54 protein-coding genes and 1 pseudogene (1 of these 55 running past the window's edge) are annotated in these 57,671 nt (G+C 65.5%); 24 read left to right on the forward strand and 31 right to left on the reverse strand.

Annotation, left to right across the window (positions count from 1 at the left end):
- Positions 1-216 precede the first annotated feature (216 nt).
- Together ABD301_RS23785 and ABD301_RS23790 are read right to left on the reverse strand one after the other, a co-directional pair.
- Positions 217-597 carry a VOC family protein gene (locus ABD301_RS23785; protein ID WP_344312687.1) on the reverse strand — a complete coding sequence of 127 codons (381 nt, stop codon included), beginning with the start codon at positions 595-597 and terminating at the stop codon, positions 217-219.
- A 121-nt stretch (positions 598-718) separates the two neighbouring features.
- Complete coding sequence (locus ABD301_RS23790) at positions 719-1,651, reverse strand: LysR family transcriptional regulator (protein WP_344312688.1); 933 nt, start codon at positions 1,649-1,651, stop codon at positions 719-721.
- Between the two features lie 70 nt (positions 1,652-1,721).
- Here ABD301_RS23790 and ABD301_RS23795 point away from each other — a divergent pair, with 70 nt between their 5' ends.
- Positions 1,722-2,117, forward strand: a complete 396-nt coding sequence (locus ABD301_RS23795; RefSeq protein WP_344312689.1) for a hypothetical protein — start codon at positions 1,722-1,724, stop codon at positions 2,115-2,117.
- Between the two features lie 139 nt (positions 2,118-2,256).
- Here the strand turns inward: ABD301_RS23795 and ABD301_RS23800 are convergent, their stop codons facing one another.
- Complete coding sequence (locus tag ABD301_RS23800) at positions 2,257-3,084, reverse strand: aldo/keto reductase (protein WP_344312690.1); 828 nt, start codon at positions 3,082-3,084, stop codon at positions 2,257-2,259.
- A 421-nt stretch (positions 3,085-3,505) separates the two neighbouring features.
- Here ABD301_RS23800 and ABD301_RS23805 point away from each other — a divergent pair, with 421 nt between their 5' ends.
- Positions 3,506-4,696, forward strand: a complete 1,191-nt coding sequence (locus ABD301_RS23805) for a DUF6119 family protein (protein WP_344312691.1) — start codon at positions 3,506-3,508, stop codon at positions 4,694-4,696.
- 167 nt (positions 4,697-4,863) lie between these two features.
- Here the strand turns inward: ABD301_RS23805 and ABD301_RS23810 are convergent, their stop codons facing one another.
- A complete protein-coding gene (locus ABD301_RS23810; protein WP_163569221.1) occupies positions 4,864-5,178 on the reverse strand; it encodes a hypothetical protein in 315 nt (104 codons plus the stop codon).
- Positions 5,179-5,539: 361 nt separating this feature from the next.
- Between ABD301_RS23810 and ABD301_RS23815 the strand changes: the two genes are divergently transcribed.
- The 12 genes from ABD301_RS23815 to ABD301_RS23870 all read left to right on the forward strand — a co-directional run bounded on the left by ABD301_RS23815 (position 5,540) and on the right by ABD301_RS23870 (position 16,100).
- Entirely contained in the window at positions 5,540-6,307 is a 768-nt protein-coding gene (locus ABD301_RS23815) for a GntR family transcriptional regulator (protein WP_344312692.1), read from the forward strand.
- Positions 6,304-7,065 (forward strand): glucosamine-6-phosphate deaminase, encoded by a 762-nt coding sequence (locus ABD301_RS23820; RefSeq protein WP_344312694.1) that lies wholly within the window; start codon positions 6,304-6,306, stop codon positions 7,063-7,065. The genes ABD301_RS23815 and ABD301_RS23820 overlap by 4 nt, the downstream gene beginning before the upstream one ends.
- A gap of 81 nt (positions 7,066-7,146) precedes the next feature.
- Complete coding sequence (locus ABD301_RS23825) at positions 7,147-7,794, forward strand: PadR family transcriptional regulator (RefSeq protein WP_344312695.1); 648 nt, start codon at positions 7,147-7,149, stop codon at positions 7,792-7,794.
- A gap of 158 nt (positions 7,795-7,952) precedes the next feature.
- Complete coding sequence (locus ABD301_RS23830) at positions 7,953-9,176, forward strand: FAD-dependent oxidoreductase (protein ID WP_344312696.1); 1,224 nt, start codon at positions 7,953-7,955, stop codon at positions 9,174-9,176.
- 74 nt (positions 9,177-9,250) lie between these two features.
- Positions 9,251-9,739, forward strand: a complete 489-nt coding sequence (locus ABD301_RS23835; RefSeq protein WP_344312697.1) for a YbaK/EbsC family protein — start codon at positions 9,251-9,253, stop codon at positions 9,737-9,739.
- Between the two features lie 9 nt (positions 9,740-9,748).
- Entirely contained in the window at positions 9,749-10,468 is a 720-nt protein-coding gene (locus tag ABD301_RS23840; protein WP_344312699.1) for a monooxygenase, read from the forward strand.
- A complete protein-coding gene (locus tag ABD301_RS23845; protein ID WP_344312700.1) occupies positions 10,465-11,058 on the forward strand; it encodes a GNAT family N-acetyltransferase in 594 nt (197 codons plus the stop codon). Before ABD301_RS23840 ends, ABD301_RS23845 begins: the two co-directional genes overlap by 4 nt.
- A 31-nt stretch (positions 11,059-11,089) precedes the next feature.
- Positions 11,090-11,995, forward strand: coding sequence for a carotenoid biosynthesis protein (locus ABD301_RS23850; RefSeq protein WP_279580870.1), 906 nt, complete (start codon positions 11,090-11,092; stop codon positions 11,993-11,995).
- Positions 11,992-13,092 carry a glycosyltransferase family 2 protein gene (locus ABD301_RS23855; RefSeq protein ID WP_344312701.1) on the forward strand — a complete coding sequence of 367 codons (1,101 nt, stop codon included), beginning with the start codon at positions 11,992-11,994 and terminating at the stop codon, positions 13,090-13,092. The genes ABD301_RS23850 and ABD301_RS23855 overlap by 4 nt, the downstream gene beginning before the upstream one ends.
- Positions 13,071-14,573 carry a phytoene desaturase family protein gene (locus ABD301_RS23860; protein WP_344312702.1) on the forward strand — a complete coding sequence of 501 codons (1,503 nt, stop codon included), beginning with the start codon at positions 13,071-13,073 and terminating at the stop codon, positions 14,571-14,573. Before ABD301_RS23855 ends, ABD301_RS23860 begins: the two co-directional genes overlap by 22 nt.
- 136 nt (positions 14,574-14,709) lie before the next feature.
- Positions 14,710-15,510, forward strand: coding sequence for an alpha/beta fold hydrolase (locus tag ABD301_RS23865; protein ID WP_344312703.1), 801 nt, complete (start codon positions 14,710-14,712; stop codon positions 15,508-15,510).
- Positions 15,507-16,100, forward strand: coding sequence for an alpha/beta hydrolase (locus ABD301_RS23870; protein ID WP_344312704.1), 594 nt, complete (start codon positions 15,507-15,509; stop codon positions 16,098-16,100). The genes ABD301_RS23865 and ABD301_RS23870 overlap by 4 nt, the downstream gene beginning before the upstream one ends.
- Before the next feature lie 36 nt (positions 16,101-16,136).
- Here ABD301_RS23870 and ABD301_RS23875 read toward each other — a convergent pair whose 3' ends face one another.
- The 3 genes from ABD301_RS23875 to metF all read right to left on the reverse strand — a co-directional run bounded on the left by ABD301_RS23875 (position 16,137) and on the right by metF (position 19,362).
- On the reverse strand, positions 16,137-17,567 hold the full coding sequence (locus ABD301_RS23875) for an MFS transporter (protein ID WP_344312705.1): 1,431 nt from the start codon (positions 17,565-17,567) through the stop codon (positions 16,137-16,139).
- Between the two features lie 137 nt (positions 17,568-17,704).
- Entirely contained in the window at positions 17,705-18,460 is a 756-nt protein-coding gene (locus ABD301_RS23880) for a CDP-alcohol phosphatidyltransferase family protein (protein ID WP_344312706.1), read from the reverse strand.
- Positions 18,460-19,362, reverse strand: coding sequence for a methylenetetrahydrofolate reductase [NAD(P)H] (gene metF, locus ABD301_RS23885; protein ID WP_344312708.1), 903 nt, complete (start codon positions 19,360-19,362; stop codon positions 18,460-18,462). Before metF ends, ABD301_RS23880 begins: the two co-directional genes overlap by 1 nt.
- 106 nt (positions 19,363-19,468) lie before the next feature.
- Here metF and ABD301_RS23890 point away from each other — a divergent pair, with 106 nt between their 5' ends.
- Positions 19,469-20,566, forward strand: coding sequence for a polyprenyl synthetase family protein (locus ABD301_RS23890; RefSeq protein WP_344312709.1), 1,098 nt, complete (start codon positions 19,469-19,471; stop codon positions 20,564-20,566).
- On the opposite strand, the gene nirD is transcribed toward ABD301_RS23890, so the two are convergent.
- Both nirD and nirB read right to left on the reverse strand, forming a co-directional pair.
- Complete coding sequence (nirD, locus tag ABD301_RS23895) at positions 20,563-20,922, reverse strand: nitrite reductase small subunit NirD (protein WP_163569229.1); 360 nt, start codon at positions 20,920-20,922, stop codon at positions 20,563-20,565. The genes ABD301_RS23890 and nirD overlap by 4 nt on opposite strands.
- 28 nt (positions 20,923-20,950) lie before the next feature.
- Positions 20,951-23,494: a nitrite reductase large subunit NirB gene (gene nirB / locus ABD301_RS23900; protein ID WP_344312712.1), complete on the reverse strand. Its 2,544-nt coding sequence runs from the start codon at positions 23,492-23,494 to the stop codon at positions 20,951-20,953.
- A gap of 163 nt (positions 23,495-23,657) precedes the next feature.
- Between nirB and ABD301_RS23905 the strand changes: the two genes are divergently transcribed.
- From ABD301_RS23905 to helR, 3 genes are all read left to right on the forward strand, one after another.
- Positions 23,658-24,821 carry a uroporphyrinogen-III synthase gene (locus ABD301_RS23905; RefSeq protein WP_344312713.1) on the forward strand — a complete coding sequence of 388 codons (1,164 nt, stop codon included), beginning with the start codon at positions 23,658-23,660 and terminating at the stop codon, positions 24,819-24,821.
- 87 nt (positions 24,822-24,908) lie between these two features.
- Complete coding sequence (locus ABD301_RS23910) at positions 24,909-26,279, forward strand: nitrate/nitrite transporter (RefSeq protein ID WP_344312714.1); 1,371 nt, start codon at positions 24,909-24,911, stop codon at positions 26,277-26,279.
- 205 nt (positions 26,280-26,484) lie between these two features.
- Complete coding sequence (helR, locus tag ABD301_RS23915; RefSeq protein WP_344312739.1) at positions 26,485-28,626, forward strand: RNA polymerase recycling motor ATPase HelR; 2,142 nt, start codon at positions 26,485-26,487, stop codon at positions 28,624-28,626.
- Between the two features lie 379 nt (positions 28,627-29,005).
- Here the strand turns inward: helR and ABD301_RS23920 are convergent, their stop codons facing one another.
- Complete coding sequence (locus tag ABD301_RS23920) at positions 29,006-30,883, reverse strand: bifunctional metallophosphatase/5'-nucleotidase (protein WP_344312715.1); 1,878 nt, start codon at positions 30,881-30,883, stop codon at positions 29,006-29,008.
- Between the two features lie 187 nt (positions 30,884-31,070).
- Between ABD301_RS23920 and ABD301_RS23930 the strand changes: the two are divergent.
- Positions 31,071-31,996 (forward strand): annotated as a pseudogene (locus tag ABD301_RS23930) (permease).
- Positions 31,993-32,682, forward strand: a complete 690-nt coding sequence (locus ABD301_RS23935) for a TIGR03943 family putative permease subunit (protein ID WP_344312719.1) — start codon at positions 31,993-31,995, stop codon at positions 32,680-32,682. Before ABD301_RS23930 ends, ABD301_RS23935 begins: the two are co-directional and overlap by 4 nt.
- Positions 32,683-32,722: 40 nt before the next feature.
- On the opposite strand, the gene ABD301_RS23940 is transcribed toward ABD301_RS23935, so the two are convergent.
- The 10 genes from ABD301_RS23940 to ABD301_RS23985 form a co-directional block, all read right to left on the reverse strand.
- A complete protein-coding gene (locus tag ABD301_RS23940) occupies positions 32,723-33,937 on the reverse strand; it encodes a threonine synthase (RefSeq protein WP_344312720.1) in 1,215 nt (404 codons plus the stop codon).
- A 124-nt stretch (positions 33,938-34,061) separates the two neighbouring features.
- Entirely contained in the window at positions 34,062-35,870 is a 1,809-nt protein-coding gene (locus ABD301_RS23945) for a hypothetical protein (protein WP_344312722.1), read from the reverse strand.
- Positions 35,855-36,604: an ABC transporter ATP-binding protein gene (locus ABD301_RS23950; protein WP_344312740.1), complete on the reverse strand. Its 750-nt coding sequence runs from the start codon at positions 36,602-36,604 to the stop codon at positions 35,855-35,857. Before ABD301_RS23950 ends, ABD301_RS23945 begins: the two co-directional genes overlap by 16 nt.
- Before the next feature lie 19 nt (positions 36,605-36,623).
- A complete protein-coding gene (locus tag ABD301_RS23955; RefSeq protein WP_163569236.1) occupies positions 36,624-37,238 on the reverse strand; it encodes a TetR/AcrR family transcriptional regulator in 615 nt (204 codons plus the stop codon).
- 174 nt (positions 37,239-37,412) lie between these two features.
- Positions 37,413-38,108, reverse strand: coding sequence for a flavoprotein (locus ABD301_RS23960; RefSeq protein ID WP_344312741.1), 696 nt, complete (start codon positions 38,106-38,108; stop codon positions 37,413-37,415).
- 217 nt (positions 38,109-38,325) lie between these two features.
- The gene (locus tag ABD301_RS23965) at positions 38,326-38,763 is read right to left on the reverse strand and encodes a barstar family protein (protein ID WP_163569238.1); all 438 of its coding nucleotides are present in this window, start codon (positions 38,761-38,763) and stop codon (positions 38,326-38,328) included.
- On the reverse strand, positions 38,760-39,161 hold the full coding sequence (locus ABD301_RS23970; RefSeq protein WP_163569239.1) for a guanyl-specific ribonuclease: 402 nt from the start codon (positions 39,159-39,161) through the stop codon (positions 38,760-38,762). Before ABD301_RS23970 ends, ABD301_RS23965 begins: the two co-directional genes overlap by 4 nt.
- A 197-nt stretch (positions 39,162-39,358) precedes the next feature.
- Entirely contained in the window at positions 39,359-39,718 is a 360-nt protein-coding gene (locus ABD301_RS23975) for a lycopene cyclase domain-containing protein (protein ID WP_163569240.1), read from the reverse strand.
- Positions 39,715-40,047, reverse strand: coding sequence for a lycopene cyclase domain-containing protein (locus tag ABD301_RS23980; RefSeq protein ID WP_344312724.1), 333 nt, complete (start codon positions 40,045-40,047; stop codon positions 39,715-39,717). Before ABD301_RS23980 ends, ABD301_RS23975 begins: the two co-directional genes overlap by 4 nt.
- A gap of 3 nt (positions 40,048-40,050) precedes the next feature.
- On the reverse strand, positions 40,051-40,455 hold the full coding sequence (locus tag ABD301_RS23985; RefSeq protein ID WP_344312725.1) for an Rv2175c family DNA-binding protein: 405 nt from the start codon (positions 40,453-40,455) through the stop codon (positions 40,051-40,053).
- Positions 40,456-40,542: 87 nt separating this feature from the next.
- Here ABD301_RS23985 and pknB point away from each other — a divergent pair, with 87 nt between their 5' ends.
- The 4 genes from pknB to ABD301_RS24005 all read left to right on the forward strand — a co-directional run bounded on the left by pknB (position 40,543) and on the right by ABD301_RS24005 (position 48,333).
- Positions 40,543-42,510 carry a Stk1 family PASTA domain-containing Ser/Thr kinase gene (pknB, locus tag ABD301_RS23990; protein WP_344312726.1) on the forward strand — a complete coding sequence of 656 codons (1,968 nt, stop codon included), beginning with the start codon at positions 40,543-40,545 and terminating at the stop codon, positions 42,508-42,510.
- Positions 42,511-42,759: 249 nt separating this feature from the next.
- Positions 42,760-46,566, forward strand: a complete 3,807-nt coding sequence (locus ABD301_RS23995; RefSeq protein ID WP_344312728.1) for an efflux RND transporter permease subunit — start codon at positions 42,760-42,762, stop codon at positions 46,564-46,566.
- Positions 46,567-46,731: 165 nt separating this feature from the next.
- Positions 46,732-47,751, forward strand: coding sequence for a 3-deoxy-7-phosphoheptulonate synthase (gene aroF, locus ABD301_RS24000; protein ID WP_279580881.1), 1,020 nt, complete (start codon positions 46,732-46,734; stop codon positions 47,749-47,751).
- A gap of 96 nt (positions 47,752-47,847) precedes the next feature.
- Positions 47,848-48,333, forward strand: a complete 486-nt coding sequence (locus ABD301_RS24005) for a hypothetical protein (RefSeq protein ID WP_344312730.1) — start codon at positions 47,848-47,850, stop codon at positions 48,331-48,333.
- A 108-nt stretch (positions 48,334-48,441) separates the two neighbouring features.
- On the opposite strand, the gene ABD301_RS24010 is transcribed toward ABD301_RS24005, so the two are convergent.
- From ABD301_RS24010 to ABD301_RS42540, 11 genes are all read right to left on the reverse strand, one after another.
- A complete protein-coding gene (locus ABD301_RS24010) occupies positions 48,442-48,840 on the reverse strand; it encodes an SRPBCC family protein (RefSeq protein ID WP_163569260.1) in 399 nt (132 codons plus the stop codon).
- A gap of 354 nt (positions 48,841-49,194) precedes the next feature.
- The gene (locus tag ABD301_RS24015; protein WP_163569247.1) at positions 49,195-49,605 is read right to left on the reverse strand and encodes an SCO4402 family protein; all 411 of its coding nucleotides are present in this window, start codon (positions 49,603-49,605) and stop codon (positions 49,195-49,197) included.
- Positions 49,606-50,676: 1,071 nt separating this feature from the next.
- Entirely contained in the window at positions 50,677-51,366 is a 690-nt protein-coding gene (locus ABD301_RS24020) for a polymorphic toxin-type HINT domain-containing protein (protein WP_344312733.1), read from the reverse strand.
- Between the two features lie 683 nt (positions 51,367-52,049).
- Positions 52,050-52,346 carry a hypothetical protein gene (locus tag ABD301_RS24025; protein WP_163569249.1) on the reverse strand — a complete coding sequence of 99 codons (297 nt, stop codon included), beginning with the start codon at positions 52,344-52,346 and terminating at the stop codon, positions 52,050-52,052.
- A 252-nt stretch (positions 52,347-52,598) separates the two neighbouring features.
- A complete protein-coding gene (locus ABD301_RS24030) occupies positions 52,599-53,120 on the reverse strand; it encodes a barstar family protein (protein ID WP_344312734.1) in 522 nt (173 codons plus the stop codon).
- A 538-nt stretch (positions 53,121-53,658) separates the two neighbouring features.
- Positions 53,659-54,120, reverse strand: coding sequence for a polymorphic toxin-type HINT domain-containing protein (locus ABD301_RS42530; protein WP_425551972.1), 462 nt, complete (start codon positions 54,118-54,120; stop codon positions 53,659-53,661).
- A gap of 50 nt (positions 54,121-54,170) precedes the next feature.
- On the reverse strand, positions 54,171-54,332 hold the full coding sequence (locus ABD301_RS24035; protein ID WP_163569252.1) for a hypothetical protein: 162 nt from the start codon (positions 54,330-54,332) through the stop codon (positions 54,171-54,173).
- Positions 54,333-54,612: 280 nt separating this feature from the next.
- A complete protein-coding gene (locus ABD301_RS24040) occupies positions 54,613-55,158 on the reverse strand; it encodes a hypothetical protein (RefSeq protein ID WP_344312735.1) in 546 nt (181 codons plus the stop codon).
- 278 nt (positions 55,159-55,436) lie between these two features.
- Positions 55,437-55,934 (reverse strand): DUF4265 domain-containing protein, encoded by a 498-nt coding sequence (locus tag ABD301_RS24045; RefSeq protein WP_163569253.1) that lies wholly within the window; start codon positions 55,932-55,934, stop codon positions 55,437-55,439.
- A gap of 868 nt (positions 55,935-56,802) precedes the next feature.
- Positions 56,803-57,291 carry an SUKH-3 domain-containing protein gene (locus ABD301_RS42535; protein ID WP_390624071.1) on the reverse strand — a complete coding sequence of 163 codons (489 nt, stop codon included), beginning with the start codon at positions 57,289-57,291 and terminating at the stop codon, positions 56,803-56,805.
- Positions 57,292-57,293: 2 nt separating this feature from the next.
- Positions 57,294-57,671: the 3' portion of a polymorphic toxin-type HINT domain-containing protein gene (locus ABD301_RS42540; RefSeq protein WP_163569261.1), read on the reverse strand. It continues 249 nt past the right edge of the window; only the last 378 of its 627 coding nucleotides appear in the window; the start codon falls outside the window, past its right edge; its stop codon occupies positions 57,294-57,296.

The following is a 57,671-nucleotide window of genomic DNA, read 5'->3' on the forward strand; positions in this document are numbered from 1 at the left end:
AAAATCCCGCCCCCGCCACCGGTCTTTGGTGGCGGGGGCGGGATTTTCCGATGGCTGGTAGACGAGACGCCGCACCCCTCGCAGAAAACGCCCTTAACCAGGGCGCTCACCTCCGCACCAAACACCACTTCCAACCAAGGCCCTCACCCCCACCGCAAACACCATTTCCAACCAAGCCACTCACCTCCGCAGCAGCCACCCGCTTCAACCAGGCCCTCACCCGTCGAAACACAAACAGAACGGGTGGCCGGCCGGATCAAACAGCACTCGTACGTTTTCCTGTGGCTGGGACTCCGCCAGAGTGGCACCCAACGCCACCGCGTCAGCGACCGCCGAGTCCAGATCACCGACCTGAAAGTCGAAGTGCATCATCGGCCGTTGTTTCCCGTCGACGGGAGGCCATACGGGAGGGCGATAGCCGTCCGCCTGTTGGAAGACGAAAAACGGTCCTTGCGGGGAACCGGCGACGATGGCCGTCCCAGGTTCCTCGTGTCCAATCGGTAGACCGAGGAGTTCGGAGTAGAACTTCGCCAGACCGCTGGGATCGGGCGCCTCAATCGTCGTTCCCCACCACATGCCACCAGTTCGGGATTTCATTCCACCAGTCTGGCTTATGGCGTGGCTGTCGGACCAGTAACTCGGCGGCAGTCAGGACGTCATCGAACGACTCGCCACAGAAGGCCACTCGTACTGCGTGGTTGGTCTGCCCAGCGGATACCTAACCGAGGGGGTTCTCCTCAGCCCGGCCGCTGGCGGCGTAGCGGCGTAGTTCCGCGACGAACCGGTCGGCCGCGGCGCTGGCGCGGTTGGCCGGCAACAGCACCGAGATGATGCGGCCGCCGGGGTCGATGACGCCGCGACTGAGTCGGACGTTCGGGGTGGGGTTCTGGCTCAGCGTCAGGGCCGGGATGATCGCTGCGCCGAGTCCGTTGGCGACCAGGGCCAGCAGGGTGGCGGCCGAACCAGTGCCGATGTTGTGCGCGTTGAGCGTGACGCCGTGCCTCTCGCAGACGTCGACGAGCACCCGCCGGTAGAGGATGTCGTACGACGTCGTAACCCACGGCCTGGCCAGCAGTTCGGCCGCGTCGGTGAGCACTGGCCAGGACGCCGGCACGATCACCCGGTAGGGGTCCGGCATCAGGTCACGTTCGACCACGCCGGCGGGGCGTTCGGGGTCGCCGGGGCCGAGCCGTTCGCTGATCAACATGTCAAGGTCACCGGTGCCCAACCGGGCCAGTCCCTCGGCCTCGGTGAGCTCGTAGATGCACGGGTCCAGGGTCGGGTCGGTGACCGCCAGACGCATCGCCACGGGCGCCACGAGTTCGGTGATCGCCACCGAGAATCCGCCGATACGCAGCGGCCCAGACACGTCGGTACGAAATTCGTCCAGGTCGCGTTCGGCCGCACTGAGCGCGTCCGCGACCCGCTCGGCGCCGTCGGCCAGCCGATGCCCAGCCGCGGTGAGGCACAGCGGGCGGCCACCGCCCCGGCGGGAGCGGTCCACCAGGTCAAGGCCGACCTCGGCCTCCAGTTTCGCCAGGTGTTGGGAGATGCCCGACGGCGTCACATGCAGCAGCCCGGCGGCCGCCTGAACGCCGCCGGCTCGACGTACCGCCCGCAGAATCAACAGCCGCCCAGGATCGATCGTCATGCAGTCAAACTACAGCAGAATTCAGAATAAGTAACTTCCCTTGAATCCCCCTCGGGACGAGAATTGTCCTATGACCAAAGCGGAGCAGCACCTGCGATCCCCAGAAACCATGACCTCAGAAACGCTGATCCGGTACGCCGCCGACGCACTGACCGTCGTCGCGCGCCGCAACGGCGCTGCGGCCGGCACGGATGCGTACGCGACGATCGGGGCTCTGCGACAGGTCATCACCGCACTCGACAACGCGATGGGCAGCGTCGCCACCGCGCTCACCCAGCGCCCCCGTGCTGACCAGGCGATCGTGGAAGGTCCCTTCACTGGCGATATCGAAGCGGCAACCGGTACGGCCGAACAATGGCTGTCCCGAGCCCGCCTCACCCTGATGGTCGGCCCAGCACGTTCGATCGACAACGCCCACGTCGCCCTCGCCGGCCTCGCTCACGCCTCCCCGGTCACCACCTTCTAGCGGTGCGCTCCACACTTTTGCTGCCCGTGACGGATGTTGTCGTCCATGACACCACCCCGCGACCAGCACCGTCGACCGGCCCGAGCCCCCGAGACCAGGACATCGCCAAAGCCACCCATTGCCTCGTACCTCCGCCGCCCTACATGGTGAAGGTGTCCGGGTCGGGTCCGGTCCGCGTGTCGGTGTTCAACGACGAGAGCGCGTCCACGTCATCGTCGGCGAGTTCGAAGTCGAGGACGTCGAGGTTCTCCCGCATCCGGGACGGGGTGGCTGACTTGGGGATCACCACGTTGCCGAGCTGCAGATGCCAGCGGAGCACCACCTGAGCGGGCGTTTTGCCGTACTTCTGGGAAATTCCAGTGAGGAGCGGTACGCCGAGCACCGCACCCTGAGCGAGCGGGCTCCATGCTTCTGTCGCGATTCCGTGTTCACGGTGGAACTCGCGCAGCTCGGCCTGGATGAACTGGGGGTGCAGCTCGATCTGGTTGACCGCTGGCACGACGTCCGTCTCGTCGAACAGCCGGCGCAGGTGCACTGGCTGGAAGTTCGACACGCCGATCGCGCGGACGCGGCCGTCGGCATGGATTTTCTCGAACGCTTTCCAGGTGGCCACATACTCGTCGCGGTCCGGCCGCGGCCAATGGATCAGGTAGAGATCGACGAAATCCAGGCCAAGCTTGCCCATGCTGTCGTCAAAAGCACGCAGCGTCTGGTCGTAGCCCTGGTCACCGTTCGCGAGCTTGGTGGTGATGAAGAGTTCGCCCCTGGGCAGACCGGATCTCGCCACCGCGGCGCCGACCCCAGCCTCGTTCCGATAACCGGCGGCTGTATCGATACTGCGGTAGCCGGCCTCCAGTGCGCTGGTCACTGTCTTCTCGGTTTGCTCCGGCGGCACCTGGAAAACTCCGAAGCCGAGCTGCGGAATCGCCACACCGTTGTTGAGCTTCAGTCGAGGAATGCCGCTCATCAGATACCTGTGTCCTCTCCCGGACGAAACGCGCCCGGTATCGATACTCGCGGACCACGCCTGGCCCACATTCGCCGGGGTGCCCGCTTTCCACCAGGTCACGCGAGCCTCCGCCAACCTGCGCTACCGGCGGATTTGACACCGGATGATCTCCGATGGTTGGGTCCCTGCCGAGCCCGGATGACGCACTGATATCGTCCGATCACCACAAGGGAGCGACGATGCTCTCACTGGGCGACACGTCGCCCGCCGGAAAAGTGCACCACCGGCAAAGATGCCGTTTCCCATCGCTCCGATCCCTGTCTACGCCACCGCGAGGCTGGCAACGAGACAGGATCCACAGGGCGGCAGGAACTACTCACCGTTAGTAGGTGAGTACGCAGAGACGGGAGTCGATGCGATGGTAGGTACGGCACCGCGCATGACCGGCGAGCGGCGGAAGCAGGGCACCCTGTACCGCCTGGACCTGCCGGCCCACAGTCGCACCGCGCTTTACGGCGGCCTCTCCGAGCAGTACGTCAACGATCCGGCTTTCGCCGTCGACACGGTGTCCATCGGCACCGCGGACGGACTGGTCATCCGCGGCGTCAGCGGGCACGCCGCCGAATGGTGCGACGCGGCGACCGTCCTCACCGGCTTCGGCGTCGACCTGTCGGCGAGCAGCGCCGGCTGCGCCATCCTGCTCGTCCTCGACGGGCAGAGCTACGCCTTCACGTACGGGCCGCTCGGCCGCCGACTGCTGGACCAGTCGCAGATCGACCGCGGCTTCGGCCTCCGGTACGCCGCGGCCGCCGCCCCGCAGCCGGAGGTGGACGACACCATCCGGGCCGCGCTGCGCTCGCCGCGCCCGAGCATGGAAGCCTTCGAGAACGTCGTACCGCGACTGGAGCGCCACCTGCGGGAGGCCCGCGTGCCGGTCAACGGCACTCGCTCCGCCGGCACCACCGGGACCGACGGCCTGATCCTGGACATCGTCGCCAACCCGGTGACGCTGCTGGCCGACATCCGCGCGGTGGCCACCATGCTCGCGTACGGGCCGCAACACCCCGAGCTCGACTTCGTCACGCACGTACGCCCACTGGCCGCCGACTCGCCGCTGGCCGGCGCGCTGGACGAGCAACTGGCCGCCCTGCTGGCCGGCGAGCGCCCGGAGGCGCCGCTCAGCTGGCGCCATGACCTCTGCCTGGACAACCCCGCCGGCTACCTGGAGTCCGCTTCGTACGGGCTCACCGTCGGGACCGTCGAGAGCGGGGAACGGGACGACCTGCGGGTCGAGGACATCCACGCCGGGCTCCGCGACGTGCCGGCCGATCAACGCTGCGCGGCGCTGCGGGAGGGCACCATCCGGGTGACCAACGAGACCGGCATGCCCAAGCTGACCCTGACCGCGCCGGCTGACCACTGGATCGTCGCCGAGATCGCGCTGCCGGAGTTCCGCTACCTCTATTACCGGGGCGCGTGGCACCAGATCCACAACCAGTTCCTGACCGCGCTGGCCCGCGGTGAGGACAGCACGCTGACCACCATGATGCAGCTCGGCCTGCACCGACTGGTCTCCACCGCGGCCGACCGCCGGTCCCGGCACACCATCGTCCGCGCCTTCGCCGCGTAGGCCCCCGCTCCGTCACCGTCGGGGCCTGATTGTGACGTTGCGTCCGCTGGAATGTCTTGAGCGTAATTCCGGGTCGTACGGCATTGGTCGACCCGGAATTTGCGCTTCAACCGCCCCAGAGCGGGAGGCACGGTCTAGCGCTACCGAATTGTTTGAGCACGCACCGACTACATCGTCTCGTACCAGTGGCCGGTGACCGTGGCTGTTCCGGAGCAGTAAGCCTCGGACCACGAATAGGCTGGCGCCCAGTTCCCGTCCTCGACCGCGCCGTCAGTGCAGTCCACCTGAATACGAAAAACGGTGTTAGGAGCGGGCAAGTCCCAGCACTTGCCGGCCAAGGCGCTGCCGTGCGCGTCGTTGTATTCCCGACAGGGGAGGGATCCCTGGGGCGAGTACGTCGCCGCCTCGGCTGGTGACGCCGTTGCCGTGGCCAGAGCGAAAACGCTTCCGGCGACCAGGCATGCGGCCAAGATCTTGCGCATCCGGGACTCACTTTCCTTCGTATTCCTACCTTGCTAGGGCTAGGGCACGAGAACGATAGGTGGCGCAAACCGGGTCAGGATAGATGCAATTCGCCATAGTTCTCTCGGGACATTCGTCATCGATCGCGCCGTCGGGCGTCAGCGCGAAAGCTCGGCATCTTCGGCCGCAAACCAACAAATATCCGAACGCGTACGCCAACCTGAGCAGTTCGCCACGCGCGATCGCGACCGCAGCCCCAATGTGGCCAGCGACCCTACCGAGCCCCGCCGGTCACGCGTCTACCCCCTGAGGCCGGAGCTGGTCTAGCGACGCCGGTCACGTTCGCGGCCATCACCTGTTATGACAGGTCATACTGAACGCATGAAAGCGGCGGTTCAGGCGTTGCAGCGACAGTCGTCGGTGCCGCTCTACCGTCAGCTCAAAGAGCGGATCGTCGCCCGCATCCAGGCGGACAAGCTGCGGCCCCACGACCGGCTGCCATCCGAGCGGGAGCTGATCGAGACTTTCGGCGTCTCCAGGATCACCGTCCGGCAGGCGCTCACCGAGCTGATGCACGAGGGGCGGATCTACAGCGCTCCCGGCAAAGGCTTCTTCCTGTCCGAGACGTGGGCTCCGGTGGAGCTCAACGGGCTGCTCAGCTTCACCGAGCTGGCTCGCAAGCACCGACGTCAGCCGGGCACCACCACGCACCTGGTCAAGCTGTCCCCGTCCGGCGACGCGGTCGCCGAGGCGCTCCGGATCACCCCCGGCGAGCCGGTCGTACGGCTGCACCGGGTGCGGACCCTGGACGGCAGCCCAGTGCTGGTCGAAAACGCGTATCTCACGCTGGCGGTCGGCGCCGGCCTGCTGGATTCCGGCGTCGGCGACGGGTCGCTCTTCGCCACCCTCACCCAGCGGTTCGGCTTCCGGCCGGCCCGCAGTACGAGCCTGGTGACCGCCCGGCTCGCCGACGAAGCCGAGGCCGACATCCTCGGGCTGGCCGCGCCGGCCGCCGTACTGGTAGTCGAGCAGACCACCTTCGACGCGACCGGGCTGCCGATGTGCGTCACCTATTCCTCGCAGCACCCGCACCGATTCCCGCTCACGGTCACCGACACCGCGGACGGGCTGATCAAGGAGATCCGGTGAAAAGCCTCCGTATATTCGACACCCCCACCGAAGTGGCCGGCGCCGTCGCCGACCGGTTGGCCGAAGTGCTGGCCCAGCACCCGCGGCCGGTGATCACCTTCCCGACCGGCTCGACCATGCTGCCGGTCTACCGCGAGATCGTCGCCCGCAGCCAGACCGGGCAGCTGGACCTGCGCGGAGTGCAGGGCATCCAGCTGGACGAGTACGCCGGCGTCGACGACCACACCGAGGCCAGCTTTCGGGCGTGGTTGCACGAACACCTGCTCGCCCCGACCGGCATCACCGCCTTCCACACCTTGCCGGCACACGACCCGACACCTGCCGCCCTGGCGTCGTACGAACAGGTCATCGCCTCGTACGGTGGCGTCGACCTGGCCATCCTGGGCATCGGCGGTAACGGCCACATCGCCTTCAACGAGCCGGGCAGCCCGGCCGACAGCCGGACCCGCGTGGTCGAGCTGGACCGCCGAACCCGGCAGGCCAACGAGCGCTACTGGACCGACAGCGACGCGTTCGTCCCGACCCGCGCGGTCACCCAGGGCATCGGCACGATTCTGGAGGCGCGCGAGGTGCTGCTGATCGCCACCGGCGCGGAAAAGGCCGAGATTCTGCACGAGGCGCTGCATGGCCCGGTGTCCGAACACGTACCGGCCTCACTGATCCGCTCCCACCCGCACGCCGAAGTCCTCGCCGACGCCGCCGCCGGGCGGCAGCCGAGCGACTCCTCCGCCCGCGAGAGCGACCGCCTTTCCGCTTAAGCCCCCCAGGCGCCGCTTGCCGAGTGCTTACTCGTCACCGTATACTCGTGTACGAGCATTCGGGTACGAGGGAGACTGGCGATGGCGAAACGGCGCAGGGTGGGAAACCTGTTGGCGTTGGCGGTGCTGTCGACGCTCACCCAGCGGCCCATGCACCCGTACGAGATGGCGTCGATCCTGCGCGAGCGCGGCAAGGACCGGGACATGCCGATCAAGTGGGGCTCGCTCTACACAGTCGTACAAAACCTGGAAAAACACGGGCTGGTGGCGGCGACGGGCAGCGTACGGGAGGGCGGGCGGCCGGAGCGAACGGTGTACGCCATCACCGATGCCGGCAGCGACGAGCTCCGCGACTGGGTGCGGGAACTGGTGTCGAGTCCCGAGCGTGAGCACTTGCGGTTCGCCGCGGCACTGTCGGTGCTGGGCGCCCTCGGGCCGGACGAGACGATCGGGCTGCTCAAGCAGCGGCTCGACCTGTTGGACACCGAGCTCGCCGCCGATCGCGCTCAGTTGCTGCGCGAAGCCGCCGAGATTCCCCGACTTTTCCTGGTCGAGTCCGAATATGAGCTGGCGATCCGAGTGGCCGAGGCCGACTGGGTACGGGCGTTCCTGGCCGAGCTGACCACTGGCACCTTCCCGCACCTGGACGACTGGCGGGCCTTTCACCTGACCGGCGAGGCACCGCAGGAACTGATCGATCTCGCGGAGAGGGGCAGCACACCCGACTGACAAAGAAAAAACCTCGACGCCGGTGTTGCAGCACCAGCGCCGAGGTCCTCGACCTCGAACCGAAACCGCGTGAGCGGATCCCAGCCACGAGGTGGCACCGCAAGTCTAGCTGGGCTCCCTTTCCCGGGCAGGTTCACGAACCCACCCCAAGGGGAAACATGTCTGACGTAAGAACAGCAATCATCATCGGCGGCGGGATCGCCGGACCGGTGGCCGCGATGGCACTGCGGAAAGTGGGCATCCAGGCCCGAGTTTTCGAGGCGTACGACGAAACTGCGGACGGCGTCGGCGGCATGCTCGGCCTCGCGACCAACGGCTTGAACGCCTTCGACCTGGTCGGCGTGAAGGACGCGATCGTCGACGTGTCGATTCCGGTGTCGACGATGGTCATCCAGAGTTGGACCGGCAAGAAGCTCGCCGAATTCGGCGATCCGGCCGGCCCACCGTTTATCCAGACGGTGTGGCGCGCCGACCTCTACCGCGTGCTCTACGACGCGGCGACCAGCCATGGCATCGAGATTGAGCACAACAAACGGTTGGTACGGGCCGAAAACACCGAAACCGGGGTCACCGCCACCTTCGCCGACGGCACCCAGGCGTCCGCGGACATCCTGATCGGCGCCGACGGCCTCCGATCGACGGTCCGGTCGATCATCGACCCAGCGGCTCCCAGCCCGCGTTTCACTGGTCTCCTCGGCATCGCCGGCCGGCCCGCGATGGGCCCGAAACTGGCATCCACGAACGGCTCCATGAACATGAGCTACGGGAAGCGGGCTTTCTTCGCGTACGGCGTGGACCAGCAGGGCCAGGCGGGCTGGTTCGCCAACGTACCCAGTAAAAAGCCGCTGACGGTCGGGCAGGCACGAGCGATCGGTGGCGACGAGTGGTTGCGGATCCTGCGTGAGCTCTATGCGCAGGATCGGACGGCGGCGCCGGAAATCCTTCGGCATGTACGGCCGGCAGACCTGGTCATCGTCGGCGCGTTGGAGGACCTGCCGACCGTGCCGACCTGGAGCCGCGGCGCGATGGTGCTGGTCGGCGACTCCGCGCACGCCACGTCACCCAGCTCCGGGCAGGGCGCGTCGATCGCGGTCGAAAGCGCCATCCAGCTGGCCCGCTGCTTGCGTGACCTGCCGACCGCCGAAGCGGCTTTCGGTGCGTACGAACGACTTCGGCGGGCCCGGGTGGAGCGGATCATCGCCGGTGGCGCACGTACGAGCAGCGAGAAAGCCGCCGGTCCGGTGGCGCGGGTGTTCCGTGACCTGACCATGCCGACGGTGATGAAGCTGATGGCCAAGCCGGAGCGGATGGCTTGGCAGGTGGACTACCGGATCGACTTCGACGCCCCCGTCGACGAGTCCGCCATCCTCCCCACCCGGTAACTCTCGCCTGCACCTCACGCAGGCAGCGGGACGCGGCGGGAATCTCCGTTGCCTGCGGTCGTACGCTGGCGGGTATGAGCTCGCACGACCATCCCAATGTGCAGAAGATCGCGGCGGCGCTGGCTGAGGCCGGTGCGCCGGGGCAGATCAAGATCCTCCCGGAGGCCGTCCACACTGCCGCGCTGGCCGCGGCGGCGCTGGGCATTGAGGTGGGCCAGATCGCGAACTCGCTGGTTTTCGACGCCGACGGCCAACCGTTGCTAGTGCTCACGTCCGGCGCGCACCGGGTGGACACCGCGGCGGTGGCCGAGAAATTGGGCGTACAGAAGATCAAACGGGCCAGCGCCGACTTCGTCCGGCAGCACACCGGGCAGGTCATTGGCGGCGTCGCGCCGCTCGGACACCCGGCGCCGATTCGGACGTTGGTGGATGCGGATCTGCGGCAGTACGACCAGGTGTGGGCGGCCGCCGGCGTGCCGCAGTCGGTGTTCCCCACCACCTTTGACGAATTGGTCGCGCTCACCGGGGGCATGCCCGCACAGGTGGCGTCACCAAACACGTAAGGTGGGCGGGTGCGCGACCTGCCCGAACCCGATCCGGTGCCACCGCTGGTCACCGTGCACATCTGGCGGGTCCCGGCGCGATCGGTGCCGGCCGCCGCGGCCCGGATGGCGACCCATCGAGGGCCGGTACGGCGGACGAACGGGTTGCGGTTCGGGAAACTGCTGGGCACCACTCACGACCGGACCTTCTCGCTGCGTGACGTGGACGTACGACAGTATGGCCTGCTGGCGACCTGGCGCAGCGAGCGCGACGCGGCTGAATTCGAGGAATCCCAGGTGGTGCGGTCGTGGCGGCGGGTGGCGAGCGAACAATGGCGGCTGCGGCTCACACCGCTGTCGTCCCGCGGTCGCTGGTCCGGCCGAGCCCCTTTCGGCGTACCAAAACCAGCGCGTTGGAAGGGCAAGGTGGTGGCGCTGACCCGGTCCCGGTTGGTGCCGGCGAAGGTCCCGAAGTTCTGGCGGGCGATCCCACCGGTGGCCGCCGACATCGCCGGCCGGGACGGGCTGTTGGCCGCGCTCGGCGTCAGCGAGATCCCGGTCGGCGTCCAGGGCACGATTTCCGTGTGGCGAAACGCCGATGACCTGACGGCTTTCGCGTATCGTGGTGCGCCGCACCAGGCCGTGATGGCGCGTAAGGACCGCGAAGGCTGGTATGCGGAAGAATTGTTCGCGAGGTTCGGTGTGCTCGACTCGGTTGGTACGTTCCGTGGTGCGGATCCGGTGACATGAAAGCAAGCAGAGTGAACCCCGAAGAGATAAGCACGGAGCTGGTGCGTTGGGACCGCCGCGAGTTCCTTCGCCGGCTCGACGACGTGCTGCGCGTCTATGTCACCGCGATGGGCTACTCCCCCGGCCTGATCGGCAGTCGCCGAGGTTTCGTGGCCGGGCACGCCCAACGCGACGATTTCCGGGCGGTGGCGACGATCGAGCCGGCCACCGGGCGGTTGGTCGGCATCGGCTACGGCTATCACAGCGGCCCCGGCCAGTGGTGGCACGAGCAGGTCCGGGCCGGCCTGGACCGGCCGGCCGCGCGCTATTGGCTGTCGGACTGCTTCGAGCTCGTCGAGCTGCACGTCATGCCGTACGCGCAGGGTCACGGCCTCGGTGAGGCGCAACTGCGGGCGCTGCTGGACGGCGTGAAGGCGACTTCGGTGCTGTTGTCCACGCCGGAGGGCGACACCCGTGCGTGGCGGCTCTATCGCCGGCTCGGTTTCGTCGATGTGCTGCGGAACTACCTCTTTCCGGGTGACGCGCGGCCGTTCGGGGTGCTCGGGCGGCTACTCCCGTTCGATTCGCCGCCGCCGAGTGCCTCCGCGTAGAGCAGCCGTCTGGGCGCTGGCGGGAGCGACCGTGCTCGCGCAGATCTGCTATCCACTGACCAGCGGCACCGTACGAAATTTTCTTACCGTTGCTACGGTTCTGCTGTTCGCGGCCACGTCGATCACGCACGCGGCGGCGACCCGTGGAGTAAGTTTCGCGGCTGTTCTGGTCGCTGTCACCGCTGGCGGCGGCTTCGCGGTCGAGGCCATCGGCGTCGCGACCGGCTGGCCTTTCGGGTCGTACGTCTACGCCGGCACACTCGGGCCGCGACTGCTCGGCGTGCCGCTGGTCATCCCGTTCGCGTGGACGATGATGGCATGGCCGGCCTGGCTGGTCGCCGGCCGCCTGATCCGCTCTTCACGCTGGCTGCGGGCAGGCGTCGCTGGCTGGGCGCTGGCCAGCTGGGACGTGTTCCTGGACCCGCAAATGGTGGCCGCCGGCCACTGGCGATGGCTGCACCCTTCGCCGGCGCTGCCTGGCATTGCCTCGGTGCCGCTGACCAACTACGCCGGCTGGCTAGCCGTGGCCCTGGTTCTGATGACCCTGCTGTCCGCACAATCGGAATCCGATTGTCACAAGAACACCGTTCGGCACGCTCCGGACCGTGACAATCGGAATCCGATTGTGCAGCGGGAGGCAGGTGCGGTGCGAAACTGTCGTACCGAGGTGACATTGTTGCCCCCACCCAAAAGGGCGGGGGGTGGGTACGTGGGTTTGGACGTCACGTATAAAGACCCCACCCAACACACACCTAAGCGCGCGTTCAACCGCCCGGATACGCCGATGATGGCGCTCTATATATGGACGTACGCGTCGTCCGTCCTCGCACACGCGGTCTTCCTCGGGCTGCCGGCGTCGGCGCTGGCCGGAGCGGTCGCGATGGGCCTGGTCGCGGTGCCGCTGGCGGTCCACCTCGTACGAACGCACGGCCGGTGAGCGGCGGCTGGCGGTGGGCGGTGGCCGCCGGGACGACGGCCGCCATCGCGGCGACCGCGCACGCAATCGTCAACACCGCGCTCCTACGGCGGCCGGCGAAGAACCCGCCGCCGCTGCGGGAGAGAGTTTCGGTGCTCCTGCCGGTACGCGACGAGGAGCACCGAGTGGAGCCATGCCTGCGGTCGCTGCTGGCCCAGTCCTCGCCGGAAAACATCGAGATCGTCGTCCTCGACGACGGTTCCACGGACCGTACGGCCGAGATGGTCCGGGCCGCAACGGCCGGCGATCCACGCGTACGGCTCGTTACCGGTGATCCGCTTTCGACCGGCTGGCTGGGAAAACCGCACGCCTGCGCGCAGGCGGCGAGGCATGCCAGCGGCGAGATCCTGGTTTTCGTCGACGCCGATGTGGTGCTGATGCCGCACGCGATCGAGTCCACTGTGGACTTGATGCGCTCCACCGGCCTCGACCTCATTTCGCCTTATCCGCGACAGATAGCCCAAACCACGGCCGAACGGCTCATCCAGCCCCTGTTGCAGTGGTCCTGGCTCACGTTTTTGCCGTTACGGCTGGCCGAAACCTCCCCGCGTCCGTCTCTGTCCGCCGCCAACGGCCAACTGCTCGCGGTAAGAAGGAGCGCGTACGACAAGGCCGGCGGCCACCAGGCGGTCGCGATGGAGATCATCGAGGATGTGGCCCTGCTGCGGGCGGTCAAGCGGGCCGGCGGCCGCGGAGTGGTGGTGGACGGTACCAGCCTGGCCAGCTGCCGAATGTACACCGGCACCACCGAAATCGTTGACGGCTATGAAAAATCACTGCGGGCGGCCTTCGGATCGCCGGCCGGCGCGGTGGCGGTCACCGCCGCCCTCGCCGGCATGTACGTGCTGCCCGCGGTCGCCGCGCTGGCCGGCAACCCCGTTGGCCTGATCGGCTATCTCGCCGGCGTCGCCGGTCGGGTGGTCACCGCCCGCGCCACCGGCGGCCGAGTCTGGCCGGATACCCTCGCCCATCCGGCCTCGATCGCCGCACTGGTCGCGCTGACCGCGAATTCTTGGCGTAAGCGTGGAAAAACACAATGGAAAGGCCGGCTGGTGTGACCGGCGTGGTGGTCGTCGGCGCCGGGGTCGGCGGCCTCGCGGTGGCCGCCCGGCTGGCCGCCGGCGGGCATCACGTCACGGTCTGCGAGCGGGCCGCGGAGGTAGGTGGCAAGCTCGGGCTGATCCAAGTGTCCACATCGGACGGTGAATATCGGTTCGACACCGGGCCGAGCCTGCTCACTTTCCCGCAGGTGCTGGCAGATCTGTTCGACGAGACCGGCGAGCCAGTGACCTCCGCGCTGGGACTGCGCCGGCTGGACCCGATCGCCGACTACCGGTTCGCCGACGGGACGCGGCTCGCCATGCGTGCCGACCAGTACGCGAGAGACGCGGCCTTCGACGACACTTTCGGCGCCGGCTCGGCCCGACAGTGGAATGCCTTTCTCAGCCGTGCCGAGAACATCTGGGCGGCCAGCCGTGGACCTTTCCTGGAGTCCACTGTCGACGGTCCACTGGATCTCCTACGACAGACCAAGAATATCCGGGATGTGACCACCATCGCACCCTGGCGGTCACTGCGCTCGCTCGCCGCGCACTACCTGGATGACCCACGAATGCGGATGCTGGTCGACCGGTACGCGACCTACACCGGTTCGGATCCGCGCCGCGCTCCAGCCGCGCTGGCCGCCATCCCGTATATGGAAACAACCTACGGCGGTTGGTACGTCGAGGGTGGCTTGCGGAAAATCGCCGACGCGCTGGTCGACCGTTGTACGGCTCTGGGCGTCGAAATCCGAACGCAAGCGGACGTTCAGAAAATCACTGTCACTCCAGACGGAGTCACCGGCGTCCGGCTGACCGACGGTGAGGTCATCTCGGCTCGTACGGTCGTCGCGAACACCGACGCCGAGGTGCTCTATCGTGACCTGCTGCCGCTTCCGAGAGAGCTCCGGAAACTGCGAAGAGCGTCCCGGTCACTCTCCGGTTTCGTCCTGTTGCTGGGTTTGTCCGGCCGTACGCTCGGCCTCGGCCACCACACCGTGCTGTTTCCGGAAAACTACGACGCCGAGTTCGACGCGGTCTTCGGTCCCGCCGCGCGGCCAGTACCGGATCCGACGCTGTACATCAGCAATCCAGCCGACGACACCGTACGGCCGCCCGGCCAGGAGGCCTGGTTCGTGCTGGTGAACGCGCCAAGGCAGGGGCAGGTGAACTGGCGCGAACCAGGACTGGCGGACAGATATGCCGAGCGGTTGCTGGCAAAACTGGCCGACCGAGGTCTGGACGTACGCGATCGCCTACGGTTCGCGAAAACCATCACGCCGGCAGACCTGCAAGACCGTACCGGCGCGGTCGGTGGCGCCATCTACGGCACTTCGAGCAACGGGGCACGGGCCGCTTTTCTCCGGCCGGCCAACAAATCCGTGGTGCCCGGTCTTTTCCTGGTCGGTGGCTCCTCGCATCCGGGCGGCGGGTTGCCGCTGGTCCTGCTGTCCGCTCAGCTCACCGCCGGGCTTGTCGGGTCCGAAAAACATCGGTGACATCCCTGACAGGGAATGCGGACAGCTCTCACTCCCCCGAATGATCGACGTAAGCCCGACAGATCATGTGGAGCAGTTCAGGCGGTCACTACGCTCAAAAGCACCACAAATCCGAGCAGGAGAGCACCACATCACGATGAAACTGACGAAAACTGTGACCTTGGCAGCCGCTCTGGCGGCGGCCGTCGCGATGACTCCGGCGATCGCCTCGGCCGCGAGCCCCGCCATTGACTGGAAGTCGTGCGGTACCGACTCTGTCCAATGTGGACAGATAGCGGTGCCGGTCGACTGGGCGCACCCAGACAAGGTGACCACCATTGAAGTGGCCCGGCTGCCGGCCGCCAAGCCCAGCGAGCGGATCGGCACACTGTTCTTCAATCCTGGCGGGCCCGGCGAGGGCGAAGTTGGCTATCTGACCAGTGCGCAAGCACGGGAATACTACTTCCCGCGGACACTACGCGACCGGTTCGACATCGTCGCGGTCGAGCCGCGCGGCACCGGGCAGAACCCAGCGCTCAACTGCCCGATGCCAGTCGACCACACCGTTTCCAAGTTTCCCAGCAACCAGGCTGAATCCAGGGCACTAGTGGCCAGCAACGCGAAGCTTGGCGCGCAGTGCGTGAAAGCCGCCGGCCCGATCTCGTCCTTTTTGGACACCGCGAGTGTGGCGCGGGACATGGACCTGGCCAGGTCTGAGCTTGGGGAACAGAAAGTCAGCTTCCTCGGCGTCTCGTACGGCACGATGCTCGCTCAGAGCTACGCCGAGCTGTTCCCGGATCGCGTACGTGCGACGGTGTGGTCGACCGATCGCAGCCGTGGCAGCGGCTGGTGGAGACGGACGCGCTGGCGGTCCAGGACGGCGTCGGACGGTTGGCTCAGTGGTGCGACGCGACGGCGAGCCGCGCTTTGCACGGCAAGGATTTCCGGCAGTCCGTGAGCCAGTTGCTGGCCGAAGCGGACGCCGGCCGGATCAAAGATCAGGGCCGGCCCGTACGCGCCGAAGAAATCGCGAATGCGATCGACACGGGGCTCAACGACTCGTCGTTCTTCGGACCGGTCGCCACCGGGATCCAGCGGGCCCTGCAAACCGGTGCGATGGGTGACCTGACGCAACTGACCTCCGCGAAGAACGGGGACTATCCGCTCTATCGCGCGATCATCTGCCAGGACATTCCGGTGCCAGCAGTTGCCGCCAGCCAGTTTCCGGCCGAAGCGGCGAAAGTACGCGCACTGGCGCCGACTCTGCGCGGCTACTCGGAGTTCTGGGACATCGCGAGCGGCTGCGCCGGCTGGCCGACCCCGGCTCGCTGGACGCCGCATCAGTGGCGGGTGCCAGCTTCTTTCCCGCCGGTGCTGCTAACTTCCGGAGCGTACGATGTCGCTACCCCGAGGCCATGGGCCGAAAACGTCCATCGGGCGCTGCCCGGAAGCACCCTGGTGCGATGGGACGGCGACGGACACGCGGCCTGGCCAGCGCATAGCCCCAGCACGGTTGCCGCGGAGATCTCGTACCTCACCCGGTCCTAACAACAAAAACAGCGGCGCCGCTGTTTGTTCGTACGATCAGGCGGTGGCTTGCCGGCCGTCGCCGACAGATTCCATCGCGCGGCCACCTTCCTGCTCGACGTAGCCATACACCTCAGGGAGGATGTAACGGGCAGCGAGGAATCCAGCCAGCGAAATCAACGACACGATCAGGGTGGCCAGCGCGTTGCCGAGCGAACTCAGCATGATCGGGAACAGGAACAGGGTGATGAAAGCGGCCAGTTTCACGAACATGTAGCCAAACCCGGAGGCGGTTCCCTTGTAACGGGTGGGGGCGATCATCGACGTGACCGTCATGCCGTTGGACGCATCCCAGTAGTGGCCCCAAACCATCACGATGGCGGCGATCAGCAGCAGCCACGGCCAGTTGACCCACAGCGCGAAAGCGGCCACCAGCAGCGAAACAAAGGCCAGACCGAAGCCCCACTGGGCGATGCCGCGGTGGCCGATACGTGGGGTGATCAGCGGGCCGACGAGGCCGCTGACGATCGCGAGACTGTAGATCAGGGCGTTGATCAGGCTGTATCCAACGAAATGTGTGGTCGCGCTGGCGACCCCCACCACTCCGAGGATGCTGGGCAGGTAGAACCCGAACGCACCCCACTCGCCACCCTGGGCGGCGTTGGAAATCCAGCCGAAAATGCTGGCCCGGCGCCGGATGGGGTCCGCCCACATGTCCTTGAGGAAAGCGGTGGTGCTCGGTCGCTTGATGTGGAAATCCTCGTCCGGCAGCATTTCCAGCGAGTCACTGAACATCTTCTGCGACACCTGTTTGGCCTGCCGGAATTTGCCCCGTTGGATCAGCGAAAGCGCAGTGTCACTGATGGTGAGCCGGCCGAGCAACAGGGTCAGAGCGGGCAGCGCGCCCAGCGCCAGGCCGACCCGCCACAGCAGTTCGTGGTCGATGCCAGTCAGGTAAAGGCCCAACACCACCAGAATCGCGAGCACCTCGCCAATCGCGAACATCGCCTGCCAGCGGTTGCCCATCACCTCACGCTTGCCGCGCGGCATCGCCTCCATGATGTACGCGTAGCCGGAGGAAATGTCGCTGCCCAGCGGGAATCCCAGCAGGAAGCGAATAATGATCAGCTCCCACAGGTTTCCGGAGAAGCCCTGCGCCAACGCCAGCACGATGAACATGATCATCGTGACGATGAAGACCTTCTTACGGCCGAATTTGTCCGCGACCCAGCCGCCGATAAAGCAGCCCAACAGCGCACCGAGTTGGACTGCGCCGGAGGCGAGGCCCAACAACACCGGATCGCTGCCGAAGTCCTTCTTGATGAAGATCAGCAGGAACGCGATCGCGTACAGGTCCCACGCCTCGATGAGGATCGTGGAGATCATCAGCCAACCGGCCCGCCGGCCGCTGGCGGTGCCCTGCTGGTTCATGATGCGATGAGCCGCCTGGTCGGAGAGTGCTCGCAGTTCGGCTTCGGTGGTGACCATCTGGGCCTTCCGGGCGGGACGGTATTCCGTCTGATGAAATGTCCTACGACCGGGCTGAACGGCCGTTGGCCAACGTAGTGATGGCTCTGACATCCGTCAATATCGCTGGATGGCCGCCCCCACGGCTGAGAACAGCATTACCTTTCGGACAGATCGGAACGGGCGGCGCGCAGAATCTGGCCGAGTCCGGCCAACGACAGCAGCAACCAGAACGCCGTTCCGGTCCCGGCGATCACACCCGGCAATCCGTTGTGGACAGCCAGTTGTGCCGCGCCGGCGAAGAAGATCGCGAAAGCGATCACGATAATCCGGATCGGCCGCTCGAAAACGGTGACAACGCCCAAACCGGCCATGCCAACCGCGGCGGCCCTCGCTCGTACGTATTCCAGCAGATACCCGACGACTCCGGCGGCCACCGCCAGCGCCAGCGGGGCGCCCATCGCCACCAGGGCCAGCAGGAACAACAGTTCCCCCAGCCGATCGCTCAGACTGTCCAGCACGGCGCCGAACCGACTGGCCGTCCCGGACATGACGGCCACCGCGCCATCGACGCTGTCGGCGAGCCCGCAGCAGATCAGCACCGGCACGGCGGCCATCGCCCACCCCCCTCCAGCCCACCCGAGCAACGGCACGGCCGCGCTCAGAGCCAGCCCGAGACCGGTCACCACGTGCGGGTGCAGGCCTCGACGAGCGGGCCGGACGGCCAGTGCGTACGTGACGCGGAACCACCCGACCGGGAACACGCCGGTCGGCCGCCAGCCGCCGTGCAGCGCCGACCAACGGTCGAGATAGCCGTCGTGGTCTGGCAGCGGATCAGCCGGCGGTCGCGCCCGTACGACACCGAAAACGAGCAACGCGACCGTCACCGCAGCCAACCCGCCGGCCAGGAACATCAGGCCGGCTGGTCGACCCGCAGGCTCTGCCAGATCTCGCGGGTCGCGGTGGACCTGTTCATGGTGATGAAGTGGATGCCCGGGGCACCCTCGGCGAGCAGCCGCTCGCACAACGTGGTGGCCACCTCGACGCCGACCTGCCGGACGGCCTCCGGATCGTCGGCCACCGCCAGCAGCCGGTTCCCGAGGTCGGCGGGGAAGGCGGCGCCGGACAGCTGCGCCATCCGCTGGATCTGCTTCACATTCGTCACCGGCATGATCCCGGGGATGATCGGCGCGTCGCTGCCACCGGCCACCACCGCGTCCCGCATCCGCGTCCAGTCCTGCCAGTTGAAGAAGAACTGGGTGATCGCGTAGTCGGCGCCGGCCCGCAGTTTCGCCAGCAGGTATCGCACGTCTGTGTCATAGTCCGGCGATCGCGGGTGTTTCTCCGGGAAAGCGGCCACCCCGACGCAGAAATTGCCCACCTCGCACAGCATGCTGACCAGCTCGCTCGCATATCGCAGGCCCTGTGGGTGCGCGATCCACTCGCCCTGGGGATCGCCCGGCGGGTCACCGCGAAGGGCCAGGACGTTCCGTACGCCGGCCGCCGCGTAGTGGCCGATGATGTTGCGCAGCTCGGCGACGGTGTGGTTCACGCAGGTCAGGTGCCCCAGCGGCAGCAGGGTCGTCTCAGCGGCGATCCGCTCGGTGACCGCGACCGTCTTGTCCCTGGTGCCGCCGCCAGAGCCGTACGTGATGGAGACGAACGACGGGTGCAGCGACTCCAGTTCGCGGATCGCCTGCCACAGGTGCCGCTCCCCGTCCGGGGTCTTGGGCGGGAAGAACTCGAACGAGAACGTCGGAGTCTTGCCGGCCACCAGCTCGCCGATCGATGGACTGCTGTTGCCACCCTGCGCCATGCGCCAACCTTACCAAGGATGTGTCAATGGTGGGTCGACGCGGCGGGCCGGAAACTGACGGTTTAGCGTCTGGTCGAGAATCTCGCGGGGATTACAGGAGGCATTTGTGCCCAGCGCAGAGGCCGACGTGGCGGCGCCCGACCAGGTGCGGCTGCGGGAGCGGGTGACCAGCGCACTGCGGTCCTTTTTGACCGCTCGCGAGGGCGAGCTGGTCGAGATCGGCCCCGAGTTCCAGCCGTTCTCGGACGCCCTCACGTCTTTCCTTCTCAATGGGGGGAAACGGCTGCGACCAGCGTTCGCATACTGGGGGTGGCGGGGCGCCGGCGGCACCGACCAGGCGACAGATCTGGACGCGATCGCGGCCGCGGTGGCGTCGTTGGAGCTGGTCCAGGCATCCGCGCTCATCCACGACGATCTGATGGACGGCTCGGACACCCGGCGCGGCCAGCCGGCCATCCACCGCCGCTTCGAGCGGCTGCACCGAGAGTCCGGTTGGCAGGGTGCTTCAGACGGCTTCGGCGCCGGCTCGGCGATCTTGCTCGGCGACCTCAGTCTTGCCTGGGCTGACCAGATGTTGTTCGCTTCCGGGCTGCCGGCACACGCCCTGACCAGGGCGAAGCCGATCTACGACATGATGCGTACGGAACTGATGGCCGGCCAGTATCTGGACCTGCTCGGTCACGTCCGCGGCGAATTTTCGGTGGCATGGTCGCTGCGGGTGGCTCGGGAGAAGAGCGCGCGCTACACGATTGAGCGGCCGTTGCACCTCGGCGCGGCCCTCGCCGGCGGCGGCCCGGCGCTGGTCGAGAGCTATTCCGCGTACGGGCTGCCGCTGGGCGAGGCCTTCCAGCTCCGCGACGACGTGCTGGGCGTCTTCGGCGACCCGGCTGTCACCGGCAAGCCGGCCGGCGACGACCTGCGCGAAGGCAAACGCACGGTGCTGGTCGCCCTCACCATGGAGCGCGCCTCCGCCGCCCAGGCCGACACCGTCCGATCCCGGCTCGGCGACGCGGCCCTCGACGACAACGGCGTGGCCGTCCTGCGAGACATCATCACCGAAACCGGCGCCCTCGCCGAGACCGAGCGGATGATCGCGACTCGGACAGCCCAAGCCGTACGGGCGCTCGAGGCCGCTCACCTCCCCGCCGAAGCCGCGGCCGCCCTTCTCGAACTTTCCGCCGCGGCCACCGCCCGCACCGTCTAACTGACGTCGAGTTGGACGCTTTCGCCGACGAGGCGGACTGGGTAGGTCGGCACTGAGATCGAGTCGTCGTCGAGGCACTGCCCGGTGTCGAGGTCGAAACGTTGTTTGTGCATCGGCGAGGCGACGGTGTTGACCGAGTTGGCGGTGCCGCTGGTGCCCACGATGCCGCGGGACAGCACGTACGCGCCGGAGCACGGGTCGAGGTTGTCGAGCGCGCGCAGGGAACCGTTGGCGAGCCGGAAGACCGCGACCTGGACGCCGTCGACGAGGGCCGCGGCGCCGCGTTCGGGCAGCAGGTCGTGGTATTCGCAGACCTCGACCCAGTGTTCGAGTACCAGCTCGGTGGCGGCGGTCATCGTTCCTCCCCAGGGGAAAAGCGGGTCATCAGGAAACCACCTTCAGCCGCGGGCCGCCGATCAGCGGAGCCTCGCCGGGCTGCGGTGGGCGGATCTGGTCCCGTTCGGTGACGAAGGTGATGCTCGGGTCGGGCGTGCCGGGTGCGTTCACGAAAGAGGTAAAGCGGCGGAGTTTCTCCGGATCTTCAAGGACACTGCGCCATTCGTCGCGGTACGAGCCGACGTGCCGCTGCATCGCCGCGTCCAGTTCGGCGCAGATGCCCAACCGGTCGTCGACAATGACCTCACGGAGATAGCCCATTCCACCTTCCAACGATTCCAGCCACGGCGCTGTCCTTTGTAGACGGTCAGCAGTCCTAATGTAGAACATCAGAAATCGGTCGATAAAGGTGACCAGGGTGTCAGTGTCCAGGTCGGTCGCGAAGAGCTCCGCGTGTCGCGGGGTGAAGCCGCCGTTGCCGCCCAGATAGAGGTTCCAGCCGGTTTCGGTGGCGATAATGCCGAAATCCTTGCCGCGGGCCTCCGCGCATTCTCGCGCGCAGCCGCTCACCCCGGCCTTGAGCTTGTGCGGCGAACGCAGGCCGCGATAACGCAGCTCCAACATCACCGCGAGCGAGGTGGAGTCCTGTACGCCGAATCGGCACCAGGTTTGGCCGACGCACGATTTGACCGTACGAAGGGCTTTCCCGTACGCGTGACCGGATTCCATGCCGGCGTCGACCAGTCGCCGCCAGATCGCCGGCAGTTGCTCGACCCGGGCACCGAACAGGTCGATTCGCTGGCCACCGGTGATTTTGGTGTAGAGGTTGAAGTCCTTGGCGACCTGCGCGATCGCCAGCAGCTTGTCCGGGGTGACCTCGCCGCCGGGCAGTCGGGGCACCACCGAATAGGTGCCGTTGCGTTGCAGGTTCGCGAGGAAGTGGTCGTTGGTGTCCTGCAGGGCGGCCTGCTCGCCACTGTGAATATGACCGTTGCCCAGCGACGCGAGAATCGACGCCACCGCCGGCTTGCAGATGTCACAGCCACGGCCGTTGCCGTATTCCGCGATGAGCGCCGAAAAAGTGGTGATCTGGCGGACCCGTACGAGGGCGAAAAGCTCCGCCCGGCTGTACGCGAAGTGCTCGCACAACGCCGTACTCATCTCGACGCCGGCCTTACTCAACTCGGCGCCGAGGAGCTTTTTGAGCAACGGTACGCAACTGCCGCAACCGGTGCCGGCTTTCGTGCAAGCCTTGATCCCGCCCACGTCCACGATCGCCTGCTCGTGGATCGCCGCGCAGATGTCGCCCTTGGTCACGTTGTGGCAGCTGCACACCTGGGCCGCCGCCGACAGCTCCACCGAGCCAGCTTCGCCGTTCCCGGAAGGAAGAATCAGCAGCGCGGGCTCGGCTGGCAAGGCCTGGTCGCTGCCGGCGAGGGCACGCAGGGTCGGGTACGCCGACGCGTCCCCCACCAGAATGCCGCCCAGCAACCGCTTCGCGTCGTCGGTGACGACGAGTTTGCCGTAGCGGCCGGACACCGGATCGGAATAGACGAGCTCCAAAGCTCCTTCGACGGCACCAAAAGCGTCCCCGAAACTCGCCACATCGACGCCCAGCAATTTCAGTTTCGTCGAGGTGTCCGCACCGGGAAAAGTCGCCTCGCGGCCAACCAACTGAGCGGCCACCGTCTCGGCCATCGCGTAACCCGGCGCCACCAGCCCGTACACCCGGCCGGCGAGCTGCGCGCATTCCCCGACAGCGAAGACGTTCGGGTCGCTGGTGAGGCACTGGTCGTCGACGACCACCCCACCGCGCTCCCCCACCGTGAGGCCGCATTCTCTGGCCAACTCGTCCCTCGGCCGTACGCCGGCGGAAAACACCACCAGGTCGGCGGCCAGCTCGGTGCCGTCGGCGAAAGCCAGCCCACGTACGCGGACATCGTCATCGACCAGAACGCTTGCGGTCTGACTGGAAAGACGCAGCCGGACGCCCAGACTTTCCACGTGCCGGCGCAACATCTGTCCGCCGGCCTCGTCGACCTGTTGCGGCATCAGCCATCCGGCCATCTCCACCACATGCGTTTCCAGGCCCAGCGACCGCAACGCATTGGCCGCCTCCAGGCCCAGCAGCCCGCCGCCGACCACCGCACCGACGCGCCGGTCCGCCGCGTAAGCGCGGATCGCGTCGAGGTCGTCGATCGTGCGGTAGACGAACGCACCGGCAGCATCCCGGCCGTCGATCGGCGGTACGAACGGCCGCGAGCCGGTGGCGAGTACCAGCACGTCGTACGGGACGTTGCGGCCGGACCCGGTGACGACCAGCTGGGCCTGCCGGTCGACGCTGACCGCGACCTCGCCCAGCAGCAGCTCAGCCGACCCGGTGGCGCCGATCGGCAGCGTCAGGCTGTCCGGGTCGCCGCTGGCGAAGTAGCCGGACAGATTGACCCGGTCGTACGCCGGCCGGTTCTCCTCGCCCAGCACCGTCACGGCCCAGTCCGACCGCTCGCCGAGCGCGTCCACCAGCCGGTGCGCGACCATCCCGTACCCGACGACGACGAGCCGGCGCGACGATGAGGTGCGGAGGGGGGCCATGTCGACCCACTTTCCCGGACCGATGTAACACCGCTGGTTCCGCTTTGTTGCGGCCCCGGTACCGGAAACTCACGCGGTGACGACGGTCACCGTGATGCCCGCGTTACACGCGCGTAGCAAGACCGCAAAGGGCCACTAACCAGCGTGCCGGACTATCGGCCTAATGGCGCATCCCGACAGCTCGACCGCAGCGCGCGACCTGCCCCCGCTGGCCGGCTTCACGGTGGGGGTCACCGCCGCGCGTCGCCGCGAGGAACTCACCTCGCTGCTGACCCGCCGGGGGGCCACCGTGATCGAGGCACCGGCGGTGAAGATCGTGCCGCTGGCCGACGACACCGCGTTGTGGCAGGCCACCCAGGCCTGCCTGACCGGGCCGCTGGACTACGTGGTGGCGTCCACCGGGATCGGGTTCCGCAGCTGGCTGGAGGCCGCCGACGGCTGGGGCGTACGAGCTGACCTGCGGGAACGGATCAGCCAAGCGCGGTTGTACGCGCGGGGACCCAAGGCGGTCGGCGCGATGCGGTCGATCGGGCTGGCGGACGTGTGGTCGCCGCCGTCGGAGTCGTCGGCGGACATGCTGACGCGGCTGCTGGCCGAGCCGCTGGCCGGCCGCCGCGTCGTCGTACAGGAGCATGGCGCGCCGATGCCCGACTTCACGTCCGCGCTGCGGGCCGCCGGCGCCGAGGTCATCTGTGTACGCGTCTATCGCTGGGCGCCGCCGGACGATGTCGCGCCGCTGCGCAAGCTCGCCCAGGCCGTCGCGTCGGCCAGCATCGACGCGATCACTTTCACCAGCGCGCCAGCGGTGTTGACGCTGTTGGACGTGGCCGCCGACAGCGGTCACCTGGACGGCATGCTGGCGGGCCTGCGCGGTCCCGTCGCGGCGGCCTGCGTCGGCCCGATCTGCGCCGGGCCGCTGCGTGAGCACGGCGTCGAGTGCGTGATCCCCGAGCGGTCCCGGCTGGGCGCGCTGGTACGAGTGCTGACCGACCAGCTGAGCACAGAACGGACGCGACTCGTCCGTACGTCCAACCACGAGCTGCGGATCCGCGGCAGCGCGGTGGTGGTGGACGGCGTACCAGTGCGGCTGTCGCAGCGCTCGGCGGCCGTGCTGCGTGCGTTGGCGGTCGACCCCGGCCGCGTCCTCACTCGTGCGGAACTGCTGACCCGGGCCTGGCCGGACAGTCCGGGTGAGGAACACGCGGTGGAGACCACCATCGGGCGGCTGCGGGAGGCGCTCGGGCCGGCCGGCGCCGCTATTCAGACGGTCATCAAACGCGGCTATCGGCTCGCCGGTCATTCTCACAGCGTGAATTCGGGGCCGTGAACGGAATTTATTCACCCTGACACCTGGATTTACGTCCGGGCAAATTGATGATTCTAGCTTTAGCGGCACCCGCTCTAGGAGGTTTTCATGAGTATCGCCGCGCAGACCGCGCCGGACGCCGGACGGTCCCGGCTCGGTGGTCGCTGGATCGAGCACTGGACACCGGAGGACCCGGATTTCTGGAAGAACATCGGCGCCAAGGTCGCCAACCGCAACCTGTGGTTCTCGATCCTGACCGAACACATCGGCTTCTCGATCTGGTCGCTGTGGTCGGTGATGGTGCTTTTCATGGGACCGAAATACGGTTTGAGCGTCGCGGACAAGTTCTACCTGGTTTCCACCCCGACGCTGGTCGGCGCGATCCTGCGGCTGCCGTACACGCTCGCGGTGGCCCGGTTCGGCGGCCGGAACTGGACCATCATCAGCGCCGGATTGTTGTTGATCCCGACCATTCTTTGCGCCATCGTGCTGCGGCCCGGGGTGTCGTTCAGCACCCTGCTGATCGTGGCCGCGGTGGCCGGGGTCGGCGGCGGGAACTTCGCCTCCTCCATGACCAATATCAATGCCTTCTACCCCGAGCAGAAGAAAGGCTGGGCGCTTGGCCTGAACGCCGGCGGCGGCAACCTCGGAGTGGCGGCCATCCAGCTTCTCAGCCTGGGCGTCATCGCCTGGAGTGGCACGACCAGCCCGCACATCATCCTGTACGTCTACATTCCGCTGATCGTGGTCGCGGCCGTCTGCGCCGCGCTCTTCATGGACAATCTCTCGTCCGTACGCAATGACACCAAAGCACTGAAAGAAGCCGCTTCCGATCCGCAGACCTGGATCATGTCCTTTCTCTATATCGGCACCTTCGGCTCGTTCATCGGATACAGCTTCGCTTTTGGCCTGGTGCTGCAAAACCAGTTCGGTCGTACGCCCCTGCAGGCCGCCGGCATCACGTTCCTCGGCCCGCTGGTCGGCTCGTTGATCCGGCCGGTCGGCGGCCGGCTGGCCGATCGGCTCGGCGGCGCGAAGGTGACGCTGTGGAATTTCCTCGCGATGGCCGTCAGTGTCGTGGTGATCGTCGGGGCCTCGGAAATGAAGTCGCTGCCGGCTTTCACTGTCGGCTTCCTTGCGCTGTTCTTCTTCTCCGGCCTCGGAAACGGCTCCACGTACAAGATGATCCCGGCGATTTTCCGGGCCAAGGCGTTGACCCGCGAGGAATCCGGCGACCAGTTGTTGTGGGCCCGGCGAATGTCCGGCGCGGTGATCGGCATCGCCGGCGCGGTCGGCGCGCTCGGCGGCCTCTTCATCAACCTGGCCTTCCGACAGTCGTTTCTGACCGCCAAGAGCGGCATGCCGGCCTTCGTCGCCTTCCTGGCCTTCTACCTGATCTGCATCGCCGTCACCTATTTCGCGTACGTCCGGCAGCCCTCGACCACAACGACCACGGAGCCACTCTTCGCCAAAATCTGACCAAACAGAGTCGAGCCCCCGTAGCAACTGCTACGGGGGCTCTTCCGTACGCGGAGGGAGGAAAAATCACTCCCCCTCCATTTCTAACGTATATCGCACGGGGGGGCTTGCGGCAAGACCCCGGTCGTGCCGCAGAATCGTCCATCGAGGCCACCGCCAGCGGCGGCTTCTCTCGAAATGCACTCTCAGATCGGAGCGTAGTCCCCTGACCACCAGCACGTTTGAGCTTCCCGACACCCTCGCCGCCAAGGCCGACCCGGCGCTGATCGGCGACGACGACCAGCATTTCGCGGCCATCGCGGCGAGCATCGAACAGTCCATCGCCGAGCTGGCCGAACTCCTCGCCACCGAGTTGAAGGCACCCGGTGGCGCCGGTCAGCAGGCGATGGACCGGGACCTGGAGATCCGCCGGCTAGGCGCTCGGCTGCGTACTCTGCGGCGCTTCGGCCAGGACCTGTGCCTGGGCCACATCGTCAGCGCGGAGCATCCCGACCCCGTCTACATCGGCCGGCTCGGCATCACCGACACCACCGGTCGCCGGCTGCTGCTCGACTGGCGTACGCCCGCCGCCGAACCGTTCTTCGGCGCGACCCACGCCCACCCGATGGGGCTGGTCAGCCGCCGCCGGTATCGCTGGACCCGCGGCCGGATCACCGACTACTGGGACGAGGTGTTCACCCCCGAAGGGCTCGACGGACACCGCGTCTCGCTGGACGACCAGTCCGCTTTCATCGCCAGCCTCGGCCGCAACCGATCAGCCCAGATGCAGGACGTGTTGGGCACCATCCAGGCCGACCAGGACGCGATCATCCGGGCCGGCTCCAGCGGCGCGCTGGTGGTCGACGGCGGCCCTGGTACGGGCAAGACCGTGGTCGCCCTGCACCGCACGGCATACCTGCTCTACTCCGACCCGCGCCTTGGACACCGCCGCGGTGGCGTGCTGTTCGTCGGTCCGCACCAGCCCTACCTCGCGTACGTCTCGGACGTGCTGCCCAGCCTCGGCGAGGAGGGCGTACAGACCTGCACCCTGCGTGACCTCGTCACCGAAGGTGCCACCGCGGCAGTCGAGACCGACCCGCACGTGGCCCGGCTGAAGTCGTCCGCGGACCTGGTGAAGGCGATCGAGGCGGCCGTCGCGTTCTACGAGGAGCCGCCCACCGAGGGACTCGCGGTCTCCGTCGACGGCGTCAAGATGCAGCTGACCATCCGGGACTGGGCCGAGGCGTTCCAAGCACCCGATCCGGGCACCGCACACAACGACGCCCGCGCGCAGATTCTGGAGGTGCTGGTCTCGATCCTTATGGACAAGTACAAGGGCGATGCCTCCGAGGACCAGCTCCGGAAGTCGCTGACCCGCAACAGGGAGTTGCTGACGACTCTGAACGGCGCCTGGCCGATGCTCGAGGCGGCTGACCTCGTCGGTGACTTGTTCTCCGTACGGGCCTACCTGCGCAAATGCGCTCCCTGGCTCAGCCCCGAGGACGTACAAGCGCTGCAGCGCCCGGATCCGCGGGCGTGGACGGAGTCCGACCTGCCGCTGCTGGACGCGGCCCGGCAGCGGCTCGGCGACCCGGCGGCGGCCCGGCGGGCGATCTGGCGCAAGGCCGAGCTCGCCGCCGAACGCGAGCGGATGTCCCTCGTCCTGGACGACCTGATCGGCTCCGACGATGACGGCGAGGGCGCACTCACCATGCTCCGCGGCGACGACGCGAAGAACACGCTGGTCAACGAGACGATCCTGGCCGTCGCCGACCCAGACGTACTGGCCGGCCCGTTCGCGCACGTCGTGGTGGACGAGGCCCAGGAACTGACCGATGCCCAGTGGCAGATGCTGCTGCTGCGCTGCCCGTCCGGGAGCTTCACCATCGTCGGGGACCGTGCCCAGGCACGGCACGGATTCTTGGAGTCTTGGGAGGAACGGCTCAACCGGATCGGGCTCGTGCGAATCAAGATGGCGTCGCTGAGCGTCAACTACCGAACGCCGGAAGAGGTGATGGCCGCTGCCGAACCGGTCATCCGGGCCGTACTCCCCGACGCCAACGTGCCGACCTCGATCCGCAGCAACGGTCTCCCGGTCGTCCATGGAGCCGTCTCGGAACTGGACGCGGTCCTGGCCACCTGGTTCGCCGCGCACTCCGAAGGGATCGCCTGCGTTATCGGCGATCCCACCTTTGAGGCGACCTCGCGCGTACGGTCGCTCACCCCGGAGCTGTCGAAGGGCCTCGAATTCGACCTCGTCGTCCTCATCGACCCGGAGTCGTTCGGCGACGGCGTCGAAGGAGCGGTGGACCGCTATGTCGCGATGACCCGCGCGACGCAGCAGCTCGTTATCCTCACCAGCTCCTGACGATTTCGAATGCTGCTGCTCGCCGGTTCTTGTCCACGAGCAGCAGCATTCTCTGCGGCACGCCGCCGCCTGTGCCCGCGCCCAGGGTTGGACAAAGTCCCGCACTCGGCGCCCAGTGCGGACCAGAGTCCCGCGCTCGCCGACGGCACCCGACAGAGCCGGCTCAGCAACCACCGCACGCAGCGGGTTGAACGCGCGCTTATCTCGCGCGCGCGTTCACTTACGTAATGAAAACCCGCCACCCACCCCCCACCCTTCTGAAAGGGCGGGGGCTCAAAATGTCACCTCAGTACGACAGTTTCGCGCCGCACCCTATGTAGCGGCGGTTGAGAGGTCGAAGGTGATCCGGTGGATCGACCCGATCACGGGGTTCGAGGTCTTATGCGTGAATCCGGGTGAGCGCCGGCACCGGGACGCCGGTGTCGCCGGCGGCGGTGAGGTATCCAGCGAAGGCGTCGATGTCCTGCGCGCCGCCCAGCGGGGAGGTGCCCTCGTTGAACACGGTGAACCCGTCGCCGCCGAACGCGAGGAAGTTGTTCATCGTCACTCGTACGCTGCTGGTCGGCGTCAGCACTTGGCCACCGATCCGGATTTCCCCGATCTTGCCGGCACAAGTGGTCGCTGACGGGATCGACTGGTACGAGATCGTCGACGAGATCTGCAGGGTTTTGGACGTGAGCTGACCGCCGCAACCAACGAACTGCTGCTCCAGCACGCGGTGCACCATGTCACCGGTCATCGTCTTGGTGACCAGGCTGTTTCCGAACGGCTGCACGGTAAACGCCTGGCCGTACGTGATGGTGCCACCGGGCAGGTCCGCCCGTACGCCGCCGGGATTCATGAACGCGGCTTGCGCGGCGCCCTTGTCCGGTGCCGAGGTCGCGGCCAGTTGGGCGTCCGCGATCACGTCCCCGAGCGTGGTTTCGCCCAGCGTGGTGGGAGTGCGGGTCAGATCGCCCTGCGTCTTGCCGATGATCCGGTTGGCCAGCGGCGCGGACGCGTCCACATACTGCTTCACGATCGACGCGACCTTCGGGTCGGCCTTGGACGGGTCGTCCTGCCGTACGACGCCGGCGCCGGGGGTGTTGAGCGCGTTCTGCACCACCGAGTTGGTCGCGTCCGCGGACACCAGCTGCCCGCTGAAGTTGTCGACTTTCAGGGTCAGGTCGCTCAGGATCCGGCCGTACGAGGCGGCGCTGGTGATCAGCCTGGTGACGCCGTTCGTGGTGATCGTGCAGCGATATTCGGCGTGCGTGTGACCGGAGATGATCACCTTGATGGACGGGTCCAGTCGCTGCGCGATCTTCTCGATGTCACTGCCGGCGAGGTTGCCCGCGCAGCCGTTCGGGCCGGTGACCGTACCGGTCTGGTAGCCACCCTGGTGAATGACCAGCACCGGCACGTGGACACCCTTGCGGGCCAGCTCGCGGGCGGCCTTGTTCGCCGCGTCCGCCTCGTCGACAAACGTCAGACCCGCGACGCCGCTCGGGGTGACGATGGTCGGCGTCGACTGCAGCACCTCACCGATGAAACCCACCGAAACCGGGATTCCCAGCGTGGAGGGGAAACGTTTGATCCCGTACGCCGGGAAAAGCGGCTTTTTGGTCGCGTTGTTGATGACGTTCGCGGCCAGATACTGGAAATCCGCGCCCGGGTAGGTGTTGGTCGACCGCGGCTTGCCACCGGGATAACGCGGTGGCAACGCGTACGGCGCGGCCGTGCAGGCGGTCGCGCCGCAGCCGCCATTCTGGATGCGAAGCAACTCGTCCTTGCCCTTGTCGAACTCGTGGTTCCCGACCGAGGAAAAGTCCACATTCATGAAGTTGGTGACGACAGTTGCCGGTTCTTCCCGGAAAAGACCATTCACCAGTGGGCTGGCGCCAATGTTGTCGCCGGCCAGCACAGTGGCCTGGCGCGCGCCGTACTGACGCTGCTTGGCCTCCACCGCTTTGGCCAGATATGCGGCGCCGCCGGCAAATTGGCCGTAAATGGTGAGACCGGTCGGTTCGAGGTTGCCGTGGAAGTCGTTCCAGGACAGCAGATGCACGTCGGTCGTACGGCCGGGCCAGCCGTGACCCCAGGTGACCGACACTTTGTCGGAAAGCGTGTTGGCGCCGGAAATGCTGACCGCGTCAGCGGGTTTGGCCGTCGAAACGGCCAGCGGTGCGGCGATGACCGCGCTCACCGCCGCGACAATCAGGCCCGCGCGGGCGATCCGGGAACGCAGGATGGCAACGATGACGATCTCCCTCAACAAAGGCTAACTGTCCAGGCCGTGACCAGGCGCTAGCGTACGCGTGCGAGGGGCTTTGGCGGCGGGTTTTGGCCGGGAAGCCGACATGAAATCTTGGCGACCGGGGGCTGCCTGCCGATTGACGGTTTATGCAGCTAGATTGCCCGCTGTGGGAAATGTCTTTTCAGCGGTGGCCCGGCGGCGGTCCGAGTTGGGGCTCGTACTCGTCGCTGTGGTGGTCGTCGCGGCGGTGCTCTCGCGGCCGGCGTTGACCGGTTTGCTGGCTCAGCCGGCGGCGGCGAACTGGGCGACCGTCTTCGTCGCGATCGCGATCCAGGCGCTGCCGTTTCTGGTTCTGGGAGTGACGATCAGCGCCACCATCGCGACCTTCGTGCCGCCGACCGCGATCGCCCGACTGCTGCCCAAGCGGACGGCCCTGGCCGTGCCAGCGGCGGCGCGCTGCCGGGCTGCGAGTGCGGCTCGGTGCCGGTGGCGGCCCGGCTGGTCGCGGCCGGGGTGACGCCAGCGGCCGCGTTGGCCTTTCTGCTGTCGGCGCCGGCCATCAACCCGGTCGTGCTGGTCGCGACCGCGGTCGCCTTCCCGCGCAACCCCGAAATGGTCGCCGCCCGGCTGATGGCGAGCCTCGCGACCTCGGTCGTGGTCGGGTTGTTGTGGATGGCGCTGGGCCGCGACGAGTGGCTGGCCAAACTGCGTTCCCGGCCGGCCTCGCACGGCTCGAAGGTGGCCGTTTTCTTGAGCACCGCGCAGCACGATTTCCTGCAGGCCGGCGGATTCCTGATTATCGGCGCGGCCGCGGCGGCGACAATGCAGACCGTACTTCCCAAGCAACTCGTCAACAATGTCGCCGGATCGGGACTGCTGTCCGTACTCGCGCTGGCGGTCCTCGCGGTTTTACTGTGCCTGTGCTCGGAAGCCGACGCGTTCGTGGCCGCCGGCCTGACCCAGTTCTCGCTGACCGCGCGGTTGGCTTTCCTGGTGATCGGGCCGATGGTCGACCTGAAACTTTTCGCCCTGCAGGCCGGCACTTTCGGGCCGCGGTTCGCGTGGCGGTTCTCGGCCACCACCTTTGTTGTCGGCATCGCTTGTGCGGGCCTGATCGGATGGTGGCTGCTGTGAGTGAGGACGTACGAGCGACGACTGTCTTGTTGGTCGGGGCGATGCTCATAAAGCTGTTCATCACCGACGCGTACGCTCGCTATGTCCGCGTCGGGATGGGCTGGTGGCTGCTGGTCGCCGGGATCCTGCTGGTCGCGCTCGGTTTGGCCAGTGTCGTACGCGTGCTGCGCCCGGCGACGCTGACAGTGCATGACGACGATCACAACCACTCGCTGCGCATTGGCTGGCTGCTGCTTGCGCCAGTGGTCGCGCTGCTGCTGGTCACCCCGCCGTCGTTGGGCAGTTTTGGCGTCGACCGCAATGCGGCCGTCTCGGTCACTTCCGGTGGGCGCACCTTCAGCACGCTGCCGGCCGGGCCGCCGGTCACCATGACCTTGCTGGAATACGGCGAGCGGGTGGCGGACCAGCACGGCGCGAGTTTCGGCTCAGTTTCGGTGCGGCTGACGGGATTCGTGGTCGACGCGGGTGATTCCGCCGGGTTCCGGATCGCCCGCTACCAAATCGCGTGCTGCGCGGCCGACGCGGTCGCCTCGGTCGTACGCGTCACCGGCGCGCCCGGCGACCGCCCGGCCCGCGACCAGTGGGTCACCATTGTCGGCGGATTCCAGCGCTCCGCCGACGACATGCCGCAAATCGCGGTCACCGGCGTCACGCCCATCTCCGCGCCGCCGGACCCGTACGAATAGCTCTTTTGGTCTTACGAGGTCAGCACGAAAGTGAGCGTGGTTACGGTATCCGGCCGTCGACCGGAAGAGTGGGCACGTCGACTGTCACCGTGCCGGGGTATTTCAGGCCACTGCCGGTGTTGAGAACGACGACGTTTTCGTCCTCGGCCAGCCAGTTGGACGCGCGTAGCTGTTCCACGGCCGCGAAACAGGCCGCGCCTTCCGGGCAGACGAATGCGCCCTCGGCGCGGGCCACCGCGGCCTGCGCGGCGAGCAACTCCTCGTCGGTGACCGCGATCGCGGTGCCATTGGTGGCTCGTACGGCAGCCAACACCAGGAAATCGCCCAGCGCCTTGGGCACGGTGATGCCGAAGGCAATGGTGTAAGCGTCTGGAAAAGCGGTGCTCTCGGCCTTCCCGGCGTGGAATGCCTCGACGATCGGCGCGCAGCCGGTCGACTGGACCGCGACCAACCGCGGCAAGTCACCGGTCAGCCAGCCCAGCTCACGCATTTCCAGCAGCGCCTTGTAAATTCCGATGATCCCCACACCCCCGCCGGTGGGATAGAGGATCACGTCCGGCGTCCGCCAGCCGAGTTGCTCGACGATCTCGTAGCCCATCGTCTTCTTGCCCTCGATGCGATAGGGCTCCTTCAGGGTGGACACGTCCTGGTAGCCGCCCCGGCCGGCGACCGCGGCGGCAATCAGTTTTCCGGCGTCGCCAATCAAGCCGTCCACCAGATAGAGTTCGGCGCCGGAGACGACACATTCCGTACGAGTGATTTCCGGTGCGTCCACCGGCATCGCGATCAGGCTGCGAATGCCTGCGCGAGCCGCATAGATCGACCAGGCCGCACCGGCGTTTCCGTTGGTCGGCATGGCAATGCCAGTGACACCCAGCTCGGCGGCCCGAGACACTCCGACGGCCGCTCCGCGGGCTTTGAAGGCACCGGTGGGAATCAGGCCCTCGTCCTTCATCTTCAGCCCCGGCACACCCACCTGTTTCCCGTACGCGGGCAAGTCAAGCAGCGGAGTCATGCCCTCGCCGAGAGTCACGACATTTCCGGCTTCCCGTACCGGCAACACCTCGTGATATCGCCACAGATCCGGGCCGCGACCCGCTATCTCCTCGCGAGTGACCGTGCTGGCGACGCGCTCCAAGTCGTAACGCGCGAGCAGCGGCGCACCCACTTCCGATGTGCCCTGCACAACATCGGCGTCATACGTTTTGGACGTACGCGAACATTCCAGGTGCGACAGCGACGAATAAGCCCGCATGGCCCTCCTTCTTCTCTCGTACGTCCACCGCAACCCAGCAACATCGCCACCCCGGCGCCGATCACGATTGGTGCGGTGTCGCTCTTTGTTCAAGGCACAGCCAGCCTACTGATCAACCACAAGGTCACCGGGATTTGGCATTCCGGCGTGCCCAGGTCGCGTACGCGGCTCCGGCGATCAAAGCGGTGCCCACCAACAGGAATGTCGACGCGAACGGGAGTTGCAGTGGTGCCGGCAGGTAGAGCGGGACATACCAGAACCGGCCGTTAGTGCCGGCGCCCCGGGCGATGGAGACCAGCGGGAGCAGGCCCTGGCACAGGCCGAAGAATCCGCCGCTCAGCCAGAGAAAAATCAGCCGATGGCGCGGCTCCTGGGCGGCGACCTTTGGGGCGGCGGCCGGCGTGATTCCCTTGCGCAGCCGGGTCAACAGCTCCGGACCGCGGCGGCGCAGCTGCCCGGTCGCGAACAGGCCGCCGATCCATGCCAGCAGCGTGCCGGTGAGGACTCCGACGCCCGCTCCAGCCCAGCTCAACGCGCCGGAATGGGTAAGCGAGCCGGCCAAAACCGTTCCGAGAGCAGGCAGTGCGCTCACCACGGCAAGGTAGAGCAGCACCTGGGCCTGGACGATCTGACCGCCGACCGAAGTGCCGGAGTCGGCCGGGTTCGTGGTCCGCCGGTGCGGGTCGGCCTTCACGATCGGGGCCGCCACTGAGAAAACCGCGAGCAGACCGGCGCCGCCGCCGAGCAGTGCGGGCAGCCCGGCCAGGACGTACGGGATCGTCCAGGCCTGCCGTGCGATCAGGCCGCCGACAATACTCAAGGAGACACCCAAAGATCCGGCCAGAACGACCCAGGCCACCTGCCGGCCACGCAGGTCGGTCCGTTCGGTGCCCGGGACCATCATGCCCAACCACAGCGCGGTCCCGTCGGCGCCGTACCAGTTTCCGGCCAGCATGGTCATGAACACCACCGCGAGCAGCCCTATAAAGGCGACCACGAAACCGGCATGCGCGACGGATGTCAGCAGACACACGAAAACACTGGTCCAGAACGCCATCCGCACGAGCCGGCCGCGGAGGGTGTCTCGCGCGTACGAGTGCAGTTCCTTCCCCACCACCGCGGCGAACCCGGAGCCCGCGGGCCGTCCGGCGTGTACGGCCAAACCTCTCGCCGACGGCGCCAGCGTACGGCGCAGCAGCCGGGCCCACCCGAAAAGCAGGCCGGCGGCCAGCACGACCAGGCCGCCCAGTGCGGAAATCGTGACGAGCACACCGCCATCCGCGGCACCGTCGACGGCGCTGGTCGCCCAGCCAGTGGGGAGCCAGTGCACCAGCAGAGCCAGCGGTCGTGGCCAGGGCTGGACGATCCGCGGGCCGAGAATGGAGAGCGCGAGCGGTCCGAGAATCATGAAAGACACCGCGAAACCCAGCACAGCCGCCGGGATCTCCCGGCCGGGACGGGTTTTCTCGATCTCGGCGATCCCGCCGCTGAGGAGTTTGGACAGCAGCACGACGACGGCCAGCTGCAGCAGCGCGGCCGGAATCGCGACCAACCCAGGACCAAAGCCCAGCCGGAAACCATGCAACACCAACGCGCCGAAGGCGGCCAACGTGACAACCGCCGGAACGCCAACGAAAGCCGCGCCGAACAAGCCGGTGGCGAGCCGGCGCATCGGGATCGGAAGCAGCGCGAAATACTGCGGGCGCAGCGAGGTGTCGCCGCCGGTGACCATCGGACCGACGATCCAGCCGACCGTCCACATCGCGAAAGCGAGGCACAGGACGTCGCCGGCCGCGTCTCGTGACCCGACGATCAAAGTCGCGCCAGCCAACACCAATCCGACAGTGGCACCGGCGATCGTGAGCGCCGAACGGCCACCGCCGTACGACCGGCGGAGCACATCGAGCTTCAGCCGGATCAGGACGCCAACCATGCCAACCCCTCCGTCCCACCAACCCGGGCGCCGACCAGGTCGACGAAAACCGCTTCGAGACTGCTCCCCTGCCGTATGTCCGCGAGCGTTCCGGCGGCTCGCACCCTGCCGTTCGCGATCACCGCGACCCGGTCACACAACTGCTCGACCAAGGCCATCACGTGACTGGAGAACACCACCGAACCGCCGGCGACGACAAATCGCCGCAGGATCGTCCGGATAGTGGAGGCCGAAACCGGATCGACCGCCTCGAACGGCTCGTCGAGCACCAGCAATCGGGGCGCATGCAGCAAAGCCACCGCGAGGCCGATCTTTTTCCGCATGCCGGTGGAATAGTCGAGCACCATGGTCGAGTGGGCGCGATCCAGCTCAAGGACCGCCAGCAGCTCGTCGGCGCGCGCGACCACTTCGTTTTTCGGCATTCCGCGGAGCAATCCGGTGTACGTCAACAGCTCACGGCCGGTCAACCGCTCCGGCAGCGCGAGCCCGTCCGGCAGCACCCCGATCCGGCTCTTCGCGGCCACCGGGTCGGACCACACGTCGTCCCCGAAAACCTCGGCGCGGCCCTCGTCCGGCCGCAGCAGCCCGACCGCCATTGACAACGCGGTGGTCTTGCCGGCGCCATTCGGCCCGACCAGGCCGAAAAACGACCCGGCCGGCACCTCCAGGTCCAGGTGGTCAACCGCGATGGTGGATCCGAAAGTCTTGTGTAGCCCAGAAAGGCGCAAGGCAATTGTCACGACATGTTTCCTCTCAGGCTTTGGTGGCGTGGTGGAAAAGATCGACCAGGTCGCGCGCGTACGCGCGGAGGTCCAGCTCTGGGTCGGCGATCAACTGCCCGCTGACGGCGTCCAGCGCGGCCCGGATGCTGGTGGCCATCACCCGGGTGGAAAAGGCCCGGAACTGGCCGTCTTTCTGGCCGCGCCGCAGAAACTCGTCCAATGTGCCGATCGCGCCGCTCGCGCCGGAGATGTCCGGCATCAGCGACCCGTTGGCGTCACGGGCGTTCGCGAGGATGTCTCCGAGCGCCAGCAGTTGTTCGCGGTGTGCCCCGACGAACCCGAGGTTTCCTTCGATGAAGCCGCGGATCTGGCCGAAAGCATCCGGCGCGGCCTCGATATACGGCCGCATATATGCCCGGGCATTGCCCACCACATACTCGGCGACCTGCTGGATCAGCTCGTCCTTGCCGGCAAAGTGATACGAGATGACGCCCTTGCTGATGCCGGCGCGCTGCGCGATCCGGGCCAGCGAGGTCTGCCCGTACCCCACCTCGGCGATGACCTCGACCGCGCAGCTGACGATCTGCGCGCGCCGAGCCTCCTCAATAAACGTCTTCTGGTCGACTGGCTTACTATCTGGCCGCATGGCCAAAGAGTAGCACAGACGGCCAGCGCGTCCAGGGGGTCTGCCCCGGACGCAGTGGGAGGTCGTATACCGAAGGTCGCCAATGGAGATTTCGCGAGGCACGGCCGCCAACTCATCCGGCCGGCCTTCACCAGGATCACCAAACCCGATGGGCACGTACGAGCGGCCGCCTGGTTAACCGCAGTCCGAATGCAGACCGTACGACTGCGGCCGGCGGGCGGCCATCACGCGGGTGAGTTCATCAGCGGCTCGGTGGAAGGGAAAACCTTCCGCGGCGTCGTCCTGGGCGGTGGACGACAGCGGCCCGACCGGCACTGGGCCGAGGCCGCTCGGGTCTGGCATCAAGACGCTGACCTGTTCTGCGTGTAGCGCTCTAACTGCTCGACGGTACGGCATTCGCGCCGCCATTCCAGGTGCCACGAAAGGCACCACGACGGTCGGTACGCGATCGCCGATCGCCTCCGCGAGGACGGTCAGCGCGTACGTGTCGGCAATCCCGGATGCGAGCTTACAGACGGTGTTGAAGGTGGCCGGCGCGACGATAATGCCGTCGGCGCGGGCCGATCGCGGCTCGGCCTCGCGGCGGTCCCGGCTGCGGATCGGGAACAGGGTGGCGGCCTCGATCCTTTCGACGTCCATGAAATCGATGCCGGCCGGGGTAGCGATCACCTGGATCTCCCAGCCACGGGCATGTCCGATGTCGACCAGACGGCCGATCCGACGAGCTGGTGGTGCGCCGCACACCACCAGCCGGACCGAGCTCATCGCCGGCCGCCGGCCGGGATGGCCCACCGCCGACGGTCCAATCCGACCACTGGAGAAATCGACGTTCTCATTACGCGATCCCCGTTCCCGTCCGCCCCGGTCCACTGTGGACAACAAGGTTCACCTGCGGCGATTGTGCCAGCATCCCGGCTGATTGCAATCGTTTTCCCGCATGCGGAAACGGCCGGAAACAATCACGGAAAAGGTATTCCGTGTGTGTCCCGCATGATCGGCTTACGGTTTTGGACGCTCAGTGAACAAACGCCCACGGCGCGCAACTCGCTGGCCAGAAACCATGCTCAGCACACATAAAAGGCTGCCCTTAGAGTAAAGGCAAGGAGTCCGCCGGGCCGTCGCCGCGCAACAAAATGTAGAGCGGCGGGACTCCGGCGCGTCCCGATCCGGACGCTTTTTCGGCCATCACCTCGCTGGCCGTCGTCCACGCCCGCGGATCATGTTTGGCCAGTACGCCAAAACGCTCCCACAGCAACACATGCGGGGTGTCCGACAGCCACGACAAGTCACCCAGGCAGTCGGCGAGCGCGTCCCAGTTCCGCCCGAACCAGGCCGGAAACTCCAGTACCCGCGCGCATTCGTCGAGAAAGGCCACCTTGTCTTCGGTGTGCACGCCTTCCAGGATGTGCAGTTGCCAGCCGATCGGTTCCAGCTCCCGGCTGATGGCGGCCGGGTGCGCACGGGATAACCACCTGTACATCCCCGGTGGTTTGCTTCCGTCCAGCAGCGTGGCCAGCCTCGTCATGACACGATCCTCCGGAACGACGCGTAATGGTCGTCGGTGTAATAGCGCTCGGCCGGCCCGCCGGCGATGATCCGCCGGGCACCGCGGTCTCGGGAACCCGGAGTGGGCACCGTGTACTCGTGGTAGTAGCCGTTCTTCTGCGCCGGCAGCAGGTGTTCCCGGTTGTTGAAGACCACCCCGTCCTGTTTGTACGGGAAGGGGCCGCCGGCATCGATGAGCCGCAACGTCCGCTGGGCCTGCACCGGCAACCGGGCGACCGAAATCGTCCCGCTGGCGTCAGCGGCCGGCCGAGCGGCTGGCCCGCTGGCCGGCCGGGTAGCTGGTGTCGCGCAGGAGACCAGCGCGAACAGGACAAGAACAGCGGCGAGCGACAGCCGCCAGGAAGCCCTCGCCAGCACTGGTAACCGACCGTCGTTTGCGGCATGACGGGACGACAGGACGCACCCCCTTCCCCCGAGCACCGACTGTGCCCGACCCCCCGGGACAAGCACTGAGTTTCGCTCCCCTGGCGCCGCGCGGCAACCTCAGGCGAGCAGAAATTTCCCAGCGGTTTCGCCCAGCTGCCCGCTGTTCCGACCGGCGGACCGGCATGCCATCATGGACGGTCGCGCCGCCCGGCGCGAGGTTCCCGGTCCAGGCCGTTGCGGCCGAGCCAGATCCAGACCGACACGGTCAGCAACACCATCGCGAAGCCGAAGAGCAGGTCCTCCACCGGCGCGTACGCGATCCGCCAACCGCCGAACAACCGCGGCTGCGCGTCCCCCAAGATGGCCGCCGGCGCGTAGACCACCATTCGCCGGCCGGTCAGGATTCCGTTGATCAGCAACTGAAAACCAAGCGTGATCGCGTACGAGACCCACCACACCCGGCGGGTCACCAGCCGGGTCCGCAGCACGAAAAGATCGAGAACGAGCACCACGCAGACGCCGATGACCGCGGCGATCGTGTACGTCACTCGTCGCCGGCCAGCCAGTGCGGCCTGACCGCCCGTACGGCCTCAAACCCCAGGATCGCGCACGTCGGCACGATCACGAAGAAGAGCAGCTCCTCGATCGGCAGCCGACCGGGCAGCACGATCCCGGTCAGCTGCCTCGGGTCGTACGACCAGTGGCCGGCCGCGATCGCCGCGATGTCCCAGAGTCCGAAGAGAATCAGCGTCGGCAGCAACGAAAGCACCAGCCGCCGCCAGCGCCGCAGGACATTCACCTTCAGCAGCGGCTCCAGCCAGAGCGCACCGATCAGGCACAAAACCAGCACGGCCACGTACGACAGCCGCAGCCACATGGGCTAGAAGCCGAGGGCTTGGGCGCGCCGCTTGATCTCGGTGCCGCGGTTCTCCGCCAGCGCCTGCGCGGGTGTGCCGGGCAGGCTGTCGTCCGCGGTGAAGAGCCAGCGGATGATCTCTTCGTCGTCAAAGCGAGCGTCATCCAGCAGCGTCAGCACCCCCGACACGTGCTTGACGACCACCCCGTCACCAATCAGCTGCGCGGGCACCTGCATGAACCCGCCACGGCGGACAGCAACCAGCTTGCGGTCTCGAATGAGTTGGTGGACTCGGTTGACGGGAATCTTCAGCAGCTCGGCCACGTCCGGCAGCGGTAACCACTGCGCTGGCTCGCCGACACTGCCCGGTACGGGATCGGCCGAATCCGGCATAACCGTCGAATCCGGCCGGGAAACCTCGGCATTCATACGTTCACCTTGCCATAAGCACATTCGCTCAGTAACAGGCGCGCGGCGTGTCGAGACGGCTGTCGACCCCGCCCGTATCCTGAGCGGGTGAACAAGACGGTCGCCGATCCCCTCCTCGGGGCGGTGCTGGAAGAGCGCTATCGCGTCCGCGGGATGATCGCCCGCGGTGGGATGGCGACCGTCTACCACGCTCTGGACGAGCGGCTGGAGCGTACGGTCGCGGTCAAGGTCATCCACCCCGCGTATGCCACCGACCCGTCCTTCGTGGAGCGGTTCGGCCGGGAGGCGCGCAGCATCGCCCGGTTGTCCCACCCGAACGTGGTGGCCGTCTACGACCAGGGCAGCCACAACGGGCTCGCGTTCCTGGTGATGGAGTATGTGCCGGGTCGTACGCTGCGCCAGCTGCTCACCGAGCGCGGCAAGCTGGCCCCGGAAGAGGCCATCGGCGTGCTCGGGCCGCTGCTGTCGGCGCTGGCCGCCGCGCACCGGGTCGGCATGGTGCACCGGGACGTGAAGCCGGAGAACGTGCTGCTCAGCACCGACGGCACGGTCAAGGTGGCGGACTTCGGGCTGGCCCGGATCGCGGAGTCCAGCCGGGCCACCTCGACCAAGGGCGTCATGTTCGGCACCGTGGCGTATGTGGCGCCGGAGATCGTCACGGTCGGTACGGCCGACCCACGCGCCGATGTGTACGCGGCCGGCATCGTGCTCTTCGAGATGCTCACCGGCCAGCCGCCCTATCGCGGCGAGACGCCGGTTTCGGTGGCTTATCAACACGTGCACGCCGAGATGCCAGCGCCCTCAGAGCGGACCAAGGGGGTGCCGTACGCGCTAGATGACCTGGTGTTGCACGCCACCCGCCGGGAGCCTGGCGCCCGCCCGAACGACGCCGGCGTGATGCTGGCCGAGCTCCGGGACGTGGTCAGCGACCTCGCGATGACGGCCGTGCCGCCGGCCATCGAGCCGCCGGCGCCCCGCTGGGAGATGCCCACCGAGGCGGTGCCGCGGGCCAACCTGGTCTCCAGCCCGCCGGCCGCCACCAACGCCCCCGAAAATCCGAGCGCCACCGGATCTGCCGGGGGCGCTGTGTCCGCGCACGCGCCCGTCCCCGAGCCGTACAGCTATGACGAAGGCCCCAGCGCGCCGCCGCGGCTGAGCGCGCTGCTCAACGCCATCCCGCCGCAGCGCCGGCGGCTGATGGTCATCGCGGTGATCGCGGTGCTGGCGCTGTTTGTGGCCGTCTTCGGGTGGTGGCTCGGCGCCGGGCGGTACGTGGCCGCGCCGAGCGTGGTGGGGCTGACCAAACAGGCCGCCGAGACCAGGCTGCACGGCGGCGGGTTCGAGGTCGGCTACGACACCCCCCAGTTCAGCGAGAAAGTCGCCAAGGACGCGGTGATCAGCCAGGATCCGGACGGCGGCGGCGACGTGGTCGGCGGCGGCACGATCACGCTGGTGCTGTCCAAGGGCCCGGAGCGGTACGGCGTGCCCAACGTGGTCAACCAGCCGCAGGCCGCCGCGGTCTCGGCATTACAGAACCTGCACCTGAACGCGCAGGTCACGCAGGCGTACGACAGCAAGATCGCGGCCGGCAACGTGGTGTCGACGGACCCGCCGGCGGGGACCCAGCTGCACCGGGACAGCAACGTCAAGGTGGTCGTCAGCAAGGGCGCCCAGCCGGTCCAGCTGCCGAGCCTGATCGGCCAGGGCTACAGCAGGGCCAGCAGCACGCTCAGCGACCTCGGGCTGAAGGTGACCGTCAAGCGCGAGTTCAACGCCACGTCGCCGGCCGGCACCGTGCTCGCGCAGGATCCGGGCGCATCCACGGTGGCCAAGGGCAGCACGGTCACGCTCACCGTGAGCAAGGGCCCGAACGTCGTCACCGTCCCGGACGTGCGCGGCCTCTCGGCCGCCGACGCGAGCGCGAAGATTCGACAGGCCGGGCTGGTGCCACAGATCCAGACCCTCCCGGGCGGCGGCGGACAGGTCTTCAACACCTCACCCGCGCCCGGCAGCCAGGTGGCCCCAGGCAGCACCGTCAATTTGTACGTTTTCTAGTTTAATTCGGCATTCCGGGGCTATTTCCGCTGCCAATTGCTGAGAGTCGACTGAGCGCGTCAAGCACACCTAGGAGTTTTCCCCCACGATAGAGACGCTCCACTCCTACTACGGGTGGAGAGCGATGTAAGCCCGAGGGGTGGCGTACTCATCACGCCGCGCTGAGACAATTCCATAAGACCAGCTCGAATGCCGGTGCGTGCCGCCGAATCCCACGTCAACGATGACGATAGAAGAAAGCATCCATCCATGTCCTTCCTCGCCAGGCTGAGCCTCGCTTACCGCAGTCTCGTCGCGATCGTCGCCATCGCCGTGCTCGGCTTTGGCGTGTGGGCTGTGCCACAGCTGAAACAGCAGCTGTTTCCGGATTTGAGCTTTCCCGCGGTCAGCATCTCGACCGCCTATCCGGGCGCCACGCCGACCATCGTCGAGCAGCAGGTGTCCATCCCGATCGAACAGGCGGTTCGCGGCGCGAAAGGGGCGAACAGCGTCACCTCCACCTCGAGTGCTGGTTTTTCCAGCGTTCAGGTGGAATTCGACTTCGGCACCGACATTGACAAGGCCGTCGACGAGCTGCGCGGCGATGTGGCCAAGATTTCCCAGCAGCTGCCGCAGAACCTGGATCCACAGATTCTTTCCGGCAGCACCGACAGCATTCCGGTGGTGGTGCTCGCGGCCACCAGCAGCAGCGGTGACCAGCAGGCGTTGGCCCAGCGGATCAAAAACAACGTGCTGCCCGACCTGCAGGGAATTCCGGGCGTACGGGAAGCCAACCTTTCCGGCGTACGGGACCAGCAGGTCACCATCACGCTTGACAAGAAGAAGATGGACGACCACGAGGTGTCGGAAAGCTCGGTGCTGAGCGCGCTTTCCGCGAACGGCATCAACGCGCCGGGGGGTTCCCTTACCAGCGACGGGAAAACGTACTCCATTTCGGTGGGTACGAGTTTTGGCTCGGTCAGCGACATCGCGAACCTCTACATCACCCGTAACCCGAAAACGCCGACCGGTGGCGGCCTGTCGGGCATCGGCCTGGGCGGCCTGAACCTGCCCGCCGGCCTCGGCGGGTTGGGCGGTCTCGGTGGCCTTGGCGGCCTGCCCGGCGGTGGACTACCGGGCGGCGGATTTCCGGGTGGTGGTGGTCACCCCAGTGGTGGTCCGTCGCGGCCGCCGGCATCGCCCACCCCGACGCCCAGCCACTCGGTGCCGCCGACCTGCGGCCCCGGCACGCTGCCGGTGACCCCGACGCCGGTTCCGTCCGGCTCCCCCTCGTGCGCGCTGTCGCCCACTCCGTCGCTGAAGAGCTCGGCTTCCACACCCGCCACCACCCCGGCTTCCACTCCGGTGGATCCGACGCCGTTGCCGCACCCCAGCAGCCCGAAGGTGGCTCCTGCCGCGTACGTGCAGTCGCTCCCGCAGGCCGGCCCGGGAGGTGCCGGCGCGGCCGGTGCTGGCGCCGGTGCCGCTGGCGCGGCCGGGGGCGGTGACCCGCGGGCGGCCGTACGCCTCGGCGACGTCGCCACCGTCAGCCAGTCCGACACCGACGCGACCTCGTTGACGCGTACGAACGGCAAGCCCAGCCTGGGCATCTCCGTCACCGCCACCGCCACCGGCAACGCGGTGCAGATCTCCAACACCATCCGGGACCGTACGAAGGACTTGGAAAGCAAGGCCGGCGGCGACCTGACCGTCATCTTCGACCAGGCGCCGTCCGTCCAGCAGTCCATCAACGACCTCGGCACCGAAGGCGTGCTCGGCCTGGTCTTCGCCGTCGTCGTGATCCTGATTTTCCTGCTGTCGCTGCGATCCACCCTGGTCACAGCGGTGTCCATCCCGATGTCGGTGATGATCGCGCTGATCGCGCTGTGGGCCGGCGGCTATTCGCTGAACCTGCTCACCCTCGGCGCCCTCACCATCGCCGTCGGACGAGTCGTCGACGACTCGATCGTGGTGCTGGAGAACATCAAACGACATCTCTCGTACGGCGAGGAGAGACAGCAAGCCGTCCTCGGCGGCGTCCGTGAGGTGGCCGCCGCGGTCACCGCGTCCACCCTCACCACGGTCGCGGTTTTCCTGCCCATCGCCTTCGTCGGTGGCATCGTCGGGCAGCTGTTCGCACCCTTCGGCGTCACCGTCACGGTCGCGCTGATCGCGTCGCTGCTGGTGTCGCTGACGGTCGTACCAGTGCTCGCGTACTGGTTCCTGCGGCCGCCCAAGGGCAGCGCCGACGACGTGGCCGCGGCCCGTGAGAAGGCCGAGGCCAAGGAGCGCCGGGGCATCCTCCCGCGTACCTATGTGCCAGTCCTGCGCTTCACTCTGCGGCACCGGTTCCTCACCCTCGCGGTGGCGCTGCTGCTGTTCGTCGGCACCCTCGCGATGTATCCGTTCCTGAAGACCAGCTTCCTGGGCAGCGAGGGACAGAACACCTTCTCGATCAGCCAGGAGCTGCCGGTCGGCACCGCGCTGAACGTCACCGACGCGGCCGCCCGCAAGGTCGAGCAGGTGCTGCACGACACCAAGGGCATCGAGTCGTACCAGGTCAGCATCGGTGGCGGTGGAGGTGGCGGCTTCTTCGGCGGCGGCGGTGGGGTGACCAACGCCAGCTACAGCGTCAGCACGGCCGAGAACGCCGACCAGGATGCGATCCAGGCGGCCGTACGGGCCGGTGTCGCGAAGCAGACCGGCGTCGGCAAGGTCACCATCAACGGCGGCCGCGGCGGCGGCACCTCGTCGGCACTGTCCGTACAGGTCACCGCGGCCGACGACGCCGTGCTGCGGACGGCCACCAACCAGGTGCAGCAGGCGATGACGGGCATCCCCGGCACGGCGGACCTGACCAGCACTCTCGCACCGACCTCCCCGCAGGTCGACGTCAAGGTGAACCGACAGGTCGCGGCCACCCGCGGGCTCACTGACCAGCAGGTCGCGCAGCTGGTCAGCGCCGCTTTCGACGGCACCAAGGTGACTACCTTCACGGTCAGCGACAGTCAGGAGAACGTGGTCGTACGCACGGTCGCCAAGCCGGCGGACATCGACGCGCTGCGCAACCTGGTGCTGACCACCGCGTACGGCGACATCAAGCTCGGCGAGGTCGCTTCGGTCAACATCGTCAACGCGCCGAACGAGATCAACCGTACGGACGGCGAACGGACGGCCACCGTCACCGCGAACACCACCGGTGACAACCTCGGCAAGATCAACGTCGACCTCAACAACCGGCTGAAGGCGCTCAAGCTGCCGGCCGGCGCGAGCTACTCGATCGGTGGCGTGAGCAAGGACCAGGCGGACGCCTTCGGCAACCTCGGGCTCGCCCTGGTCGCCGCGATCGTGCTGGTCTTCCTGGTCATGCTGGCCGCCTTCCGCAGCCTCATCCAGCCGCTGATCCTGCTGGTCTCGATCCCCTTCGCGGCCACTGGCGCGCTCGGGTTGCTGCTGATCACCGGCATTCCGCTGGGGCTGCCGGCGATCATCGGGTTGCTGATGCTGATCGGCATCGTGGTCACCAACGCCATCGTGCTGATCGACCTCATCAACAAGTACAGATCCGACGGCCTCGACATCCGGGACGCCATCCTGGAAGGCGGCCGGCACCGGCTCCGGCCGATCCTGATGACCGCGGTCGCCACGATCTGCGCGCTGACGCCGATGGCGATCGGGCTGACCGGCGGCGGGGCCTTCATCTCGCAGCCGCTCGCGGTGGTCGTGATCGGCGGCCTGGTCACCTCGACGCTGCTGACGCTGGTGCTCGTACCGGTGCTCTACTCGATCGTCGAGGGCTTCAAGGCGCGGCGGGCCCGGAAGAAGGCCGCCCGGGCCGCGCGTCGCGGTGGTCCCACTCCGCCGCCGACTGCTCCTGAGCAGCTTGTGCCGGCGATGGCCGGGCCTCCTGGGTGGGAGACCGCTGAGCAGTCTTTCGCTCCGCCTGCCGCTCCCGCTCCCGTGGTGGGCAATGGGCAGCTGACGGACGCTCAGGCTCGGGCGATCAATCAGGTCCTCAACAATCCGCATCGACCGGGTGAGGAGGGCGACACTGCCGAGTTGCCACCGACGAGGTAGAGTCGCGGTCATGCGATTTTGGTACGGCTATTTTCGACCGCCCGGTGCCGACCGGGTGGCGGAGCGCGGCGTGCCGCGTTAGCCCACCACCCTTATATTGAGCCCCGGGCCCCACTGGCCCGGGGCTTTTTTATGTCAGGAGTGGACAGAACAATGGTTATCGTCATGAGCCCCGATGCGGGCGAAAACGACCTCGCCGAGGTCGTCAGCAATATCGAGGCGGCCGGCGGGCACGCTTTCGTGTCGCGCGGTGTCGCTCGTACGATCGTCGGCGTGGTGGCCGGCGAGGAAGTGCTGGAAAACCTTCAGGTGCACGCGCTTCCCGGTGTCGCTGACGTGGTGCGGATTACCGCGCCGTACAAACTGATCAGCCGGGAAAACCATTCACAAAGATCCGTCATCCGCGTCGGCGGCGTACCCATCGGCCCCGGCACGGTCACCTTGATCGCCGGCCCCTGCGCCGTCGAAACCCCCGAACAAACCCTCGAAGCCGCCCAAATGGCCATCGCCGCCGGCGCCTCCTTGTTGCGCGGCGGCGCTTTCAAGCCGCGTACTTCCCCCTACGCCTTCCAGGGCCTGGGCGTCCGCGGCCTGGAGATCCTTTCCGACGTACGCGCCGAAACCGGCCTCCCCATCGTCACCGAAGTGATGGACGCGTCCGATGTGGACGTGGTCGCCGCGCACGCTGACATGCTGCAAATCGGCACCCGCAACATGCAGAACTTCGGCCTCCTGCAAGCGGTTGGCTCGGTCGGAAAGCCCGTCATGCTCAAGCGCGGTTTGACCGCCACGTACGAGGAATGGCTGATGGCCGCCGAATACATCGCGCAGCGCGGAAACCTGGACATTGTTCTCTGTGAGCGCGGCGTACGCTCCTTCGAACCCGCCATCCGCAACATGCTCGACGTTTCGGCCGTACCGATGATCCAATCCCTTTCGCACCTGCCGATCATCGTCGACCCCTCCCACGCCGCCGGCCGCCGCGACCTCGTCATCCCGCTGGCCCGCGCCGGCCTCGCCGCCGGCGCCGACGCCGTCATGGTCGACCTCCACCCCCACCCAGAGTCCGCCCGCTGCGACGGCCCCCAAGCCCTCACCCGTGACGAACTGCCCGCCTTGGCCTCCGCCGTCCGTACAATGGCCGCCGCCACTGACCGTACGGTCGCCGTCCCCGTACCAGCCTGACTGTTTTCCTTGGTTCGGGCGCCACAATTCTTTGGCGTCCGAACCTTTTTCTTGCAGCCACAGCAATGCTCGTACGGTGGAATCGAAGGTGAGTTCGTGAAAGTCGACTGTCACCGGCTGACCGAGCCAATCGCAAGTCTGCAACGTGTCGTGGACCTCGCTCCAAGAACCGTGATCTTCGATGTCGAGCCGCTCGTCGCGTACTGGGACACCGACGAAGCCGCTCTGCGCGCTGGCGTCAAATCTGCGCTTGAGGCGATGGCGACGATGCCGACGGCGCTGACAGTCTGTTTCGCCACCAATTCTCGCAGGCGCCTAACTGTCGCACCCGCGCATCCTGGTATTTCCGTCTCGTACGTGGCATCTGCCTTCAAGCCGTTCCGAACGGCTCTGTTTCGCGGCCTTCCACGGCCTGGAGTTGTCGTCGGCGATCAGATCGCGACCGACGGCGTTCTCGCTTGGCGGCTCGGATTTACTTTCATCCACTACCGCCCGATCCTCGCTGCCGCACCAGTCGGCCCGAAAATCATGAACGGCCTGGGCCAGGCCTTCCGCCCGTTCCTCTTCACGGCCAAAGGCTGATCACTTGATGAGAGGTCCTGATAAACGGCCACCGGCTCACCTTCCCTTGGTCATGTCTTTCCTAGCCGACTTCCGCGGGTGGTTTCCAGCTTAGGCAAGCCTATTGGCTCATGCCTCGGATTCGAGAAACATTTTCAGGGTGGCCAGGTCGCGCTCGACCCACTCCACGTCCGCAGCCAACACCTCGGCCGGCCGCCCTCTGCGGCGAGCCGTCAGCAGGACCTCGGTGCCCGTTCCATTTCCGATGGCCCGCATCGCGACAGGGATTTCCGTGCCGTCGTCGAGAAGGATGTCGTGGTCGACAACGCCGTAGTCATTCCGCTCGCTGAACCGCACCTTCGCCGCGCCCTCGGGCGTCTTCACCCTCCAGACGTCACCCTCCCGCCCGGTCACCTCACCCAACCCAGTCGCCCACTGCGGGAAATTCCCCGGCACAGCAAGAAAGTCGTACACCTCGTCGTACGAACGGTCGATCCACACACTCGGCGTACGCGCCTCGTCGCTCATGCCAGCCTCCATCTCGTCAGCATCGCCACATGATCCCAGACGACTCGCACACCCGTCTTGAACGAATCAGCCATGGTGTAGGTACTCCCCGCTGACAGTCCCCGGCGAGCGCGAAGCACCAAGTACCGGTCGGACCAGCACGCCCAGGTCAACGCCGGAGCAGCCCATCAACCAACAGGCGGAACAAGATACGTTCCGTTGCCCACCAGCGTCAACACGCCCTCCACGGCAAGCGCGTCACACTCGCGCTCCAGCAGACGCACATCAATCTCGCGTACAGATCGGTCCTCACTGAGGTAGAAACGCATGTCATAGACAGAGAAGAGATCGCCCGACAAAAACGGGAACCGTCCATTATGAGTCTGACTCGAGAATGACATCGTAGGCGTGCCCTGCGGCAGCGATCACAGCTGCCCACTCCGGCTTTCCCAAGTATTGGTCATCGGAAAGACGGTATCCGTATCGCGCAAATAGTTCCGACAGGGCTCCAGCTACTTGTTCCATCGCGTCCGCCTCACCTTCACTTTTCAACACGGAGCCCACACGGCTCCTCGGGTTGTCGAGCACGCCCAAATCTTCCAGAATCTCATAGGTTTCAGAAAGATCGTCAAAGAAGTTTTCCCTTGGATATCGCTTACCCACCCATACTTCTTCTTGATATCTGAAGTCCCTCAGGCCGTTAAGAACGCTCTTCAGTTGGTTTCGCATGTCCGGAAAGCGAACGTCAACACTCATGGAGAGCCCCAGCGCGACCAGTTGGACCATTCCGACAACGGGATATGTGCATTGACTGGATCATCCTTAATTGCACCGGAGATGGGCTGTCCGTCCCGTCCAAGAACCTTGCCCCGGACTGGACAATGACATGACCTACTTGCTAAGTCGGGTATGAACTACCCGGATCTCTTCGTCAATTCGAACGCCATTTCCCTCGTTGTTTGGATCGCTCAAACGCCAGCCGATCTTTTTACTGTTCGCCATATCTGGCCCCCATGATTCGGGGACCTTACCTTGGCCCGCGATGATCAAAATCCGTCATTTTCCAATTTCGGCCGCATCCACTTCTTCCCGCAACCATAAATCGAGCGTCTCGACAGCCACGACTAGATCATCCGTAGACATGCGCGCCCGATCAGACTCTAACAAAAAAGGTGGGTTCCCTCCGGGCCTCGAATCTATCTGGACGTCAAAATTCCGAGTCAGTGACAGAAACCAAACATTGTCATCATCACTCATATGCTTGACTGAGAGTCTCGTGACGAGCAACGCCGGAAACAACTCTCTCAGCGCTGCAAATATCCGATCAATTGGGCCCCCCACATGCTCGCCCGGCCCCCAAGCCACTTGCCCTACCGTAACCATAGCCGAACCTCGCCTTCTCCAACCTTGCCTTAGCAACCTCTCGGTTCGCCCAGTGCCTCTTGAGTGAGGCGCTCCGCCCTGGAGACCAGGATTACTACGCATGTCCCCGAGCGGGTCGCCTTCTCACGTTGTCACGTTAACGTGATTATAGGCTGATTGACGCCCCTTCGCCCCTATCGGCGCGGGAGCGTAGTCGACCGTTCCACCGCCGGCGCGAATTTCTCCCGCAGTAGTAGCACGCACGCTTCCACGTGCAACACCAGCACCCGCCTCATCGGAGGCCAGCCATTCGTCGGCGGCGGCCGACTACCTTCCGCCCGATACTCAACTATTTCCATCGCAAACTCCGATACGACGCCTCAGCCTGGTACAGAAACATCGACACTGGTTGAATGGCGACACCCTCCATGATGGAAGGCTTGCTGTCACTATCGGGGGTAAACATTCCCGACCACACGATTTGCTACTGGTGGTCTACGATTTCAAATCCAACCACCCGCCCCTCCTTCTGGACCAGCTTTCAAGAGGTCCAGCGCTAGCGCCCTTTACTATTCGCAGACCGTTTGTATCTCGTATCGCCACGCTGCGAGAGAACGCCGGCGCCAACACCTCGACCAGCATACTGTTTGGACCGCCCTCGGGATACGGGGTGATTCGATCAAAGGCAACCGACGAAAGCTCCCGAAGCCAGTCAACGTCCGACTCGACTATAATCCAAGCGTCCACCAAACGAACCCTCACCTGCGAGACACCATGCCTCAGAGTCTCTACTGCGATCATGCCCGCAAGTTCAACAGGATCATATGCGCCTGAACGGAAAAACAACCCCTGATTGCGCCTCAGATACGGAATCAGCTCAACAATTTTCAGATCCTCGGCCCGATATTCCAATTTCTCCTCCTGCTGCTCGCGGGTGGCGTCCCAGTACGGGTGGCCTTGGGTTGAGGTGATCGTCTGGACGTACCCATGGGAGTCCTTGATCGTCACATCACTGAACGCGCTGTCGGTTAGCGTCTTGATCGTTGCAGTGACCGTCTGGGCCGAGCTCTGCCCGGTCGACGGGTCGGTGGTCTGAACCTTGTCACCGACATGCACCTGAGCGATCGACACCAACCCACCGCCGGCCAGCAGCACCATCGTCGCGGCAACAAACCATTCGAACACGCCTTCACCACCGCACGACCAGCCTCATCAGCCGCAGCACGAGCTGCCGCTGGCGAACCAGCACCAACAGCCATGCACTTGGCCCTCGTAGCGGCACTACGGGGCATCGGCACTCGCCGCCGAGCCGCGGCAGCGGCAGCGGCAGCGGCTCTCCCCCACATGTCAGCAGGAGGACGATGGCGCCACGAGTGACCGAGCACCTCGCGACGTTCATTCAGGCGGTTTGGGGCCGGATGGTGTACGCCTCGGCCGATCCCTCTCAGGTTGCGTTGTCGCCATCGTCCACGACGATCCGATAGTTAGGTACCACTTCTGTTCCCGCCGTCACTCTTCGTCCGCCAGGCGGCGGTGTCGCTGGTATCGGAATTAGCCCCCAGAGGCATGATCCACACCAAAACAGTGACCTACTTCTTTGATCATCAACCGTTTTTGACAGGAAAATTAGATTTAGAAACCGCATACGGCAGTTGGGGCATTCGATATTCGCGATGGACTTTGGCGACAAATAAACGCGCTCATAGGCGTCCAGCCATTCACCGAACGGCGCCCTGTTGACAAACTCCTTCACTAGCCGACCCTCCTGACAGCTACCCGGACCGGACTCACACCGGCAAGCGACCCGACGACCACCGGTCGCCTAAACACGGCAACGTCCAGTCTGCTGCTCGCACGAAGAACCCAGGCTAGTCCCCCACGAACCAGAGAATACGATGCCCTGCTTCGGCTACAAGATCGCACATTTCTTGCAACCAGTCGAATGACTCGCCACTCGGGTTTAACACCGGGTCAGCTTCATATCTAGCGACCTCCCTGGATAGCACCTTGAGTTGACTTGAATTAAAGACCATGTCTGCCCATGGGACAATATGCCCCAGCAGCGGATAGAGAGCCAGCTCGGCCTGAAAAAACACGCCAATAGAAAGCTTGGATATCCTTGAAAGAATTTCGCCAGCCTCGGTTCTGACCTGCACGTCAATCACTACGGAACCTCCGGATGCACACCTTCCACGACATTATCTCCTACCCACACTGCAACATGCGTCTCGCCATCGAAACCGATTTCCTGGCCGACGTCGGGACACGATAACGAGCGTCTCGCTCATATTCGAGGACCCACCCGGGTGATCAGGTCCGAGGAGTATGTGGCAGCTGCCCTCTATCCATTTGAAACTCGTCACAACATTGATCCTCGAGATCTCTCCCTTCCTCCGACAAGCTCCTTTAAATTTCCTCTATTCGACCAGCATATACGGATCTTCTGGTACTATTGCACGATTACGCTCGGCCATTCTGGAAATGAAATTTCTTCTTAGCTCCGGTTGCAACTCAAGCACGAAGTGCAGTGCAACTGGATCCCGATCCAACAGGTCCCCATCTAGGTCCACCTCCTCAGCGGCCTTCACAGACCCCTGATACAGGGCAGAAACCAACAGAGGCAGATACTCGATATTGATCAGTGCGTCGACATTCTCGACTACTACTGCGATGTCCCGATCTCCATGCCAATCACCATGAAGGTTGTCGAAACAATCAATCAGAGCGTCCCAGTTGTAGCCAAAATAGGAGGGAAACTTGAGATTTACGGCAAACTCACGAAACAGATCTCGTTCCGAACGCATTCGCTCTCCGTCGACACGTCGAACTATCCCGCCCGCGTCAGATAGGGCGGCCAGGCGACTCGCAATTTCGAAGCTACGTCTCGGAGCAACTAGCACCCAAGGTGCAACCCTCTGACTGAAGTCTGGCACCGACATTGACTTACCTCACCTTCAGCGGGGATTCTCCGGATATCCCATTTCTCCGACGTAGAAGAGCGTAGCGTAGTGATCCGGCGTATAATAGCTTGCCCGCTGCCACCCTTCGGCGTAAGTAGCCTCTCGCCACCGCGAATGAGACTCCCGCAGACCTCACATTTGAGGTAACGAGTCGGTCGCATTTAGGTTCCATTCCCTATACGCCCCGCCAGATAGAGTACCCGGTTATTTGACCACCCTCTATTACCATTGAAACCCGGAACCTTCCCTATACCTCCGGGTCGGCCGTCGACGCTCGACGACATGTCGTGGGCGCGCTGTGGCGCCGGACCTCAACAATCCCCGGCCCGTCTGGACTTCCCCGACTCACTCCATGTACCCCACAGAGAGATGAATTGTGAACGAGGACAAACGCCGCCGATTTTCCTACATAGTATGTGTGAACCGTCGCGACAGTTAGATTGAAGGTGACGGCCGAGTCTTGTAGTTACGCACGACGACGACCTTGCTATTCGTTCGGTCAAATTGACCGAGATCATCACCGGGCGCCAGCCCTGCTGCCTATACGAATGTGTGTCGGGTGGTGTCCCAGTAGGGGTGGGGACTGTGCCATGAACGGTGTTTTCGGCCTGACACGCCGGGTGGAGGCAGTCAGATTGTACGTCGCAGTGTGACTCTCGTGTTCAGTGACACTCACGACGGCGCTATCGCTGCCGTCCGGTCCGCTTAGTCTGTCGCCACGCGTGACCAGAGCCGCTTGTACAAATATATGCCGACTGACATCCCAGTACGGGTGGCCTTGAGTCGATGTGATTGTCTGCACGACGCCATGTGCGTCCTTGATCGTGACATCAGTGAAGTCGCTATCTGTCAGGGTTTTGATCGTCGCGGTGACGGTCTGGACCGAGTTCTTTCCGGTCATGGGATCCGTGGCCTCGACCTTGTCACCAACGTGGACCCGGGCGATCGATACCAGCGCACCTGTCGCGAGCAGCACCATTGTCCCTGCGATGAAGCTGTTCCGAGAGCACGCCTTCGCTGCCACCTTGGCTACGGCGCGACCGGCCGACTGGACGGCCCCGCCGCCCGCGTCTTCGGCTGCGGCGCGGCCGGCGCCAGCTGCGGCGGTGCTGACCGCCGCCCGGCCCGCCGACGTAGCTGCAACACGAGCAGCGGATGCAGCCGCTCTGGCACCAGCGGCCGCAGCGCCACTCACCAACTCGCTCGCTGCCGCATTTGGCGCCGGCCCCCGCGAACGCTTCACCCACCCCGGCCGTCAAAACACCCACAGCGGCACCGGTGAGGCCGGCCATCGCCAGGCCACCCCAGGAGAACGAACCCTTACCACCATTCTCCATCGCATACTGCGTCATCGAACCCGCAGCACCCTCCAGCGCAGCACAACCAATCGACCCAGCTCCAGCCGTGACCGCACTCGGCCGCTGGCACCAGGCCCATCCCCACACGAGCCCATCGCCCTTGGTCGCGGAAGCTAGCCGCCCCAGGCAGATGTCATACTGCTTTTAATGTGGTAAGACTTCGACTCCGTAGCGCCAAAGAGAACGACAAGCGAGTCAGGTTGATACGCAATACCACTCGGTCCAAGCCTACCCAGGGCTACGGCGAAATTGACATCCGCTGCGAGTGTGAAACGAACCGCCCACATGGACTCTGGGCGGTTCTCATTCGAGACATGACAGGAAGTTGCAATGTCTACAATCTCTCGACCAATGATCGATCGCCATGCTGGATGATTCGAGACGTCAACTATATCGAGCCGATTCCGGATCTCAGAGTTCAGTTCCACGGAAGAGAGCGACAGAAATTCATCTTCGCCACTCATCTCCCACATCATTGACAAGCCCTGGCCTCTGACCTCGTTGGTGACCAGATCAATCCCATGGTCGACCTCATGTACTGAACCGTGAGCACGCCCATCCGGCCAGCTTGCATCACGCGACTGCAGATAGCGGATAGCCTCGAAGGAATCTCCGACTAAGCCAGCCAACTCCCCTGGCAGGCCACTATTCTGAGCCACATCCCCTCCTGTCGTCACGAGTGCAACCCAAAGTACCCAAACTGTCCAGCCTCATCGAATACAGCTCCGACAAAATGCTCCCCCGACATTTGTGGCGCGTTCGAGGGGACTGTGCCACGAACGGTGTTTTCGGCCTGACACGCCGGGCTGAGGTTCGGCAGGACGGACACTGTGAGTGATGGAATCTGGGGCTATGGATCCAGTGACGGTGAGTGAGAAGAAGTCGGTGCGGGGTAGGTCGCCAGTGCGGATTGGCGGGCTATCATCGACCATCACCTCTAGCTCGGCCAAGCTCCACCCACGCACGCTTCTTCGTAAGTCCACCGCCCTTCAACTTCTCCATGATCAAGAACTCCCTTGATCATAGAGAAATCCGAACCCGACGGGATGTTAAGTGCCACGACACTGTATTGGGAAAACCCTTCACCATTTATACCAAGCTCCGCGAATTGATCCAAAATTGCCCGAATTTGAGCGGCTGACTTTCCTATGCCGAGTAGAATTACGCGAATAGTACAATTGCCCGACCAATGCAATTTCTCGACCATGCACAGAACCCCGTCATGATCGCGTAAGACTCGAACCAAGTCCTCAGTTGCCAAATTCTGAGCAAACCACGGAATATTGTCGACTCGAACAATACCTGGCTCTAGAGAAACCGCCCACAATCGCTCGCTATCAACCGGTGGCCATCCCTCGTCATCCTGATCTAGCCGAACGACGATCTGGACATGGCCAATCACCTCCTCGCCTGCTCTATGTTCAACTATTTCCATCGCAACTCCAGCACGACATGTAAGCTCGGCAGACAAACATCGACGCTGATTGAATTGTGGCGGCTGTCCACGACTGGGAGGTTCGCCGCCCAGTTCGACGCCTCATAGCGCTCACTCATGGATCTTCAAGCATCACCATTACTCCATCATGAAGAACCTACTCGGATCAGCTGGGCCAAGTTTCGACTCATCGAGAGCGAGCGACGCCGCCACTATCACGCCGCCTCCATTTGTGGCACTCAGACGAAACCATCGATACTCTTCCGGATGATAAATCCCCCAACTCAGTTCTCCCATGATCAGCGGTCTCCCTCTTCTGCCACGAGACCCTCCATGTAGGTTCCAATCTGGAGATATTGGACATTCATGAAGATGATCTCGAGTCGAGTTGGCCATGTAGAGCTGATATTTGACCTAAATAGAAGCCTATTCATCCCCCCTTTGAGGACCTCCAAGTGGAAGGTCCGCTCAGGAAAGTTGACCAAGGGCTCACCAGGAGTCCGCGAATGGATTGGCAAGTAGGCCTCCCTCTTCATAGAAATCAGTAGTCCCAAGGCGGCCCGGTTGGTAAAGTTGCGCTATCTCGTAGTCAACGGCGAACCCTTGACCGGATGCACCCTTGGTAGCAGCAGTCTTTACGCGACCTAACGTCGAGCTACCTTCGACGTCATTAAACATTACAATAAATTTTATGTCCCTTATTGACAACCGCCTTAGCGAGCGAATTCTGCCACTCTGAGTCGCCCAGTAGATGTCACCCGCCAAGTTGCTCAAATGTGTCTCGGGGAACGCTCCGGCAAGAGGCGAGTTGGGTGGAAGCGGCGGTCCAGTCCATACAAGACCTTGATCGCCAGGTCTGCAAACCCTGTCACGGCCACGGCGTCTGCCCCTTCCGCGAGTGGATGCAAACTAGAGGCCTATGGGCTCGGACCATCATCTCCAAACCTTCCTCCACGGAGGCGCCTAGGCGCCATATGAGACCGGCAGAATAGGCAACCACACTGCCTGCGCTCTCGACGAATACGTGCGAATAGCAAAACCACCACCCGACCGGAAAGTAGCTTCCTCCCAAACTCTGGACCATTTCATCCAGCTCGTCGGTGTGTCTTCTGCCTGCGCCGAGCGGATCAACAATAAAGGGTTCCGCGTTTGTGAAATTAGCCCCTTGCTCGTTACTCGGCTCGATCCTTAGACCCAGCAAATCTCGAAGTAGAGAAGTCGCATGGACATTCTCCGCGTATCCGATTCCCACCATCTCGCCAACAACGGACTCGATGTCCATCTGACGACCCATGGTCCATCCGGCTTTCGCCAACGCCTCGAGAACGTCATGGTGCACTGATCCAAGATCAGACATTACTATGCTCCCGTGACGCTAACAAAGAGATTGAAGAGTACTCTCGCGCACGCCCTACAAGGTCTAGCTAGGGCGCCGTGGTCACCTATCTCGGTGTCGCTTACGTGAACGACGGTCATATTGCCACCTCTAATCGCATCTGGGCCTTCCTCTCGATAAGCCTGAGCGAGACATTGCATCTCCGCACACCCGAGGTGGGGATGGTCCAAACTCTCCAAATCGTCAGCCATACCGTCTGGGATTTCCACACCGGATTTGTTATTCGCAAGATAGGTTCGACCGGACGGGGAGGTGTACTCCGCGGCGAAGTCACCGCCAGCAATCTCGGCATTGTCTGCTTCCTGGAGCAGACCCTCAGAAGGTCCACAGTTGTGGACAAG

It is taken from the genome of Fodinicola feengrottensis, assembly GCF_039530045.1.
GTDB lineage: Bacteria > Actinomycetota > Actinomycetes > Mycobacteriales > HKI-0501 > Fodinicola > Fodinicola feengrottensis.

What these genes read in the sequence shown, in the direction of transcription:
- ABD301_RS23785 (WP_344312687.1), bottom strand. Translation starts at nt 597, where the DNA reads ATGAAATCCCGAACTGGTGGCATGTGGTGGGGAACGACGATTGAGGCG.
- ABD301_RS23790 (WP_344312688.1), bottom strand. Translation starts at nt 1,651, where the DNA reads ATGACGATCGATCCTGGGCGGCTGTTGATTCTGCGGGCGGTACGTCGA.
- ABD301_RS23795 (WP_344312689.1), top strand. Translation starts at nt 1,722, where the DNA reads ATGACCAAAGCGGAGCAGCACCTGCGATCCCCAGAAACCATGACCTCA.
- ABD301_RS23800 (WP_344312690.1), bottom strand. Translation starts at nt 3,084, where the DNA reads ATGAGCGGCATTCCTCGACTGAAGCTCAACAACGGTGTGGCGATTCCG.
- ABD301_RS23805 (WP_344312691.1), top strand. Translation starts at nt 3,506, where the DNA reads ATGACCGGCGAGCGGCGGAAGCAGGGCACCCTGTACCGCCTGGACCTG.
- ABD301_RS23810 (WP_163569221.1), bottom strand. Translation starts at nt 5,178, where the DNA reads ATGCGCAAGATCTTGGCCGCATGCCTGGTCGCCGGAAGCGTTTTCGCT.
- ABD301_RS23815 (WP_344312692.1), top strand. Translation starts at nt 5,540, where the DNA reads ATGAAAGCGGCGGTTCAGGCGTTGCAGCGACAGTCGTCGGTGCCGCTC.
- ABD301_RS23825 (WP_344312695.1), top strand. Translation starts at nt 7,147, where the DNA reads ATGGCGAAACGGCGCAGGGTGGGAAACCTGTTGGCGTTGGCGGTGCTG.
- ABD301_RS23830 (WP_344312696.1), top strand. Translation starts at nt 7,953, where the DNA reads ATGTCTGACGTAAGAACAGCAATCATCATCGGCGGCGGGATCGCCGGA.
- ABD301_RS23835 (WP_344312697.1), top strand. Translation starts at nt 9,251, where the DNA reads ATGAGCTCGCACGACCATCCCAATGTGCAGAAGATCGCGGCGGCGCTG.
- ABD301_RS23845 (WP_344312700.1), top strand. Translation starts at nt 10,465, where the DNA reads ATGAAAGCAAGCAGAGTGAACCCCGAAGAGATAAGCACGGAGCTGGTG.
- ABD301_RS23860 (WP_344312702.1), top strand. Translation starts at nt 13,071, where the DNA reads ATGGAAAGGCCGGCTGGTGTGACCGGCGTGGTGGTCGTCGGCGCCGGG.
- ABD301_RS23865 (WP_344312703.1), top strand. Translation starts at nt 14,710, where the DNA reads ATGAAACTGACGAAAACTGTGACCTTGGCAGCCGCTCTGGCGGCGGCC.
- ABD301_RS23875 (WP_344312705.1), bottom strand. Translation starts at nt 17,567, where the DNA reads ATGGTCACCACCGAAGCCGAACTGCGAGCACTCTCCGACCAGGCGGCT.
- ABD301_RS23880 (WP_344312706.1), bottom strand. Translation starts at nt 18,460, where the DNA reads ATGTTCCTGGCCGGCGGGTTGGCTGCGGTGACGGTCGCGTTGCTCGTT.
- metF (WP_344312708.1), bottom strand. Translation starts at nt 19,362, where the DNA reads ATGGCGCAGGGTGGCAACAGCAGTCCATCGATCGGCGAGCTGGTGGCC.
- nirD (WP_163569229.1), bottom strand. Translation starts at nt 20,922, where the DNA reads ATGACCGCCGCCACCGAGCTGGTACTCGAACACTGGGTCGAGGTCTGC.
- nirB (WP_344312712.1), bottom strand. Translation starts at nt 23,494, where the DNA reads ATGGCCCCCCTCCGCACCTCATCGTCGCGCCGGCTCGTCGTCGTCGGG.
- ABD301_RS23905 (WP_344312713.1), top strand. Translation starts at nt 23,658, where the DNA reads ATGGCGCATCCCGACAGCTCGACCGCAGCGCGCGACCTGCCCCCGCTG.
- ABD301_RS23910 (WP_344312714.1), top strand. Translation starts at nt 24,909, where the DNA reads ATGAGTATCGCCGCGCAGACCGCGCCGGACGCCGGACGGTCCCGGCTC.
- ABD301_RS23940 (WP_344312720.1), bottom strand. Translation starts at nt 33,937, where the DNA reads ATGCGGGCTTATTCGTCGCTGTCGCACCTGGAATGTTCGCGTACGTCC.
- ABD301_RS23945 (WP_344312722.1), bottom strand. Translation starts at nt 35,870, where the DNA reads ATGGTTGGCGTCCTGATCCGGCTGAAGCTCGATGTGCTCCGCCGGTCG.
- ABD301_RS23955 (WP_163569236.1), bottom strand. Translation starts at nt 37,238, where the DNA reads ATGCGGCCAGATAGTAAGCCAGTCGACCAGAAGACGTTTATTGAGGAG.
- ABD301_RS23965 (WP_163569238.1), bottom strand. Translation starts at nt 38,763, where the DNA reads ATGACGAGGCTGGCCACGCTGCTGGACGGAAGCAAACCACCGGGGATG.
- ABD301_RS23980 (WP_344312724.1), bottom strand. Translation starts at nt 40,047, where the DNA reads ATGTGGCTGCGGCTGTCGTACGTGGCCGTGCTGGTTTTGTGCCTGATC.
- ABD301_RS23985 (WP_344312725.1), bottom strand. Translation starts at nt 40,455, where the DNA reads ATGAATGCCGAGGTTTCCCGGCCGGATTCGACGGTTATGCCGGATTCG.
- ABD301_RS23995 (WP_344312728.1), top strand. Translation starts at nt 42,760, where the DNA reads ATGTCCTTCCTCGCCAGGCTGAGCCTCGCTTACCGCAGTCTCGTCGCG.
- aroF (WP_279580881.1), top strand. Translation starts at nt 46,732, where the DNA reads ATGAGCCCCGATGCGGGCGAAAACGACCTCGCCGAGGTCGTCAGCAAT.
- ABD301_RS24010 (WP_163569260.1), bottom strand. Translation starts at nt 48,840, where the DNA reads ATGAGCGACGAGGCGCGTACGCCGAGTGTGTGGATCGACCGTTCGTAC.
- ABD301_RS24015 (WP_163569247.1), bottom strand. Translation starts at nt 49,605, where the DNA reads ATGGTCCAACTGGTCGCGCTGGGGCTCTCCATGAGTGTTGACGTTCGC.
- ABD301_RS24030 (WP_344312734.1), bottom strand. Translation starts at nt 53,120, where the DNA reads ATGTCGGTGCCAGACTTCAGTCAGAGGGTTGCACCTTGGGTGCTAGTT.
- ABD301_RS42530 (WP_425551972.1), bottom strand. Translation starts at nt 54,120, where the DNA reads ATGGTGCTGCTCGCGACAGGTGCGCTGGTATCGATCGCCCGGGTCCAC.
- ABD301_RS24045 (WP_163569253.1), bottom strand. Translation starts at nt 55,934, where the DNA reads ATGGAAATAGTTGAACATAGAGCAGGCGAGGAGGTGATTGGCCATGTC.
- ABD301_RS42535 (WP_390624071.1), bottom strand. Translation starts at nt 57,291, where the DNA reads ATGTCTGATCTTGGATCAGTGCACCATGACGTTCTCGAGGCGTTGGCG.